Below are 56,631 nucleotides of genomic sequence, written 5' to 3'. Positions count from 1 at the left end.
TGGTTCACACCGATGAACGCGACGTCGTTGATCTCGTGGACTACGTCCTGCTGGCCCGAGATTGCGGTCTTGAACTTGCGGGGCAGGTTGGAGTAGCGGGGATCGCCGATGTAGCGGCGGACGATCTCGTCGATCGCGGGAGTCGGATCGAGTACCTCGGTGAGGGATTCGCCGGCCAGGGGAGAACCGAGAACGACGCGGGGGCAGTCGCCGCACGCTTCGGTGGTCTTGAGACCCACAGCTTCGAGACGCTTCCAGATCTCCGGTACGTTCTCGACCTCGATCCAGTGGAACTGGACGTTCTCGCGGTCGGACAGGTCGGCGGTATTGCGGCCGAACTCCTGTGAGATGCCGGCTATGGTGCGCAGCTGCTCGACGTTGAGAGCGCCGGCGTCGCAACGCACTCGCATCATGAAGTACTTGGCCTCGAGGAGGTCGAGGTTCTCGTCACCGGTGAAGGTGGCGTCGTATCCCTCTTCGCGCTGCGTGTAGAGACCCCACCAACGGAAGCGTCCGCGCAGGTCGCTCTTGTCGATGCTGTCGAACCCCTGCTTGGAGTAGATGTTCTCGATGCGCGCCCGCACGTTCAGCGGGTTGTCGTCCTTCTTCGCCTGCTCGTTGGCGTTGAGGGGCTCGCGGTATCCGAGAGCCCACTGACCTTCAGCGCGAGTCTTCGTCGGGCGAGGAGAACGGGCAGGCCGTGCTGGTGCGGCAGCTGCGTCATCAGCAGCTGTAGCGGCGTCGGTCGTCGACGTCATCGATGATCTCCTGGATCTGGGCGGTGTTGACCGGTACGCACGGCGGTAAGTCCGTGTTGGTGTCCGATCGGGGTGCACCGGTCCGTATCGAGCGAGGGGGCTGTCCTCGTTCTCGAAGGCTCTGGGCCGGCAGATGTGCTCACGAAGAAAGTCAGCTATCAATGCTGACGACTGGTGAAGCAGATGAAGATGAGCGGGAAGGCTGATTGATCAGGTGAAGATCAACAGCAACAGGAGGGCAGACACGTAGAGCTGCACACACGCTTGAAGTCGACGTGGCGACGCGCCACAAGTCGTACTCCGAGTCCGGTCATGTCGACCATTGTGCCACGTCAAATCGATAATTCCGACCCGGGTACCTATTTCCACCAAAATTGGGGGAAATGCACTGCTCAGGCCGTCGGTGCAAGTGGAGTAGGACGTCGCCTCGAATGCTGGGAGACTGGTGGAGTGAATGTCACCGGTACAACTCCTGCTCAACAGACTGCGGCTCCGTTCGCGTTGCCCGCACGCTCGCTGGAGGGCGTCGGAAAGCGGCCGTTCGGGATCTACATCCACGTTCCGTTCTGTGCGACGCGGTGCGGCTACTGCGACTTCAACACCTACACGGCCGGCGAGCTGGGTACCTCCGCTTCGCCGCAGTCCTGGATGGAAGGGCTCAAGCGTGAACTCGACCTCGCGGCCGAGATGACGGGAGCTCCGGCAGCGGAGACGGTATTTGTCGGTGGCGGTACGCCGTCGTTGCTCGGCGGCGACGGACTCACCGAAGTGTTGGCGGCAGTGCGCAGCAGTTTCGGACTTGCTCCCGGGGCTGAGGTGACGACGGAATCGAATCCGGAGTCGACGTCGCCCGAGTTCTTCGACGCTCTCCGCGCCGGCGGATTTACCCGCATCTCGCTCGGTATGCAGTCGGCCGCGCAGCATGTACTCAAGATTCTCGACCGCACCCATACTCCGGGCCGCGCGGTGGCGGCCGCGAAAGAGGCTCGCGCAGCGGGCTTTTCGCATGTAAATCTCGACTTGATCTACGGAACGCCGGGGGAGCGGGACATTGATCTCGATGCGTCCCTGGATGCAGTTCTCTCCGCCGACGTCGACCATGTGTCCGCCTACGCGCTCATTGTCGAGGACGGAACCGCCATGGCGCGCAAGGTCCGCCGGGGTGAGTTGCCGGCACCCGACGACGACGTGTTGGCGACGCGTTACGAACGGATCGACTCACGGCTGTCCGAGGCCGGTCTGTCTTGGTACGAAGTGTCCAACTGGGCGAAAGCCGAAACCGCCGAATCCGGCGACACTCGGTGCCGTCACAACCTCGGCTACTGGGACGGCGGCGACTGGTGGGGCGCCGGCCCCGGAGCGCACAGCCATGTGGGCGGGGTCCGCTGGTGGAACGTCAAACATCCCGCGCGCTATGCGGAGCAACTCGCGCAGGGCGAACTGCCGGTCGGTGGCAGTGAAGAACTGACTGCCGACGACATTCACATGGAGCGGGTGATGCTGACGGCTAGGTTGCGCACCGGGCTACCGTTGTCGGAATTGGATGCGTCCGAACGGCTTTCGGCTGATCAGGTCGTGGTCGACGGACTGGCTGTAATCGAGAACGTTCATCTGGTTCTGACCGATCGTGGGCGTCTGCTCGCGGATGCCGTGATTCGCACGGTGCTGGCCTGATCAATGCCGAGGGAATGTTGAGCCCTTGCCTTTGAGTCCCGCTCGGGAGAATACTTCGATGAGAATGTTGGCGTGACACCTGGCAGTTCCAGAAGTGCAACCCGGAGGGATTCTGCCTATGAGTGGAGCCGACAAACTCACTCGTCGCGCATTACTCGCTGGTGGTCTCGGTCTTGCCGCGACCGGGATTCTGGCAGGTGGGGCTGACGCGCAGTCCTCGTCGTCGCAGGATTGGAATCCGCCGCCCGGGGCCTCGGCGGGCGTGGGTGCTTGGCAAGGCAGGGGAGTGAGCGAGGGTCTCGCGGATTCCGGTGCGCGCTGGTACTACACCTGGACTCCCGATCATCCTGGGATCGCGACCCCGGGCGGATGCGAGTTCGTGCCGATGATCTGGGGCGAACGAGACCTGACCGATGATGCCTTGCGCCGCGCAAAGGCAAGCGGACAGGTTCTGCTCGGCTTCAACGAACCTGACACAGCCGCGCAGGCCAATATGTCTGTCGAGGCGGCACTGCGGGCGTGGCCACGGTTGCAACAGACCGGACTTGCGTTGGGTGCCCCTGCCGTCGCCACACACGGAGATGTCCCCGGGCAATGGTTGGACCGATTCATGGCGGGCGTCCGATCGAGTGGCTATCGAGTCGACTTCATTCCGATTCACTGGTATCTCTCACCCGCGCTCCGGGACGCTCCGTATTCGGCGGCGATCGCTGTCGAGGATCTACGCCAGTACCTGGAGGCCGTCCACGCCCGCTACGGACTTCCGTTGTGGCTGACGGAGTTCTCGCTCATCACGTACCAGAACGGTACCCACGTGATGCCGCCTTCCGTCCAGGCCGAATTCCTTGCCGCCGCAGCGTCGATGATGGCGACACTGCCGTATCTGCAGCGCTGGGCATGGTTCGCCCTGCCGCCGTGGCCCGAGGGACCTGGCACCGCGCTGTACGACGCAAACGGGCGAATTACGGTGATCGGTGAACGGTTCCGGGCGATTTCCTGACGCAGGCGGGATAGTGCACGGCGTAGCCTCACTTCCGTGGCCCTCATTTACAGTGCGCAATTGAAGCCGTCGAAGATCGACTTGCTGCGGGAGTGGGTGCCTGGGCAGTCGTGGGTCGGATCAACTGACACCTCTGGCCTCGAGCACATCGGTGCCTATCGTTTCGACGATCCGGCCGGCGAGGTCGGAATCGAGACCCACCTTCTTCGCGCCGTGGACGGCACGATTCTCCAGGTTCCGCTCACCTATCGAGCTGCTCCACTCGTCGACGCGGATGCTTTTCTGATCCGCACCATGGACCATTCCGTTCTGGGGGAGCGGTGGGTCTACGACGCGTGCGGCGACCCGGTGTACGTCCGCGCACTTGCGACGACGATCATCGCCGGCGGTTCCGAGGCAACGTTGGAGTTCGCGAATCCTGACGATGCCCGCGAGGTCACTACTCACGTAGTCGGTAGCGGTGCAGCGGGTTCCGATGTTCCGGAAATTGGCGCCGCAACATGTTCGTCCGCCGCCGAGGGCGCCAAGATTTCGGCCGGTACGACGGAGTTGACAGTGGTACGAGTGGTCGATCCCGAGCGGACGTCGGGTGGCTTCACCTTGACGGGTACCTGGCCCGGCCAGGCGGATCCCGCTGTGTTGGCTTCGCTGCGAATCGCTTAGTGCGTCCCCTCGATAACCCCGGGCATGGCGTCGTAATCGAAAACGCGGGCGTGCAGTACAACACGATTTCGGAGTGCCGAACGCACGGCACGATGCAGGCCGTCCTCGAGATAGAGCGTTCCCTTCCACTGAACTGCGTGCGGAAACAGATCGCCGTAGAAGGTTGAGTCCTCGGACAGTAGCCGGTCCAATTCGAGGACTTTGGTTGTTGTCACAATTTCGTCGAGTCGGACCTGGCGCGGCGGAAACTTGGCCCAGTCGCGCAGAGACAGTCCGTGGTCGGGATACGGCTTGCCGTCCATGACGCCCTTGAAGATCATGACTCCAGAGTAAGGGCAACACCCGAGACTGGCGCTCGGGCGATTAGACTGCCAGTTGGGACAGTGCACACAGAACGCAGGGAACGGAGGTCGCAACGATGTCGAGTACCGACGACAGGCGATTCGAGGTCCTGCGGGCAATCGTCGCTGATTATGTTTCCACGCAGGATCCGGTCGGATCGAGAGCTTTGGTCGAGCGTCACAACCTCGGTGTGTCGAGTGCCACGGTGCGCAATGACATGGCATTTCTCGAAGCTGAGGGATACATCGCACAACCTCACACCAGTTCCGGGCGTGTTCCGACGGACAAGGGTTATCGCGAGTTCGTCGATCGCATTGCCGACGTCAAGCCGCTGTCCGGACCCGAGCGTCGTGCCATTCTCGAATTTCTGGAAACCGGCGTCGACCTCGACGACGTGCTCCGACGCGGTGTGCGTCTGCTTGCTCAACTGACCCGGCAGGTTGCCGTGGTTCAGTACCCGACGCTGTCGGCGTCGTCGGTCCGCCACCTCGAAGTTGTGGCGTTGACCCCGGCACGTCTACTCCTCGTACTGATTACCGACTCCGGACGCGTCGACCAGCGCATCGTCGAGTTGGGTGACGTGCTTGACGACGAGGATCTTGTCCGTCTCCGCGCACTGCTCGGTGGTGCGCTCGAAGGTAAGCGTCTGGCTGCGGCATCCATCGCAGTGTCCGAATTGGCCGAAGAGTCTCCCGACGATCTGCGCGACGCCGTCATTCGGTCCGCAACGATCCTGGTCGAGACACTGGTCGAGCACCCGGAAGAGCGTCTGGTGCTCGGTGGCACGTCCAACCTGACACGCAACGCATCCGACTTCTCGGGGCTGGCAGGATTCCCGGGATCACTGCGGGCAGTTCTCGAAGCGCTCGAAGAGCAGGTTGTAGTGCTCAAACTGCTGGCGTCGACGCAGAATGCCGGCATGGTCACCGTCCGGATCGGCGAAGAAACCCAGGTCGAACAAATGCGCGGGACCTCCGTGATTTCGACGGGCTACGGCGCAGCCGGTACCGTTTTCGGTGGTGTCGGTGTGCTCGGCCCCACTCGGATGGACTATCCGGGAACAATTGCATCGGTTGCCGCCGTTGCCAGATACATCGGCGAAGTTCTCTCCGAGCGATGACGGGCGTCGACACCAGTCGGCACTCCTCTTCGTGAGGTTCGAGGAAAACTAGAAGTAAGAGAAGGACGAGAGAAAAAACGTGGCACGGGATTACTACGGATTGCTCGGCGTCAACCAGAACGCGACCGACCAAGAACTCAAGCGCGCATACCGCAAACTTGCCCGCGAACTGCACCCCGACGTCAACCCTGACGAAGAAGCGCAGGCCCGGTTCAAGGAGATCTCGACCGCGTACGAGGTTCTGACCGATCCGGAGAAGCGCCGCATCGTGGACCTCGGCGGCGATCCCCTCGAATCAGGCGGAGGCGGCGGTGGCGGCTTCGGCGGTGGATTCGGTGGAGGCGGCGGCCTCGGTGACGTCTTCGAGGCATTCTTCGGCGGCGGTGGCGGCGCAGGCCGTGGACCGCGTGGCCGCGTGCAGCCCGGAGCCGACTCGTTGCTTCGGACCAAGCTGACCCTCGCTGAATGTGCGACGGGCGTCAGCAAGCACGTCACCGTCGAGACGGCAATCCTGTGTGACGGTTGCACCGGCGCCGGAACCAACGGCGATTCCAAGCCCGTTCGTTGTGAGACCTGCAATGGTGCCGGCGAAGTGCAGTCCATTCAGCGTTCTTTCTTGGGCCAGGTTATGACCTCGCGTCCCTGCCCGACGTGCCGCGGCGCCGGCGAAACCATCCCCGATCCCTGCCACAAGTGTGGTGGCGACGGCCGCGTCCGCGCCAAGCGCGACATCACCGTGAAGGTTCCGGCCGGTGTTGCCGGCGGTATGCGTATCCGGTTGACCGCACAGGGTGAAGTTGGACCCGGCGGCGGACACCCCGGCGACCTGTACGTCGAAATCGTCGAACAGCAGCATGAGATCTTCGTCCGCGACGGCGAAGACCTGCACTGCACCATCCGCGTTCCCATGATTGATGCAGCATTGGGCACCACGGTCACCGTCGACACCATCATGGACGGTCCCAAGGACATCACCATCGAGCCCGGAACTCAGCCCGGCCATGTCGCTGTCCTGCGTGGACACGGAATGCCGAAGCTGCGATCCGGTGCGCGCGGCGACATCCACGCTCACCTCGAGGTAGTTGTCCCGAGCCGCCTCGATCACAAGCAGGCCAAGCTGCTCAAGGAATTCAAGTTGCTCCGCGATCGTGACGAGGCCGAGGTCGTGTCGTCCGGATCGCAGAACAGCGGCGGATTGTTCTCGCGTCTGCGCGAAGCATTCAGCGGCCGCTGACAGTGGCTGCGACGGTCTTTTTCCTCGACCCCGTTCCGGGCGTGGGGGAGACAGCAGTTCTCGACGGTCAGGAAGGTCGCCACGCGGCGACCGTCCGCCGGATCGGCGTCGGCGAGCGCCTTGTGCTCGCCGACGGCCGTGGCCGCGTAGCCGACGCCGTGGTGACAAGCGTCGGCAAGGATCGACTCGAACTTCTGGTCTCGGACGTTCAGGTGCTCGAGCAGCCGAAACCTCTGGTGACTCTCGTTCAGGCTTTGCCCAAGGCCGAGCGGTCCGAGTTGGCTGTGGAGTTGGCGACCGAGGCCGGCGTCGACGCGGTCATTCCCTGGCAGTCACTGCGATGCGTCGCAAAGTGGGAGGGCCCCAAACTCACCAAAGGTGTTGCGCGGTGGCGTAGTGCCGCGGTGTCGGCGGCTAAGCAGTCGCGCCGGGCATTCGTTCCGGATATCGCTGAACTACACAAGACCCCGGCTGTCGTTGCATTGGTTCGCGAAGCGGTTTCGCGCGGCGCTGTCGTTGCGGTACTTCACGAATCTGCGACGACGCCGTTGGCTGCCCTTCCGTTGGCGAGTGCGGACGAAGTATTCCTTGTTGTGGGTCCTGAAGGCGGACTAGACGATTCGGAGATCGCGGCACTCTCCGAAGCCGGTGCTACGCCGGTGTTGTTGGGGCCGACGGTCTTACGAACATCGACTGCCGGTGCCGTGGCGCTAGGCGCTATCGGAGTTCTGACCGATCGTTGGGGTCCGCGCCCGCTGCACTGATCGGGGAGCCAGTCTACGACTAGACGTTCCCCCATCCCTTGACAATTACTCCCCGGAGGTCGGACTGAGAAATTCAGTTCCAACGTCCGGGGAGCAGTTCTAGACATGCACGAAGTTCACGGTCCGAGGATCGATGAACCACGTTCACGGCTGTTTGATTATGCGGTGAAGTGTTCGCGTAGATTCCTCTTCTTGAACTTGCCGGTCGCGGTTCGCGGAATGGTGGAGACGAACTCGAACCGCTCGGGCAGTTGCCACCGGGCGAACTCGCTCGAGAGGTGCTCGCGAAGCTGTTCCGGATCGGCGGTCATTCCGGATCGCAGGACGAGCACCGCCAACGGCCGTTCACCCCACTTCGTATCGGGCACGGCGATCACCGCGGCCTCCGCCACCGACGGGTGCGCCATCAGGTGATTTTCGAGATCGACCGAGGAGATCCACTCGCCGCCGGACTTGACGAGGTCCTTGGAGCGGTCGCAGATCCGGATGCAGCCGCGGTGGTCGATGCGGACGATGTCCCCGGTGCGGAACCAGCCGTCATCCGTGAAATTGTCTGCGCCAGTGCCGTTGTGGTAGCCGGACGCCACCCAGGGTCCACGAACTTCGAGCTCACCCATGGCGACGTCGTCCCATTCGATGAACCCGTCGTCCTCGTTCCGGGCGCGGATGTCGAAGAACGGCATCGCGACACCCTGTCGGGCCCGGAAGTCGTATTTTGTGTTGTCGTCGCAGTTTTCGAGGTCTGCCGGGAGGCGGCTGACGGTGCCCATCGGGGAGGTCTCGGTCATGCCCCAGGCCTGCACGACCGTCAGGCCGTGGCGGTCGAATCCTTCGAGGAGGCTGCGTGGTGCTGCTGCTCCGCCGACGATCAATCGGTCGAGGTGGCGTAGGTCCCAGCGTTGTGGTTGGGCGTCGAGGGCGTCGAGCATCGTCATCCACACGGTCGGAACTCCGGCGGTCATGGTGACCTTCTCGGTTTCGATCAGGTCGAGCACGCTGACGGCGTCGAGTTTCGGTCCGGGTAGCACCAGCCGGGCACCGAGGAGTGCGGCGGCGTAGGGAAGTCCCCAGGCGTTGACATGGAACATCGGCACCACGGGTAGCAGAGTGTCCTGTGCCGATACGCCCAACGCGTCGGGCAGTGCGACGGCCATGGAGTGAAGCACGATCGCACGGTGGGAGTAGACGACGCCTTTGGGCCGGCCGGTGGTGCCGGAGGTGTAACACATTGCGCCGGCTTGTCGTTCGTCGATGAGAGGCCAAATCAGTGGTTCGGCGGCAGCGATGAGGGTTTCGTAGTCGAGTGTTCCGGCCGGTGCCGATGCACTGTGGGTGACGACGATGACATGGTCGAAGTGGTGTGTGTGTCGGAAGCTGTCGAGTACGTCGAGTAGGGATTCGTCGACGACGATCACCCGGTCCTGGGCGTCGCCGACGATGAAGGTCAGCTCGTCCGCGTGTAGTCGTGGGTTGAGGGTGTGCACGATCGCGCCCATTGCCGGGACGGCGAAGTACATTTCGAGGTGCTCGGATTGGTTCCACAGCAGGGTTGCGACTTTGTCGCCGTCCCCGATGCCGAGGTCGGCCAGGGCGGTCGCCAGCCTTCGTGCCCGGCGTGCGCATGCTCCGAGGGTGGTCCGGGCGATGCTTCCGTCGGGTCGGCGTGTTACGACGTCTTTGGTGCTGTGGAATTGTTCGGCGCGCTCGACCACAGCGGTCAGTGATAGGGGGTAGTCGTCCATGGTCAAGCCATTGGTCACGTGGAACTCCTGGGTGGGGTGGGGAGAAATTCTGCGGCAGCGGATTTGTTGCTGATCTCGGAATGTGGCTGGGGCGGTACGAACCGCCCGGAAGGTGGGGCACGAAACCTGGTTTCGTGCCCCACTGTGTAAACGAGCCGGACTGCTAGGCGTGGTGGGTGAAGCCGACCTGGCCGGGGCGGCGGTTCGGCGCGTAGCCGACCTTGGCGAGGGTCTCATCCACGTCGGCGTAAGTGGTGCCGATCTTGTAGATGTCGTGGGCATCCTTGCCGGTGGCGACCTCGCGGCCGAGTTCACCAGCGATGCGGACCAGCTGTTGAATCTGCTGAACCGAGGTCATCTTCTCGCCCTTGCGGCCCCAGATGGTGTCCTCGTTGCCACATCGGGCGTGCAGGCCCATCGCGATGGCCATGGTGTTGACCGGCAATACGCTGCGCATGAGGGACTCGAGCGTCAGTGCCGCGCCGTCGGGGACTCGTTGGATGAAGTTCATGATGTTGTACGGGTTCGGTCCTTCCATGCCGCCGCCGATGCCGGTCCACGTCACATTCAGCGGTCCGGTGTAGTGGCCGCGGCGGATGAGCCGCTCGACGCTTTCGAGGCCGGTGATACCGGTGAGCGCGAACAGTGGCTGGATGCCGGCCGACTGGAGGCGTCGGAGGTGCTCCTCGACCCATCCGGGGCCGGCCGGAATGGTCATCTCCCGGTAGGTCTCGTACATCTCCGGACGCGCCAGGGAGGTGCCGCCGATATCGTCCGCGGTCAGGAGCTCCGTGATGTTCATCTGGCTGGTGTTGATCGCGATGGTGACCTGATCCGGCTTCGGATCGAGTTCGGCGAGCATGTGACGGGTGTCGTCGGACAGCCACTTTGCCTCTGCGCCTTCACCTTCCGGCGCGAATGAGATCGATCCGCCGACCTGCAGGACCATATCCGGTACGGCCTCGCGCAGTCCGCCGAGCAGCTCGTTGAACTTCGAGAGCCGCTTGGAGCCCTTCCCGTCGAGTTCACGAACGTGGATGTGCAGCACCGACGCGCCGGCTTCGTAGCAGTCGACTGCCTGTTGGATATGCTCATCCATCGTCAGCGGCAGGTCCTCGGGGAAGTCCTCGACCGCCCACTCGGGGCCGTAAGGGGCGACGGTGATGACCAGTTTGTCCTGGTTTTCGGGGAAGAGTGCATCGTCGTGGAAATGCATGGTGTAGCTCCTGTCTGGGGCGAAAACTCTGGTGAGAGAGGTCTTTCGATGTGGATTGCTGTTGGTGGTGGTTAGATGACCACGCCGCCGTTGGGGCTGATTATCTGACCGACCAGGTAGTGGTTCTCGCCCGCCAGGTAGACGGCGAGGGAGGCATATTCTTCCGGTCTTCCTAGGCGGCCGACGGGAATCATCTGGTACAGGTTGCGCTTCTCGTCCTCGGTGGCGTTGTCGAGATACGCCTGGAAAGGAGGGGTGAGAACTCCTCCACACGCGATGGCATTGACGTAGATTCCGGCGCCGGCGACATCGAGAGCAACTGTCTTGGTCAGGCTCACAACAGCAGCCTTGGCTGCCGAGTAGCCGGGACTGTGCGTGCTCCCAGTCGAGATGCCGGCGATCGAGGCGATGTTGATGATGCGGCCGTAGCCCTGAGGCTCCATGTACTTCAATGCTTCACGGGTGCAGTAGAAGACGCCGTGGACATTGACGTTCCACCACTTGAGCCAGTCTTCGTCGGTAAGGCTGCTGGTGATACCCATGGACTGGCGTTCCATCGGCGTGGTGACGTAGGCGTAGTGCTTGCTGCGCCGGTCCTCATCCGCCGGCGAGTTCGGCACCAGGGCAGCATTGTTGACCAGGATGTGAACGGTGCCGAAATGCTCGGCGGCTCGGGCGAACGTCTCGACGACCTGATCTTTGGACGAAACGTCGCAACGCAGCGCCAGGCTCTTGCGGCCCAGCGCCTCGATCTCGGCGGAGACCTCCGCCAGTTTGTCCTCTTGCAGGTCGCAGAGGACGAGGTTGGCGCCTTCGCGTGCCATGGCGAGGGCGATGGATCGGCCCAATCCTTGTGCTGCTCCGGTCACGAGGGCGACTTTGTCGAGTAGCTGCATTTCTTTAATCTCCTCTTGGTGAATCGGTGAAAACGACAGCCCTACAGCAGGTGTCGGGGTACTTCTCAGGTGGTTCGGGATCTATGCGGAAATGCCTGCAGTGTCCGGTGCTACCGGCTTTGTCTCCGAATCACTCAGTGGCACTGAGGCGAGCTTGCGAAGACCAGAGGGGTAGAGCTTCATGCCGAATGCAAGGACAGCAATCGACACGACATATGCGAGGGGGACCCATTGCAGTGCGCCGAGCAGTCCCAGTCGGTCGGACAGAACGCCGACGACGACGGGGCCGAGCGCCAGGCCGAAGACGTTGTTGGCAAGGGTGCCCACGCCGAAGGACGATGCATGGATCGACGGGTGCGAGAGGCTGGCAACGACCGCCGTTGTGGCACCAGAGAACCCGGAGCAGAAGAACGCTCCGGTGCCCAGCAGAACCAACTGGACCGGGCCGTTTTCCAGCTGGAATCCGATCATCAGACACAACATTGCGATGACGGCATACGCGATGGCGGCACTCCATCGCCGCTCTGGCTGTCGACGCCCGAACCGGTCTGCAGCGATGCCACAGAGCACCGTTCCGGCTCCGATCAGAAGTACGAAGAACGACGCGGCCAAACCTGCACTCGCTGCATCCATATCGTGATAGCGGTTGAAATAGCTGGGAAGCCAAGCGAGCAGCACTCCCGCGACGAAGAACTGCATTCCACCACCGATGTATGCGCACGTCAGGGAGGCATTGGTGAACAAGCTCGAGATCGGAGCCCGTCCAGCAGTTGCGACCGGGGTTCCAGCTACCGACTGATCAAAGGCATGGCGCGCCAAGCGATTCTCGCTGACGACGATCCGGAAGAGGACGACAAGACTCAGCCCAAAAGCGGCCATGATCAAGAACGCCGCGCGCCAGCCGAGTCGATCGGCAATGACGCCGCCGAGGGCGACGCCGATGACCGAGCCGAAGAATGCCGAACCGAGGAATGCGCCGCCGAGCGAGGCATGGAGTCGTGGGGCGAAGACTCCGAGCATGACCGCCAAGCCCACGCTTGCGTATGCGGCTTCACCGAATCCGATCAGAAAACGGGCTCCGAGCAGTTGCGTGTAGTTACTCGCCGCGGCGCACAGGACGGTCGCGATACTCCACAAGACTGCCATGAGGACGACGCTACGGACGCGGCCCCAACGGTCGGCCAACAGTGACATCGGGAGCGCCAAGACGCCTACCATCAGAGCGACGACGCTGGTCAGGGCCGCAAGCTGCGAGTCCGACAGGTTCCAATCGGCCTTGAGGACGGGGAAGACCGAACTGAGGACCTGACGGGACATGTAGTCCGACATCATCAGTCCGAAGATCAGTACGAACACTGCCCACGGAAAGATCCTGGACCGATGGCCGCCGCCGGAATCGGCTTCGGTTGCGAGAGACTGGGTCTCCAGTTCCATGTGTGCTCCTTGTTCTGAAGTCGTGTTCGTTGGAGCACGTCTTCGATATGACGCTGGTCCTGAAACAGCATGCGTTCGAGAACCGTTGCGGCGTAGTATGTTCGGGCCGACGTGGGTCGAGTCGGCCGCCTTGTGTTGACGATGTGTTCGATCAGGGCGGTGTCGGCAGATGCTGGGTGGTGTCCAGAAAAGCGATCCGAGCCGTAGTGCTCCTGACTTACCGACGGGAGTGACAAGCTCGGTGACTCATGTCACGATAGACCGATTGGGTCAATTAGTCTTGTCCCGTTGGGACATTTTCCTTGGCATCTTGGGGCGATTAGAGGGAGTCGATGGCGAAAGTGCTGAAGGTGCGAAGTTCAGTTCTGAACGGGTACGTGGAGGTAGCGCAGTCTCTAGGTTCGGATCCGGATCCGACGATGCGGGCGGTGGGTATCGACCCGGCTACTCTCGCCACACCGGACGCGTGGCTCGCTGCTCAAGTCGTAGACGAGTTACTCGAGCGCACGGCCGTGGTTACGGAGTGTCAAAGCTTCGGGGTCAGGATGGCAGAGGGACGACGAGTCTCGAATCTCGGACTGATCGGGTTGGTGGCCAGGGAAGAGCCCGACGTCCGGAGTGCCCTGGCAACAGTGTTGCGTCACATGCAGTTTCACAACGAGGCCATTCGACCACGGCTCGTCGAGTTCAATGGACTTGTGTCTCTGCAGATCGAGTCGGAAACTGATGTGGCACTCGGGCGTCAGTCGATCGAACTGACCGTCGCTGCCATTTCCCGGATACTCGGCACATTTCTGCCAGATGATTGGAGTCCGCTGTCTACGTGCTTCGTTCACGATGCGCCGACGACACTCGACATCCACCACCGCGTGCTGGGACCTAACGTCGCGTTCGAGCGAGATTTCAACGGTCTGGTGCTCTATTCGAGTGACCTGGACACGCCGAATCCCTTGTCGGATCCACTGTTTCGACCTTATGCACGACAGTATCTGGATCTGCTCGCGCCGCGGGAGGACTCGTCTGTCGACGACCGTGTGCGCGATATGATCGAGGCGCTCCTGCCTGGTGGGGGGTGCACGGCGAGTCGGATCGCGCGCAGTCTAGGCATGGACCGTCGCACCTTGTATCGACACTTATCCAAGTCGGGTAAGACTTACTCGTCTGTCGTCGATTCCGTGCGTGAGGATCTTGCGCGGCGACATCTCGCACGGGGTGACCGGACCTTTACCGATACTGCCGCAGCCCTCGGGTTCTCGGACCTCAGCGCGTTCTCGCGTTGGTTCCGTCGATACTTCGGTCTGAGTCCGACGGCGTGGGCTGCACAAGAGCGTGAACTCGATCGGCGGTAACCCATGGCAACAAGCACGACCTCGGGCCGATCTACAGGTATGCGGAGCAATGTGCTCGGCGTTGCTCATTTCGGGCTGAATGCCGGATCGAGAAACGCCTCCAGGTAGGTCGACAGAGCTTCCCGATCGTCCACGTCGACTGCTGACCCCGGCGTCCCCACCAGGGAGACGAGAATCCGGATCAGCCATTCCGCCGCCCCGGGCAGGTCGAGGTCCTCGCGGGCCAGTCCCCGTTGTTGGGCGTCGCGTAGTCGGTCCACCCAGAAACCGGACAACTGGGCTACCACGTCGTGAGAGTAGGTGCCCATGATCTCGGCGTACTCGCGCGGTTCCCGGGCGGCCAGTTCAACGGCCAGCGGCCCCAAAGGGGCCTGCCTCGACAGCACAACTGCCTCGGTCAGCATGCCGGACACGCTGTCCTGCCGCGTAATTCGATCAGCTGCGTCGTCCCAGAAGTCCGCGCCGCGGCGGATCAGGGCCGCCGAGAGCAGTGTCGCCTTGTCGCTGAAGAACCGGTACAGATAGGCGCGGCTGACTTCGGCTTCCTGAGCCACAGCGCGCACGGTGGTACGGCGGATCCCGTCGCGCGCGAGACAGCGTTCAGCGGCGTCGAGGATGCGGTCGCGAATGGCGCTGGAGTGGGGGTTCATGGCGGCTCGATCATAGGACGTCTGGGACTTCTGTGAAATCTTCTTGTAGACACTTGTGCAGAAGTGTCTACAAGGAATACGTTCTCCACCAGGACCGGCCGCGACGAGGCCCGGTCGCCAACCGCGTCGACGTCGTGTCGGCGGCGGTGCGCGCTACGGAGGACCTATGGGATTCCTGCTACCGGTGGAACCGGACATCGATGCGGACGAGTTGCGCGACGGTCGGCGGCCCACCCAGATGCGGATTCTCTCGGAGAATTACCTCTCACAGGGCTTCGGGACACCCGACGTGGTGTACGTCGGCTATCTCCTGAAGATTGCTCTGTTCATCCTCGGCGCGGCGCTCTTCGCGTTGACCACACCCGGCGTGGACGGACTGTTCAACGTCAGCGAGTGGTGGGCCATGCCGGTCGTGTGGCAGAAGGTCGTGCTCTGGTGCATCCTCTTCGAGGTCACCGGTCTGGGCTGCGGATTCGGGCCCCTGAACCTGCGCTTCGTGCCGCCGTTGGGTTCATTCCTCTACTGGTTCCGCCGCGGAACTATCCGGATGCCACCGTGGCCGAGGCGAGTTCCGCTCACCGCCGGAGACCGGCGAGGCGTCGTCGACATCATCTTGTACGCCGCGCTGCTCGTCTCGCTGCTGGTGGCATTGGTTTCCGCGACCGCTGCCGGGACGGTTCAGCTGCCCTGGCAGAAGGTAGCCGTCGTCTTGGGGCTACTTGCTCTCATCGGTCTGCGTGACCGGACGATCTTCCTGGCCGCCCGCGCCGAGGTCTACGGCGCGATTGCCGTGACCTTCCTCGTGCCGTTCCCCGACTCCCTGGTGGCAGCCAAGTTCGTGCTGCTGTGCATCTGGTGGGGTGCAGCGGTCTCGAAACTCAACGTCCACTTCCCGTCGGTTGTGCAGGCGATGGAGGCGAACAGTCCGCTGTGGCGAACGAAGCGCATCAAGCACCTCTTCACCCAGTCGTACCCCGATGACCTGCGCCCGTCCAAGCTCTCGAAGTTGCTCGCCCACGGCGGAACCGCGATCGAGTTCTGCGTTCCGCTTGTGCTGATTCTCTCCGGCGGTGGCACCGTCACGACGGTCGCCGCGATCGTGATGATCCTGTTCCACCTGCACATCATCCTGACGATCCCGATGGGGACGCCGCTCGAGTGGAACGTGTTCATGATCTTCGCGGTGCTGACACTGTTCGTGAACAAGGCATCCCTGGGGCTCGACGACCTCGTGCATCCCGCGGTCCTGCTGATCCCGGCCGTCAGCTTCCTCCTCGTGATCCTCGGCAACCTGTTCCCGGAACGGATCTGCTTCCTGCTCGGGATGCGGTACTACGCCGGGAACTGGGACACCACGGTCTGGTGCCTGTCGCCGAGCGGCGAGCAGAAGCTGACCGACGGCACGATCCGCTTCGCGATGCTGCCGCACCGCCAGTTGGAGAAGATCTACGGCGGCGAGGACGAAGCCCGGGTCACGCGCCTGACCGGCTTCGCGTTCCGCGCGATCCACACGCACGGTCGCGCGCATGCCGCCCTACTGCCCCGACTCCTCGCCGACCAACCCACAACGGAGTACGTCGAACTCGACGGCGAGACTGTGGCCGGCGTTGTGCTCGGGTGGAACTTCGGAGACGGGCACCTGCATTCCGAGCAACTCATCGAGACGCTCCACGGCTTGTGCGGCTTCGAACCCGGTGAATTGAGGGTGCTGGTCTTGGACGCCCAGCCGATCCACAAACAAACCCAGGCCTACCGGTTGTTGGACGCCGCCACCGGTGAGTTCGAACGGGGCACAGTTCGGGTTGCGGACATGGTCAACCGGCAACCGTGGGCCGACGACATGCCGGTGACGGTGAGAGTTCCGTGAGTCGCAATCACTGTTGGTCGATTGCTCGGCGGAGCAATGCGTAAACCGCCTCGGTGACGTCGTCTTCCTCCAGGTCGCCGAGTCCGGCGATCTCCTGAACGAACCGCCCGAACACGCCCCAGCCGAGAGCCATTCCCGTGATCGCGGCAACAAGGATTCGAGGGTCATCGCCTGAGGCGGGCGGATGGTCGATGTCTTCCGCGATGCGTTGGCTCAGCGCCGCCAACGCCGGAGACTGACCGAGGAGCGTCTCGGGGGCGCCGCCGGCGAGGATCGATTGCGCGACCATGCGGGCATACTCGGACGACTTCGGTCTCATGATGGTGGAGACGGCGTCGTCAACGGTCGGCGCGTCAACGAAATAGTCTGTCCATTCGGCTGATGATCGTTGTAGCACGATCTTGAGGAGATCGTCTTTTGTGCCGATGTAATGGTGGATCAGTCCGTAATTGACCCCCGCAGCCGTTGCAACTTCTCGGAGCGAGACGTCGCTCGCACCCTTCTCCGCGAACAGTGGGCGGGCAGCCGCAACGAGACGGGCGATTACTCGCTCACGAGCCGCCGAAGTGGTCGTCTCTGTCACAGCGGGCCCCGTATCGATCGTTCGGTTGGAAGAGCAATCTCCACTGTAGTGGGGTGTGGGATCTGCGCCGCTCCGTGTTCCTCCCTCCTGATGGAACAAGCCCTTGCCAAATTTAGCCACATGGCTAATCTGATGGGTGTTGGCTGGGCATCGAGGGCGCAGTTCTATTGCGGCACTTGCGATCAAGCTCAGCGAGGTCGTTCAGGATCGTGACTCGCGAAGAGGTGGACATGAACAATTTTGATCTCGTTATCCGCAACGGCACTGTCATCGACGGCTCGGGTCGACCCCCGCGGCAGGCTGATGTAGCTGTCTCTGGCGGTGTCATTGTCGAGGTGGGAGATGTGACCGGCGTCGGCCGCGAGGAGATCGATGCTCACGGTCAGGTGGTTGCCCCGGGATTCATCGATGTCCATACGCATTACGACGGTCAGGCCACGTGGGAGAACCGGCTGGTGCCGTCGACCAACCATGGGGTGACGACTGTTGTCATGGGCAACTGCGGTGTGGGATTTGCGCCGTGTAAGCCCGAGCAGCGTGACATGTTGATCAAGCTCATGGAAGGTGTCGAGGATATTCCCAACGTCGTACTCCGGGAGGGGCTGGACTGGCAGTGGACCACCTATCCCGAGTACCTCGACTACCTGGGTCGGCGTCAGTTCGATGCCGACATCTGCAGTTACGTTCCGCATGCCGCCCTACGCACTTATGTCATGGGGGAGAGGGCATTTCACCGCGAACCGGCTACGTCAGAGGAGATCGAGAAGATGGCTGTTCTTCTCGAGGAGTCGATCCGTGCCGGCGCTTTCGGGTTCGGCACCTCGCAGACGATGTTCCACCGTTCCAGCGACGGCCAGCTCACGCCGACCCTGGCCGCGACCGAGGAAGAGTACGCCGGACTGGCCGCTGCCCTCGGCCGAGCCGGTGCGGGCCTGATCCAGTTCGTCATCGAGTACAACGACGACTGGGAGCAAGTCTTGGACATGGGCCTGCGTCAGGCGAAGGAGTTCGGCCGGCCCTTCAGCATGTCAGTGGTCCAAAGTCACGGTAATCCAAACGTCTGGCGCACCGTCGTGGACAAGTTCGACACGTTCAACGCAGAGGGCGGCGAGGCCACGATGCAGGTCCTGCCCCGGCCGCTGGGTGTCCTGCTGGGTCTCGAGCTGACCCTGAGCCCCTTCTACTCGACCGAGACCTACCTGGCGATGGCTGACTGGCCGCTTGCCGACCGCGTCCGCGAACTGCGCCGACCGGAGGTCAAGGCGCGCATCCTCGCCGAGAGCAACGACCCCGATCCTGACATGAAGATCGGAATGCGGGTGCGCGACTTCGGCCAGCTCTACGAGATGGGTGAGGGTTTCGACTACGAACCCGCCTGCGGCAGCACCATCGGTGCGCAGGCCGAACGTTTGGGTGTCGCTCCCGAGAGCCTCGTCTACGACAAACTGTTGGACAAGGACGGCCGCAATATCCTCTATTTGGCATTCTCGAACTACGCCGACTACACCCTGGAGCCGACCCGCGAGATGCTCCTCAATGCCCACGCAGTTCCCGGTTTGGGCGACGGCGGGGCCCATCTCGGGGTTATCTGCGACGGAAGCATTTACACGCACCTGCTCACACACTGGGGTAGGGACCGCGTCCAGGGGGAACGGTTGTCCCTGCCCTATCTGATCCATGTGATGACCAAGCGATGCGCCGAGATGATGGGCCTGCAGGATCGGGGCCTCATCGCGCCGGGCTACCGAGCCGATCTGAACGTCATCGATCTGGAGAATCTCGAATTGGAGTTGCCGCGCGTAGTCCGCGATCTACCGGCCGGCGGCCGACGCCTGATGCAGGACGCGCGGGGCTACACCGCCACCATCGTCAACGGCATCGTCGTCACCCGCGGCGGGCAGCACACCGGTGCTTTGCCGGGGAACCTGGTTCGAGGCCCGCAACCTGCACCGTCCCGTCTCTCAGCCTGAAAATTCCACGCCCTATCCAGGAGGAACTATGAACGACGCCCTCTCGCCGGTCGGCGGTCGCCGCGCCTGGCTCGGCAGTGCCATCGACTACCGTCAGGACGGCCTGTGGCAATTGTCCGCAGCAGAGCTCACCGAGATCGACGCAGCGCTGGCCACGTTGAAGACCCGCGGAGACCTGGACCTAGCCGACATCACCGTTGACACTTTCCCGCTATACACCGTTGGGCGATTCCTGTCTCGACTGCGCGACGAGCTGTCGTCGGGCTTGGGCTTCGTGCTCATCCGCGGGCTGTCACGCGAACGGTACGGCGACGACGACCTGGCGCGGATCTACTGTGGCCTGGGCGCTCACCTGGGCGTCATCATCCCGCAGTCGGGAAACGGCGAGATCCTGGGCCATGTGCTGAACGTGGCCGACCTGGTCGACGAACAGGTCCGCGGTTACCGGTCGGCGCAGTCGATGAACATGCATTGCGACGGCCATGACGTGGTCTCGCTCCTCTGCTTGCGCGAGGCGAAGGACGGCGGAGCCAGCAGGATCGCCAGTGCGGCGGCGGTCCACGACCGAATGATCGAGACGAACCCCGACCTTGCCCGTGTGCTCTACGAGGGTATGCCGGTGATGCGCAGCCAGATGGATGCCGAACGCGGCGACGGCAAAATCGTGACCTCGGATAGTGTCGCGCTCTTTTCCCAGAACGACGGAGTTTTCAGCTCGTGTGTCCACATAGCCCAGACCCGCGACGCCGCCCGGGCCGGTTACTTCGACATCACGACCGAGCAAGAAGCCGCCTTGGACCTGTTCTGCGAACTGTCCTCCTCTCCGGAGTTCTACCTGGACATGAGTATTGCGCCCGGAGACATCCAGTTCCTCAACAACCGACTGATCGTCCATGGACGCACACCGTACGAGGACCACGAGAATGTCGACCAGCGGCGGCACTTGATGCGGCTCTGGGTGAACGTTCCGTCGTGGCCGCGTCGTCCTGATAACCAGCAGGACATCTACTCGATGGCCGACCTGCCGCGGTGGGCGCAGTTCCGCACGCCCTATATGGAGATGCCGGAGCGCTACCTGGCCCAGTTCAGGGTTCCGTGAGTCACAATCTCGAGCGGTTCGGATCCTGCACTCAGCGGTGTGTCAGATATGGGCACTATCGTTGAGTGGCCGACGGCATCTCGTCGGAGATAGTCGTTCGGAGATTTGCAGGAGGCACGATGCGCTCACAGACGCACAAGCGAGTTGCCGGTGCGGTGGCGGTCGTCGCGGCAATGATGCTGGCTGCGGGGTGCACCGTCTCCACTGACGACACGGCAAGTCCGCCGGCTGCCGGAGTTACGACCACTGTAACCAGCGACGCCGTCGTCACAGTGTCGCCCGCAGATGGCGGCGCTCCGATCAATCCGCTGGATCCCGTCACCGTCGAGGTTGCCAAGGGCACATTGACGAGTGTCACCCTCACCAACCCCGAGGGTAAGGACGTCGCGGGAATCATCACGCCGGACAAGACGGCCTGGAAGCCGAGTGGGCCGCTCGGATACGGCAAGACTTACGACTTGACGGTTGCTGCCGTCGATGCGAATGGTGTTGCAACAACCAAGAATGCGACGCTCACGACGGTCGCGCCCGGCAATCAGACACGCGCGTACATCAACACGACCGGTGGCTTGTCCATCTCCGACGGTGGCACGTACGGCGTCGGGACCGTTGTTGTTGTTCACTTCGACGAGTCGATCGGCGACAAGGCCGCTGCCGAGAAGTCCCTCGTCGTGACTACAAATCCGCCGGTGGCGGGGTCTTGGTACTGGATGGACAGCCAGAATGTTCATTGGCGTCCCCAGAATTACTACGCACCGGGCACTACCGTTTCGGTGAGCGCGAATATTTACGGGAAGCAGCTGGGTAAGGGCCTGTACGGCGAGCAAGACGACACGGTTGCCTTCAACATCGGTGATTCCCACGTCTCGATTGCGGACGACAACACCAAGATGGTGACCGTGTACGAGAACGGTCAGGTAGTCAAGGTAATGCCGACGTCCATGGGCATGGGCGGCACCGAAACCATTGGCGGCACCACACTTTCGTTCTGGACGCAGCCCGGCACCTACACCGTGCTGAGCAAGGCCAACCCGGTCATCATGGACTCCTCCACCTATGGCCTTCCCATCAATTCGCGACTCGGGTACAAGGAGTCCATCAACTGGGCGACTCGCATCAGCAACGACGGCATCTACCTGCACGAGTTGGAAAGCACGGTTTGGGCGCAGGGCAACACCGACACCTCACACGGTTGCCTCAATCTCAGTGCGGCCAATGCCAAGTGGTTCTTCGACTTCTCGCAGCCCGGTGACGTCGTCGAGGTCAAGAACACCGGCGGCGCTCCGCTCGAGGTCTGGCAGAACGGAGACTGGTCATTACCGTGGGATCAGTGGGTTGCCGGCAGCGCGCTCGGCTGAGTTAGATTTTCTCTGTGCCTCGCCTCAAGATTTCCTACGGTTCTCATGACCAGCAGTTCGGGCATCTCTATGTTCCCGACAGTGCAGACGGTCCGGTCCCGGTGGTCATGGCTATCCACGGCGGATTCTGGAGTGGGCAATACAGCCTGAGTCTCGGCACCGCATTTGCCGTCGAACTCGCTCGTAGCGGAGTGGCTGTCTGGAATATCGAGTACCGACGTCTCGGGGCGGGTGGTGGCTGGCCGGAGATGTCGGCCGATGTGAAGGCCGCGTACGAAGCCATTCCCGGGATCGTTGCCGAGGCTTCCGCGGTGGATTTCGACCTGGCGCAGGTTCGTCTGGTCGGGCACTCGGCCGGCGGTCATCTTGCGGTCTGGTTGGCGGGGGAGAAGGACGTATTTGCGCGCCCGGAGAGGGTTGTTGCCCAAGCCGCCGCACTGGATCTGGCGTCGGCGGCCGAGCGGGGTCGACGCATCAGCTACATCGAGGACCTTTTCGGGATTCCGTTCGAATCGGATCCTGATCTGTATCGCAGTGCGTCACCGCAGCATCGGTTGCCGATCGGTGTGCCGGTTCTCTGTGTAACGGGTGCGGATGACCTGCAGGTGCCGGCGAAGGTCAGTGCGCGGTATGTGAAAGCCGCCGAGGCTGTTGGTGATCCGGTGTCGCTGCATGTAATCGAGGGTGAAGGGCACGATGCGTTTCTGTCACCGACAACGCAGAGTTGGCGAGTTTCTCGCGATGCGGTCCTTGCTCGCTCCGAGGATTCAGCTGCCGTCACGAGTTGAGCGGGCCGTTCGCGCTCCTATCTGAGTCGCTCGCGGCGATCCATTGTGTTGTGCAAACCCTCGGCGGCCGCGCGGACGACGGCGACCTGACTTTCGGGTCGAAACCGACTCGTGGGGCCGGTGACACTGATCGCGGCAACAAGTTTGCCGTTGGCTCCGAAGACAGGAGCGGCGACGCACGCGATGCCCTGCTTCGATTCCTCGCGCTCGAAGGCGACTCCGGTCTCGACGATTTTGTCCAGTTGGCTGTTGAGGATGCCGGGGGCGACGATCGTGTGAGGGGTACGTCGGACCATCGGTGTCGACAGCACTTCATGGCGAAAGTCCGCGTCGGCGTACGCAAGCAGCGCTTTTCCGATTGCCGTGCAATATAACGGGATTCGTCCACCGGTGCGGGACGGCGAGTTGACTTGGCGGTGTCCGCCGATCTTCGCGATGTACATGACGTCGTGACCGTCACGTACCCCGAGGTGCACGGTTTCGTGGGTTCGCTCGTACAGATCCTGCAGGAACGGCATCGCCATTTCCAAGAGGCTGCGCTCGAGCGATGCGAGCATGCCGAGTTCGAACAAACCACCGCTCAGGCGGTAGCCGCCGTCGATGCGATCGAGTAGCCGGTTCGCGACCAGTTCATTGGCGAGGCGATGCACAGTCGCTTTGTGCAACCCGGTCCGCTGGACCAGGGTGGCGAGAGCCAAAACGTGGTCGTCGGGCCGGAAGGCGCGCAGGATTGTCACGGCTTTGCCGAGCACTGTGTCGAGGTTCGCGCCATCGGTCATTCGTCGATCGTATCGCTGAGCGAGACGATAGCCTGGCGCCGACGGGTAGGGAGCCTGAAATATAGGTGTCATGAGCCAGCCCTCCAACACCAGTACAGCGAGCGAAGCCGACATCGCCGCTGCCGCGGATCGCCTCGCGACTGCCATCTCGACTGGTGTGCCCTGTGCACCCATCCGGGACCTGATCGGCAGCGAAGACCTCGTCGCCGCATACGCCGTGCAACGCGGTGTCGACGAAATTCGTCGGAACGCGGGCGCCGTCGTAGTCGGTCGCAAAATCGGCCTGACCTCGGTGGCCGTCCAGCAGCAACTCGGTGTCGACCAGCCTGACCTCGGAGTCCTGTACGCCGACATGGAGTTCCCCGCCGGCGGCGTGATTCCCATGGATCGCCTGATTCAGCCCAAGGTCGAGGCCGAAGTAGCCTTCGTGCTCGGTGCCGACCTCGTGGACGGACCGCTCGACCACGCCCAGGTCCGCGACGCGATCGAATACTCCGTCGCAGCAATCGAAATTTGCGACAGCCGGATCGAGAACTGGGACATCAAGTTCGGTGACACGGTCGCGGACAATGCGTCCTCCGGCGTGTACGTCCTCGGAACGCAGCGTCGCACGCTCGCCGAGGTCGAACCTTCCGAGGTTGTCATGTCCATGACCGTCGACGGTGTCGAGGTGTCCACCGGCGTCGGAACCGCGTGCTTGGGCGATCCGATCGAGGCAGTGGTGTGGCTCGCCCGCACCGCCCGGGATCTCGGTCAGCCCCTGACCGCCGGCCAGGTCATTCTCTCCGGTGCACTCGGCCCGATGGCACCGGTCGGGGCCGGAAATTCCGTCACCGTCAACGTAACCGGATTCGAACCGGTCACCACCAGCTTTTCCAGCGAAGGAGACAACGCATGAGCAAGGTCAAGGTCGCGATCATCGGATCGGGCAACATCGGCACCGATCTGATGATCAAGGTGCTGCGTAATTCCGACTACCTCGAGATGGGTGCCATGGTCGGCATCGATCCGGCGTCGGACGGACTCGCCCGCGCGGCGCGCCTGAACGTGCCGATCACGGCGGAGGGTGTCGAGGGACTCGTCGCGATGCCCAACTTCGACGAGATCGAAATCGTTTTCGACGCGACGTCCGCGAAGGCACACGTCGCCAACAATGCGCGTCTGGCGCCGTTCGGCAAGCGCATGATCGACCTGACTCCCGCCGCGATCGGCCCGTACGTCGTGCCGGCCGTCAACGCGGACGAGCACCTGGACGCGCCCAACGTGAACATGGTTACGTGTGGCGGCCAGGCCACGATCCCGATGGTCGCGGCCGTCGCACGGGTGGTCCCGGTGGCATACGCGGAGATCGTTGCATCCATCGCCTCCAAGTCTGCCGGCCCCGGCACACGAGCCAACATCGACGAGTTCACCGAGACCACGTCCGAGGCGATTGTGGCCGTCGGCGGAGCGCGCCGCGGCAAGGCTGTCATCATTCTCAACCCGGCTGAGCCGCCGTTGATCATGCGCGACACCGTCTTCTGTCTCGTCGACGCCCCGGATCCGGCTGTTCACGAGGAGATCCGTCAGTCGATCGAGAAGATGGTCGGCGACGTTTCGGCTTATGTGCCGGGCTACCGTCTCAAGCAGCAAGTCCAGATCACCGAGATCCCGGCTGACCAGCCGGTCGAGACTCTGCTCGCCGACGGTAACCGTCCGACCCACCAGGTGTCGGTGTTCCTCGAAGTCGAAGGTGCCGCGCACTACCTGCCTGCCTACGCGGGCAACCTCGACATCATGACGTCCGCTGGAATGCAGATCGCCGAGCGCATCGCACAGCAGAAAGCAGCAAACTGATGAGCAACCGTAAGATCTTCGTCCAGGACGTCACTCTCCGCGACGGCATGCATGCTGTGCGGCACCGCATTTCACCGACCGACGTCAAGCGGATCGTCACGGCGCTCGACGCTGCCGGCGTCGACGCGATCGAGGTCGCTCACGGTGACGGTCTGGCCGGTGGATCAGTCAACTACGGTCCCGGATCGCACACCGACTGGGAGTGGATCGAGGCAGCCGCCGACGCGCTCGAGCATGCCCGCCTCACCACGCTGCTGCTGCCGGGCGTCGGCACTGTCCGTGACCTCAAGCAGGCTTACGACCTGGGTGTTCGCTCGGTCCGCGTCGCGACTCACTGCACCGAAGCCGACGTTTCCGCACAGCACATCGAGACCGCCCGCGAAATGGGCATGGATGTTTCCGGCTTCCTCATGATGAGCCACATGGCTCCGGCAGAGGAGCTGGCAAAGCAGGCCAAGCTGATGGAGTCGTACGGCGCGCACTGCGTCTACGTCACCGACTCGGGTGGACGTCTGGTGATGAACGACGTCGCGGACCGCGTTCGCGCGTACCGCGATATTCTCGACGAGGGCACCGAAATCGGTATCCACGCACACGAGAACCTCTCGCTGTCGGTTGCCAATTCTGTTGTGGCAGTGCAGAACGGCGTCACCCGCGTTGATGCGTCGCTCGCCGGCCACGGTGCCGGAGCCGGCAACTGCCCGCTCGAGGCTTTCATTGCCGTCGCCAACATCGAGGAGTGGGAGCACGGCTGCGACCTGTTCGCTCTGCAGGATGCTGCCGACGACATCGTCCGCCCGCTGCAGGACCGGCCGGTTCGCGTCGACCGCGAGACCCTCACGTTGGGTTATGCCGGTGTGTACTCGAGCTTCCTCCGTCACGCGGAGACTGCGTCGGAGCGCTACGGTATCGACGTTCGCACCCTCCTGCTCGAGGCCGGTAAGCGTCGCTTGGTCGGCGGACAGGAAGACATGATCGTCGACATCGCGCTCACACTCGCAGCCGAGCGTGACCGCGAATCTGCTTGACATTGTTAAATCTTCGGGCGCTGTGACCGTGACGGTCACAGCGCCCGAGCTGTTTCCTGGCTAAGGCCCCGGACCGTGGAGCAAAGGTTGTTGCCGAGACCGCAAATTGGGTCCGAGAATCGCACCTGTCCGTTCAGCTCGCGGATTAACAAGTGGGCCGTGTCGGACTCCGGCGCTAGACTTCGAAGTATCGATGCTCACGAGTCGAGTGGGCACTTTCGGACCAGGAAGCAGGCCAGATTCTCCACGTGAGTGAACACAGTGAATTCGGCAGGAACCGTGCAACCATCGTTACCGAGCGCGCTTTGCCTGCAGAGCGCACTGTCCGATCGAGCATTGACTTGGCGCCGGAGACGGTGCGTCAGATCCTGGGGTCGACTGACGAAAATCTGACCGCACTCGAGCATGTGCTCGGTGCTGATATCCACGTTCGCGGCGGAACTGTCACGTTGTCGGGTACCCCCGCCGATGTCGCGCTCGCCGAGCGAGTGTTCGGGGAATTGGCTTCACTCGCCGGACGTGGCCAACCTCTTGCGCCCGACGCCGTTCGTCGAACCGTCGGAATGCTCACCCACCCTGTCGGTGAATCTCCGGCCGAGGTGCTTTCCCTCGATATCCTCTCGCGTCGCGGCAAGACGATTCGGCCCAAGACCCTCAATCAGAAGCGATACGTCGATGCCATCGACGAGAACACCATCGTTTTCGGAATCGGACCCGCCGGTACCGGCAAGACATACCTGGCGATGGCCAAGGCCGTGCAGGCACTCCAATCCAAGCAGGTTTCGCGCATCATCTTGACCCGGCCGGCAGTCGAGGCGGGCGAGCGGTTGGGCTTCCTGCCCGGCACCCTGCACGAGAAAATCGACCCGTATCTGCGTCCCCTGCACGATGCGTTGCACGACATGATGGATCTCGAAGCGATCCCCAAGTTGATGGCCTCCGGAGTCATCGAGGTTGCGCCGCTCGCGTACATGCGCGGTCGCACACTCAACGACGCATTCATCATCCTGGACGAGGCGCAGAACACTACGGCCGAGCAGATGAAGATGTTCCTCACACGCCTCGGATTCGGTTCCAAGATCGTGGTTACCGGCGACGTCACCCAGGTCGACCTGCCGGGTGGAGCGCGCTCCGGTCTGCGGGCCGCTGCCGAAATCCTCACGGGCATCGACGATATTCATTTCGCGAAGCTCGACAGCAGTGACGTAGTGCGTCACCGATTGGTCGCGGACATCGTCGACGCCTACGAGCGCCACGAGTCCGATCACGACAGGGAAGCGACGTTCGGTAATCGGGCGCAGCGCCGCGCTGCGCATGCTCATTCACCTCGACGGTAGGCTGAGCGACGCACCAACCCCTACTTTTCCCAGGAAAGAGCGTCGCACATGAGCATCGAGGTCTCGAACGAATCGGGCATGGACATCTCCGAACCGGAGTTGATCAGCGTTGCCCGTTTCGTGATCGCTCGGATGGATGTCCATCCAGCGGCCGAGCTGTCGATGGTTCTCGTCGACTCCGCGACCATGGCGGATCTGCACGTCCGGTGGATGGATCTGCCCGGCCCGACAGATGTCATGTCCTTCCCGATGGACGAACTCGAGCCCGGTGGACGTCCGGACTCTCCGGAGCCCGGACCGTCCATGCTCGGCGATATCGTCCTGTGCCCGTCGTTCGCGGCCGATCAGGCAGACAAGGCCGGGCATCCACTTGCCCACGAACTTGCGCTGCTGACCGTTCACGGCGTGCTGCACCTGCTCGGCTACGACCATGCCGAGCCGGAAGAAGAGAAGGAGATGTTCGGACTACAGAACAGCCTCCTCGAAGAATGGTACGAAGACCTGCGTCGTATCGACCGCGAAGCTGCGATGGCCGAACGTGATCAGAAGTTGCTCGGCAAGACCGGGTTCGTCGACGGCGCGGACCGATAATCATATTCTCGCGGGGGTTGCGTAGTGAGTAGCGCCATCGCGCTCTTTGTCCTGGCGGTTGCGCTGGTCCCTGTCGGCGGAATATTTGCCGCCGTGGATTCCGCGCTCAACACCATCTCGTCGGCGCGTATCGACGAGATGGCCAAGGAAGAGCGAGCCGGCGCCGCTCGCGTGCAACGCATCCTCAACGATCGCCCGCGGTACGTGAACCTGATGGTGCTGCTTCGCATTCTGTGCGAGATCACCGCGACGGTCGTGTTGGCCGGCGGGCTCATCGGAGTGATGTCGATGGGGTGGGCTCTGACAACCACGGCCGTCATCATGGTGTTGGTCTCGTACGTCGTGATCGGTGTCGGGCCGAGGACTCTCGGTCGTCAGCACGCGTACTCCATCGCTTTGACTGCGTCATTGCCGCTCTTGTGGATCGGTGTTCTGCTCGGCCCGATCAGCCGAATCCTGATTCTTCTGGGTAACGCGCTGACACCGGGTAAGGGATTTCGCAACGGCCCGTTCGCGTCCGAAATTGAACTGCGCGAACTCGTGGACATGGCCCAGGCACGCGGCGTCGTGGACGACGAAGAGCGTCGGATGATCCAGTCGGTCTTCGATCTCGGAGACACGTCGGCACGCGAAGTAATGGTGCCGCGCACCGACATGGTCTGGATCGAAAGTGACAAGAGTGCCGGGCAGGCAACGTCATTGGCAGTGCGCAGCGGACATTCGCGGTTGCCTGTCATCGGTGAAAATGTCGACGACGTTCTCGGTGTCGTCTACCTCAAGGATTTGGTGAAGCAGACGTACCACCTGCCTGACGGTGGGCGAAGCGTCAACGTCTGCGACGTCATGCGCCCGGCGGTTTTCGTGCCGGACTCGAAACCACTCGACAGCATGCTCTCCGAGATGCAGCGGGATCGAAACCACATGGCGATTCTTGTCGACGAGTACGGCGGAATCGCGGGACTCGCCACCATCGAGGACGTCATCGAAGAAATCGTCGGTGAAATCGCCGACGAGTACGACGAGGACGAGACACCACCCGTCGAAGATCTTGGCGACGGAATGTTCCGGGTTTCGGCGAGACTGCCTATCGAGGATCTCGGCGAACTGTTCGATCTCGAACTCGAGAACGACGAGGTCGAAACCGTCGGCGGTCTGATCGGTTACGTGCTGGGCCGGGTGCCGCTGCCCGGGTCCGAGGTGGAGTACGACGGCTTGATATTGCGCGGCGAAGGAACCAACACCGGTCGTGGACGGGTACGCATCAGCACGGTTTTCGTGCAGCGTGCGCCTCGCTCGGAAAACGAAGAAAAAGAACACAACGATGACTGAGCGAGAAGTTCAACGAGGAGTGGTACGAGTATGAGTAAAAAGGAATTCCGGTCCGGGTTCGTATGTTTTGTGGGCCGTCCCAACACCGGTAAGTCCACGCTGACCAATGCGTTGGTCGGCGCCAAGGTGGCCATCACCTCGTCACGGCCGCAGACGACGCGCCACACTATCCGTGGAATCGTGCACCGCGACCATGCGCAGCTGATCCTGGTGGACACACCGGGCCTGCACAAGCCGCGAACCCTGCTCGGTCAGCGACTCAACGACCTGGTGCGCGATACGTACTCCGAGGTCGACGTCATCTGCCTGTGCATCCCGGCCGACGAGACCATCGGTCCCGGCGACCGCTGGATCCTGCAGCAGATCCGTCAGATGGCACCCAAGACCAAGCTGGTCGGCATCGTCACCAAGATCGACAAGGTCAGCCGCGACGACGTCGGCAAGCAGTTGCTGGCACTGTCCACACTGCTCGGTCCCGAATCCGAGGTTGTGCCGGTCTCGGCACAGTCCGGCGAGCAGGTCGAGATACTCGTTGACGTGCTGGCAAGCCTGATGGACGAGGGCCCGGCCTTCTACCCGGACGGCGAACTGACCGACGAGCCCGAAGAAGTCCTCATGGCGGAACTCATCCGTGAGGCTGCACTCGAGGGACTCGGCGAAGAACTGCCGCACTCGCTCGCTGTTGTGATCGAAGAAGTGATTGCGCGTGAAGGCCGCACCGAGAAGCAGGGTGAACTGCTCGACGTCCACGCTCTGCTGTACGTCGAGCGGCCCAGCCAGAAGGGCATCGTCATCGGTAAGGGCGGCGCCCGACTGCGTGAGGTCGGAACCAGCGCCCGCCTGCAGATCGAGAAGTTGCTCGGTGTGCGGATCTTCCTCGAGCTGCACGTGAAGGTTGCCAAGGACTGGCAGCGCGATCCCAAGCAGCTGGGCAAGCTGGGCTTCTAGAGCAGAGCGCCCCGCAGGATCAACAGGATCGACGACGTGATGTCCTGGTCGTCGATACCTGTTGCCAACTGTCTCAGTTGGATGCCGGCAATCAACGCGACCATGGCGGCAGCGACGGGCTGCGGATTGGGTACCCCGAGTGCGGTCAGGATCGTGACCGCCAGATTGTCATACGCGGCAAAGCATTCCACCGCCACCTGGCGCAGTTCGTGATCACGCCCGGCGGCGATATACATCTCGAACGGTGCTATCCGCTCGGCGGAGAACGAAAGATCGCGCGCGACACTCTCGGTCATGGCAGCAGCGTCTTCGACGCTCAATCCGGCGAACCGGTATTTCTCGGCCAGGGCGAGCAAGCGTGTGGTTTCGTCGGTCACGAACCGGAACAACGTGGCGCGCAGCATGTCCGACTGGGCCGGGAAATGGTAAGTGATCGATCCCAGTGACACCCCGGCCTGGGTGGCGATACGCCTGTTGCTGACGCCGGCAATTCCGTCGGTGATGACGATGTGGAGAACGGCATCGAGAATTCGGGTGCGAACATCGAGTGTGCTCATGTGGTTCGCCACCACGGTTCGGGACGAACCTGATCCCAGCGCAGCACCGACTCCAATTGCGCTGCGAGGGAGACCAACAGCGGTTCGGTGTTCTCGTTGCCCATCAACTGAGCGCCGATCGGCAGGCCGGCATTGCTGAACCCGGCGGGAACACTGATCGACGGCCACCCGAGAACATTCCACGGCCAGGCGTAGGGGCAGGCTCCGGTCATCACCTTGTCGGTTTCCCAACCGCCGATGCCGTCGATAGCGGTTGCCTTGATCGGCGGTGTTGCGGTGGTGGGTGCCAGGATGACGTCGTACTTCTCGAATATGGCTCCGATGCGTCGACGCATCCGAGGTTCGGCAGCGCGTGCCGCGCGAAGCGGTGCACCGCGAAGTAGCTTGCCGTTCTGCGCATTTCCGAGAGTTCTGGGATCTGCCAGCGACGGATCCGGGAGGCGCTGCAACCACTCGTGCACGCCGGCGAGTGAGCGTGGGAGAAAGTTCAATCCGAATACCAGTCCGTACGCGGGATCGTCCACGACGACGCGATGTCCGAGGCCGCGCAGAGTGTCAGCCAGAGAGTACACCGCTCGGCGGACCTCAGGGTCGAGGGCGACCGGGGTTGCGGTGAACGGATTACGCAGGGACAGTGCGATGTTCAGCTTTCCCGGGTCGCGTCCGACGGCATCGCTGACGGTCACGGGCGCCGGTCTGTGCAGATCGCCCGCATGGTTTCCGGCCGCAACGTCGAGGAGCAGTGCCGCGTCGGCGACGGTTCGGGCGAGTGGTCCGTTGACGGTCAGGCCGTAGAACGCTTCGGCGTCGGGCCAGGTGGAAATGCGGCCTCGTTGTGGTTTGATGCCCACCAGATGGGTCCAGGCAGCCGGGATGCGGATCGAACCGGCACCGTCGGAACCGATTCCGGCACTGACCAATCCGGCGGCAACAGCGGCTGCGGTGCCACCGGACGAGCCGCCGGGAGTGTGGTGCTGCGACCACGGATTGAGGGTGTATCCGAAGGCGCTGCCACTGGTGACCGGCCACTGGCCCAGTTCGGGACTGTTGGTTTTGCCGACGATCACGGCGCCGGCGGCGCGGAGGCGTCGAACCATCTCGGAATCTTCTGTCTTGGCGGGGAATTCGCCGGGGCAGCCGAATGCGGTGGGCTCGCCGACGATGTCGACGTCATCCTTGACTGCGATGGGTACACCGAGCAGGGGGAGGCGTTCGCCCAGTGCCAGCCGACGATCGGCGTCGGCAGCTTCTTCGAGGGCCTTTTCCCGGCGGACGATCTTGAAGGCGTTCAAGGTGGACTGCGACGCGTCGATACGGTCGAGTGTCGCGGTAGTAGCGGCGACGGACGTGGTCGCGCCGGACGCCAGACTTGCCACCTGATCGATCAGAGATGGGGCATAGCTCGGTTCGGTGTGCGGTCCTGACGCCATCGCATTCCCTTTCGGTTGACTGTTCGTTCGAACGAACAGTAACGAATTTCAGTATTGAGGATGAGCGTTTTCGCGTCAAGATCTCATCAAGACGCCTGGTCGCCGCGTAAACGGATCGTCAGAGAGCGTCAATGCCAGGTTTTCGAGGTCAAAGCTGGAGGAGCGCCCGCGGTCTTCTGGGTCTTCCAGGACCGTGCGTCATGGCTGCGATGTACTGCAGCACGGATTTCGATGTCGAAGAGGGAAGCTCATGGCCGATCTGGCCTACGTTGCTCTGATTCTCGGTGGTTTTCTCGTGTGTGCGCTGGTTCTGCGCGCCCTGCAGTCGAGTGCTCCCAAATGACCGTCGCCGGCGTTGTCAGCGCCCTGCTGATTGCCGTCGCCGCGGCACTGGTCATCTATCTTCTTGTTGCACTCATAGATCCTGAGAGGTTCTGATGTCGCCCGCTCTTGCAGCCGGCCTGCAGATTGCTTTTGTGCTTGTAGTCCTGGCGGCCGCCTACGTCCCCGTGGGCGACTACATGGCACGCGTCTACACCTCCACTCGTGACCTGCGGGTGGAGAGCGTGATCTACCGCCTCGGCAGGATCGACTCGCGCGCCGAGCAGACGTGGTACGGATACGCCGCCAGTGTGTTGGGATTCTCGCTGGCAAGTGCGTTGTTCCTCTACTTCCTGCAGCGGATTCAGGGTGTGCTGCCCCTGAGTGACGGATTGTCCGGGGTCAGCCCCGCCGTAGCCTTCAATACCGCGATTTCCTTTGTGGCCAATACCAACTGGCAGTCGTACACACCCGAAACGACGATGAGCAACTTTGTTCAGCCCGTCGGTTTGGCCGTGCAGAACTTTGTCTCGGCAGCCGTCGGTATGGCCGTGGCGATTGCCTTGGTGCGTGGCTTCATTCGGGTATCCCGGGGAGGTGAGATCGGAAATTTCTGGGTTGACCTCACCCGTGGGTGCTTGCGCATCCTGTTGCCGTTCGCCTTCGTGATTGCGTTGATCCTGTTGAGCCAGGGCGTCATCCAGTCCTTCCACAGTGGATTTGCATCCACCGGGCTCGACGGCAACTCCGTCACCAACGCGCTGGCGCCGGTTGCGTCGCAGGAAGCGATCAAGGAACTCGGCACCAACGGTGGCGGAATCCTCGCCGCCAACTCGGCGCACCCCTTCGAGAACCCGACGCCACTGAGCAATATCGTCGAGATCCTGGCCATCCTGCTGATTCCCGTCTGCCTGACAAGGACTTTCGGAACGATGGTCGCGGACCGTCGTCAAGGTCTGACCTTGCTCGCCGTGATGGGAATTCTGTGGAGCGGACTGCTCGCAGTCACGCTGGCCGCAGAGTCAGGCGCTCGTGGCGTTGCCGCCACTGCCGCCGGTTCGATGATGGAAGGCAAGGAAGTTCGCTTCGGCATTCCGGGGTCTGCGCTGTTTGCCGTCGCAACCACCGGAACATCTACCGGCGCAGTCAATTCAGCACACGACAGCATGTCGCCTCTCGGTGGCGGTGCGGTTCTGCTGAACATGCTGCTCGGTGAGATCGCTCCCGGCGGCGTCGGCACCGGCCTCTACGGCATCTTGGTGATGGCACTGATCGCAGTGTTTGTCGGTGGACTCCTTGTCGGCCGCACCCCCGAGTACCTCGGTAAGAAACTCGGGCGACGCGAAATTACGTTGGCCGCACTGTCGATACTGGTCATGCCGGCACTGGTCCTCATCGGCACCGGCATCACGGTGATCCTCGGATCGACGCTGGGATACCAAGGCAACGGGGGAGACCCGGGGACTCCGGGATCGATCCACGGATTCAGTGAAGTGCTCTATGCCTTTGCGTCGGCATCGAACAACAACGGCAGTGCCTTCGGTGGCCTCACCGTCACGAGTGACTGGTTCCAGTCTGCACTCGGAATCTGCATGCTGCTGGGCCGCTTCCTGCCCATCATCTTCGTGCTTGCTCTGGCCGGAGCCTTGGCGTCGCAGAAGAAGGTGGCCGCGACGGCAGGCACTCTGCCCACCTCGGGACCGATGTTCACCGGACTTCTCACCGGCACCGTCGTTCTTGTTGCCGCACTGACATTCTTCCCTGCCCTCGCACTGGGCCCAATCGCGGAGGCTCTCCAATGAGTGTGCACACCGAAGTGAAACCTGTAGTGGCAGACAAAGGCGAGAATGAAGGCTCGAGCCATCATGTCAAGGCCGGCGCCTTCAACCCTCGGCAGATGATTACGGCCTTGCCTGGGGCAGTACGCAAGCTCGACCCGCGGCATTTGGCGCGTAACCCCGTGATGTTCGTGGTGTTCGTCGGCTCCGTCATCACGACGCTCATGGCCGTCGCCGATCCGTCGGTGTTCTCCTGGGTGATCACACTGTGGCTCTGGTTCACGGTGATCTTTGCCAACCTCGCCGAATCCGTGGCCGAGGGACGTGGCAAAGCGCAGGCCGCCAGCCTGCGAAAGGTGAAGCAGGACACCACTGCCCACCGAATCACGCAGAGCGGCGCAATCGAATCGGTATCCGGTACCGATCTGGTGGTCGGTGACCGCGTGATCGTGGTGGCCGGTGAGGTCATCCCCGGCGACGGCGACGTCGTCGAAGGAATTGCGTCGGTGGACGAGTCCGCCATCACCGGTGAATCCGCGCCTGTCGTGCGGGAATCCGGTGGTGACCGTTGCGCCGTCACCGGCGGTACGACGGTTCTCTCCGACCGCATTGTCGTGGAAATTACTGCGGCACCGGGTCAGTCGTTTGTCGACCGGATGATCGCGCTGGTTGAAGGTGCTTCTCGTCAGAAGACACCCAACGAGATTGCGCTCAACATTCTGCTCGCGTCGTTGACCCTGATCTTCCTGCTGGCCGTCGTGGCCATCGGTCCGATGGGTCTGTACGCCGGACACGAGCAGGATCCGGTCAAGCTGATCGCACTTCTGGTCTGCCTCATTCCGACCACGATCGGTGCACTCCTCTCCGCGATCGGTATCGCGGGCATGGACCGACTGGTGCAGCGCAACGTGCTGGCGATGTCCGGCCGCGCGGTGGAGGCTGCCGGCGACATCGACACACTGTTGATGGACAAGACCGGCACCATCACGTTCGGAAATCGCCGGGCGACGGCACTTCACCCCGCTCCGGGTGTCTCAGCCGCCGATCTTGCTGCCGCAGCACGGTTGTCGAGCCTGGCCGACGGAACCCCCGAAGGTCGCAGCATCGTCGAATTGTGCGGTGAGCAGTTCGGTCTGGCCAGCGAGCCCACCTCCGGCGAGGAGAATGCACAATTTGTTCCCTTCACCGCGCAGACCCGTATGAGTGGACTTGACCTTCCGGGCCGTGAAATTCGTAAGGGTGCATCCGACGCAGTATTGAATTGGGTGACTCTCGGCGGTGGCAAGGCTGAAGTTGCAGTCACCGATACGGTGAGCGAGATTGCGCAGGCCGGCGGAACGCCGCTTGTCGTGGCGGTCAACGAAGGTGGCAGAGCTTCGGTTCTGGGCGTCATCGCACTGTCGGACGTCGTCAAGCCCGGGATGGCCGAGCGGTTTGCAGAACTGCGCGCCATGGGAATTCGCACCATCATGATCACCGGCGACAATCCCATGACTGCCAAGGCTATTGCCGACCAAGCGGGTGTCGACGACTTCATGGCGGAGGCAACTCCCGAGGACAAGCTTGCGCTGATCCGCAAGGAGCAGGAAGGCGGCCGGCTGGTCGCAATGACCGGCGACGGCACCAATGACGCTCCGGCACTGGCACAATCGGATGTCGGCGTCGCGATGAACACGGGTACGTCGGCGGCAAAAGAAGCCGGCAACATGGTCGATCTCGATTCCGACCCGACCAAGCTGATCGAGATCGTCGAAATTGGCAAGCAGTTGCTGATCACTCGTGGCGCTCTGACCACGTTCTCGCTGGCAAACGACCTCGCGAAGTATTTTGCGATCCTGCCGGCACTGTTCAGTGGCATTTACCCGCAGTTGGATGCGTTGAACATCATGCGTCTGGCGACGCCCGAGTCGGCGATCGTCTCCGCCGTGATCTTCAACGCGCTGGTGATCATCGCGCTGATCCCGCTGTCTCTCAAGGGCGTTCGGTACCGTCCGACGACGGCGTCGAAGCTGCTCGGACGCAACCTGCTCGTCTACGGGCTCGGTGGTGTGATCACGCCGTTCATCGGCATCTGGCTGATCGATCTTGTTGTTCGTTTGATTCCCGGAATTGGGTGAGATAGACATGCGTTTCACTATCGGTTTTGCCAAGCAGGCGTGGGCGGGACTACTCGTCTTGCTCGCTCTCACTGTGATTCTCGGCGTGATTTATCCCGCCGCGGTGTGGGGAGTGGGCCGAATCAGTTCCGGATCGGCTGAAGGTTCTCCAGTCACCGATGCGTCGGGTTGTGTTGTGGGAAGCGCCTGGGTGGGTGTTGATCCGCAGGTTGCCGAAGGTCAGCAGGATCCGTTCTTCCACAACCGGGTTGTGGGCTCGGTATCCGACGAGGATCCTTTTGCCACCGGCGATCCCGCCGCCGCGCTGCCGTCCAATCAGGGGCCCAGCAGCGAGATCCTGGCCGGCTTCATCATCGAGCGTCGAGCCGCTATTGCAGCCCGCGAAGGCGTCGACCCGGCGTCGGTTCCCGTTGACGCGGTCACAGGTTCAGGGTCGGGCATAGATCCGCACATCAGCCCGGAATATGCGCTGCTGCAGGTTCCCCGGGTTGCTGCAAACAACGGGATGTCCGAGGGCCAGGTGAAAGCATTGGTTGCGGAGCACACCGACGGACGCCAACTGGGGTTCCTGGGTATGGAACGCGTCAACGTTCTCGAACTGAATTTGGCGCTCGGATTAACGGCACCTGCGTGTGCCACGCCGTCTACTGGTGGATGATTGTCACGTGAGTTCTTCTGAGAAGGTCGGTAAGCGCAAGCGAGGTGAGCTGCGCATCTACCTCGGCGCTGCACCCGGCGTCGGAAAGACCTTCGCGATGCTCGGCGAGGCTCATCGTCGTCGGGATCGTGGTTGTGACGTGGTTGCGGCCGTTGTGGAAACACACGGCCGCGCCCGCACAGCGGCGCAAATCGGTGATCTGGAGATCATCGCGCCCAAGTTGGTGGAATATCGCGGGACTCGGATGCCGGAACTCGACGTCGAAGCTGTCCTGGCGCGACGTCCGTCGTTGGTATTGGTCGATGAGTTGGCGCACACCAACACCCGGGGAGCAAGAACCACAAGCGGTGGCAGGACGTGCAGGAACTGCTCGACGCCGGAATCGACGTCCTGTCGACGGTCAATGTGCAACACCTCGAAAGTCTCAACGACGTCGTCGCACATATCACCGGTGTGGTGCAGCAAGAGACCGTTCCCGATGACGTCGTGCGCAGTGCCGCTCAGGTAGAGCTCGTCGACATCACTCCGGAAGCGCTGCGGCGCAGACTCTCTCACGGCAACGTGTATTCACCCGAACGTGTCGACGCGGCTCTCGGAAATTACTTCCGTCGCGGAAACCTCACGGCACTACGTGAACTCGCACTCCTGTGGGTCGCGGATCAGGTGGACGCGGCACTCGCGAAATATCGCGCCGAGAACAAGATCACCGATACCTGGGAAGCGCGGGAACGCGTCGTCGTCGCAGTGACCGGGGGACCGGAGTCGGAAACCCTCGTACGACGCGCATCCCGAATTGCCTCGAAATCCAGTGCGGAACTGATGGTGGTCCACGTTGTTCGCGGCGACGGCCTCACCGGTGTCTCGGCGCCGGAGATGGGGAAGGTGCGAGCGCTGGCAAACGGCGTGGGCGCCACACTTCACACGGTGGTGGGCGACGACGTGCCGTCGACGCTTCTCGAGTTCGCTCGCGAGGAGAACGCCACCCAACTGGTCCTGGGTACATCGCGGCGCTCGCGCTTGGCCCGCATTCTCGACGAGGGCATCGGCGCTGCCGTCGTTCAGCAGTCCGGCGGCATCGACGTTCACATGGTCACCCACGAGGAGGCGACTGCCCGGCGCCGGATCTCGGTTCTGGGACGCTCGGAGCGTCGCGTGTTGTCGTGGATTGCAGCAGTGGTGGTTCCGACGGTCGCAGCGGCCCTTATGGGCTTGGTAGACCGGTTCTCCGGGGTGAACGGCGAGAATGCGTTGTTCTTTGTCGTGGTCGTTCTGGTCGCACTACTCGGCGGCGTCGGGCCGGCCATCCTTTCTGCACTGATCTCCGGCCTATTGCTCAACTACTTCTTCACCGACCCGAAATACAGTTTCACGATCGCCGAGCCCGACAACTTCATCACCACGGTGGTGCTGCTGATAGTTGCTGTGGCAGTGGCAGTTCTGGTCGATGCTGCAGCCAAACGGGCCCGGGAGGCGAAGCGGGCGTCCGAGGAAGCCGAACTTCTTGCACTGTTCGCGGGTTCGGTGCTGCGCGGTGCTGATTTGTCGACGCTGCTGGAGAAGGCACGCGAAATCTATCGGCAGCGAGGGGTTTCCGTTGTTCATCTCGACGATGGCGTCGTCGAGGCCGTGGGAACTGAGCCGCCGACGACGGAGTCGGAAGCCGACACGGTGTGTGAGGTCAACGACGGCGAGTACTTGCTGCTACTTTCCGGTCCCGAGTTGAGTGCCCGTGACCGCCGCGTCCTAGCCGTCGTGGCGCATCAGGCGGCGGGCATGATTCGTCAGGAACAGTTGACCGTCGAAGCGAGCAAGGCAGCTGCCCTGACGGAGGCTGATCAACTGCGCCGAGCACTGCTTTCGGCTGTGAGCCATGACCTTCGGACACCGCTCGCCGGCGTCAAGGCCGCGGTATCCAGCCTGCGCAGCGACGACATCGAATTCTCACCGGAAGACACTGCGGAACTGTTGGCAACCATCGAAGAGTCCGCCGACCAGCTCACCGCATTGGTGGGTAACCTCCTCGATTCGTCGAGATTGGCTGCCGGAGTGGTGAAGCCGACCTTGCGGCCGGTGTATCTGGAAGAAGTTGTGCACCGGGCGCTCCTCGGACTCGGTATCGGCGGACGATCCGATTCCCGGGCTCGGAGCGTCATCGTGGATGTCGGAACCGTTGCCGTGCAAGCCGATCAAGGCCTGCTCGAGCGAGTGATTGCAAACATCGTGGACAACGCTCTGCGTTACGGGGGAGGCACACCGGTACGGGTGGGCGCTGCACGGATCGGTAATCAGGCCGTGATCAGCATTGCCGACACCGGTCCGGGGGTGCCGCGAGGCGAAGCCGAAGCAATGTTCCAGCCGTTCCAACGGATGGGGGACCGCGACAACACCGGTGGCGTCGGGCTCGGACTGTCAGTAGTCCGGGGGTTCGTCGACGCGATGGGCGGAACGGTCAGTGCCACCGATACTCCGGGTGGCGGGTTGACGATGATCGTGGAATTGGCCGCGGCAGGTACGAATGGAAGCGAGTCATGAGCCGAATACTGGTAGTTGACGACGAACCGCAGATCTTGCGGGCACTACGCATCAATTTGTCGGTGCGGGGATACGACGTAGTGACGGCGTCGACGGGTGCCGGCGCATTGCGAGCTGCCGCGGAACGTCCACCGGACGTCGTGGTACTCGATCTCGGGCTTCCCGATATGGACGGCACCGAAGTGCTTGCCGGACTGCGCGGCTGGTGCACGGCGCCGGTCATCGTATTGTCGGCGCGAACCGACTCGGCCGACAAGGTCGAGGCACTCGACGCGGGTGCCGACGACTACGTGACCAAGCCTTTCGGGATGGACGAGTTTCTGGCTCGCGTACGGGCGGCGGCCCGGCGGGGGACATCCGCGACCGATACATCGGAGCCGTCGGTAGAGACTGCGTCCTTTACTGTGGATTTGGCAGCCAAGACGGTCAGTCGCGGAGGCGAACAAGTCCACCTGACACCCACGGAGTGGGGAATGCTCGAAATGCTGGTCCGCAATCGCGGAAAACTGGTGGGGCAGAAGGAACTACTGCGCGAGGTGTGGGGTCCGGCCTACGACACCGAAACCCACTACCTACGTGTGTACCTGGCTCAACTGAGGCGCAAACTCGAAGACGACCCGGCACATCCCAAACACCTGATCACCGAGGCCGGGATGGGCTATCGCTTCGTGATCTGAGAGACGATCAACAGCGGGCACTCCGCTCGATGTAGAAGGTTCCGGCTTGTGGAGCCGAGGAGCATCGAGGTGAAACCGCCGCGCCCTCGTCGGCCGACGACCACCAGTTGTGCAGCCTTCGATTCGGCGATGAGTTGGTGTGCTGGACTGTCGCGCACGACAACTCGCTGAACCGTGACGTCCGGATACTTTTGCTTCCATCCGGCAAGCCTTTCGGCGAGTACCACCAGTTCGGCAGTCTCGATGGCCGGCAATTCGAGGGCGGATCCGTCTGGAGCGGAGCGGAAAGCTGTTGAATGATGTGAATCGTCCCAAGCATGAACCGCAACAACATCAACTCCGTGCAGAAAGGCCGTCTCGAAGGCCTCGGCGATGGCGGGCTCGCTGTTCTCCGTGCCGTCGACGCCGACCACTACGGGGCCGTCGAGTGGTGGGTCACCGGGCGCCGAGATTCCGCGGATGACGGCTACCGGGCAACGTGCGTGCATCGCGGTCGCGGTGCTGACGGAGCCGAGCACGCCGTCGGCCCAGCGGCCCTGGCCACGCGATCCTACGACCAGCATCGCGGCGTCCGTCGACTGCTCCAGGAGTGCTTCGACCGGGTGCCCGCGGGCCAAGTGGTCGGTAACGGTCAGACGGTCGTCGTTAACCTCTGCAGCAACCGAGTGCGCACCGGAAAGTCGTTCCCTTCCTTCGTTTCTCTGATCCGGAAACTTTGGTGTGCCAAGGGTAAAGGCGTTTCCGAAGGTATTCGATTCGGTGTGCACCACAGCAACCAGGTGCAGTGGCAGGTTGCGGAGCAGTGCCTCACGTGCCGCCCACCGAACCGCGTCCAACGCGCGCTCGGATCCATCAACTCCGACGACAATTGGTGCGTTCATTTCGTCCTCCCGAATTGAAGTTGTCGCGCTCAGGGAATCAAGACTGCAGCGCCGGTGACTCGGTCCTCGGCCAGATCGACCAAGGCCGAATTGGCTTCGGCAAGCGGATATTCGGTGGTGGTGACGTCGAGGTGGTGCTCGCCGGCAAACTCGAGGAACTCCCGAGCGTCGCCCCGCGTATTCGCTGTGACCGAACGTATTTCGCGTTCGTAGAACAGGTGTTTCTGATAGTTCAGGCTCGGAGTATCCGAGAGATGGATTCCGGCGATCGACAGGATTCCACCTCGATTCAAAGCTTCCATTGCCGGTGGAACGAGGTCGCCGACGGGAGCGAACAGAATGGCCGAGTCGAGCTTTGCCGGTGGAGGGTCATACGCATCCTGCACCGACGTGGCGCCCAACTCGGTGGCCAATGCGCGAGCCGATTCACTGCGCGTCATGACATGGACTTCTGCGTCGCGTGCCATCGCTACCTGCGCCGCGAGGTGGGCGCTCCCGCCGAAGCCGTAGATTCCTAATCGGCCACCCGCAGGGACATCAGCTCGCTGAAGTGCACGAAACCCGATGATGCCGGCGCAGAGGAGCGGCGCCAATTCTGCGTCGGAATATCCGGTGGGTAACTTGAGTGCGAATTCTGCTGTCGCCAAAGCATATTCGGCATACCCGCCATCGACATCCCAGCCCGTGTACGTGGAGTTGGGGCACAAGTTCTCACGGTCGCGAAGGCAGAACTCGCATCGCCCGCACGTGTAGTGCAGCCACGGAATTCCGACGCGATCACCCGGGACGAAATCTTCGACTGCGTCTCCGACCTTCTCGACCAGTCCGACAATTTCGTGTCCGGGGACCACATTGACGCGGTGTACTGGGAGGTCACCTTCGGCCACATGCAGATCAGTGCGGCACACTCCGCAGGCGAGGACTCGAACCAGCAGTTGTCCGGCATGGGGGACGGGTATTGACTGGTCGGCCTTGATCAGAGGATGTGTTCTGACGGGACCAGGCTCGTTGACCTGCCACGCAGTCATCGACGCAGGAGTTCGGGGACGGGTAGGCATGTCGGTCACAGTTGCCTCCGATCGTCGATCGTTGCGGGTCCAGCCGTAGGGCCGCTCCTTCAATCGTGCCTCGCTGCGGCGGGATGGGGAAGGGGTGACAATTCACCTGACTTGCCAGCGTGCCCCGTGTGCTGCCCCACGCGAAATTACTCGCGAAACAAGGTGTCAATGTGATCCCACGAATGGCCTGATAGGTGGGATTCACGATGTTTGAACCCAGAGCGGAGATCATGGTTATTTGGCACCGACCGCCCTTATCTGTCTGACCCCTATGCGACGATCCTCGCTATGGATGCGATCTCAACTGCCGAAACTGCTCAGGATGAAAGCGCCATCTACTTAGCAGCGCTGCCCCTCGCTCGTGCCGAAGTTCTAGTGCGACCCTGCCCCGTGCCGGCTTCCCCTGGTGTCTACGGCTGGTGGTTCCGAGAGTTGCCCGCTGACATCGACACGTCGGGTTGCGCTAAGAAGGACGGGTTGACCTTGCTGTACACGGGGATCAGCCCATCGGCACCGCCTACCAACGGCAAACCTCCTAGTACTCAGAACATCCGCAAACGCATCCGCACTCACTATTCAGGGAACGCGGAAGGATCGACGCTCCGCAAGACGCTCGGGTGTCTGCTGTCTAACCAACTGGGGATCGAGCTGCGTCGGGTTGGTTCTGGCAATCGTCGGACGTTCGTGACGGGGGAGAAGGTGCTGTCCGAGTGGATGGATGAGAACGCGTTGGTGTCGTGGGTCGAGCATCCTGAACCGTGGGTGTTGGAGCACAAGCTCATCACCACATTGGATGTGCCTCTGAACTTGGATGCCAACGCGCACAACAACTTTTACTTGTCACTCAAGGCAGTTCGTCGGGCTGCGGTAGTTCGAGCGAATGAGTTGCCTGTGATCCCGAATCCGGGTGTGGGTGGTCGGTGAGATCGACTTTCCGCTGCCGCCGAGGCTTGCCAGTGCTCTGGGCCGCAGCCGACTTTTCGGCTGCAGACGCGTTGCGGTAGAAGGAGAATGCGTACTTGTTTGAGAACGGTTGCCTCGTAGTCGGTTGTCTGCCGCCGAATGCTTTTGAAGGAAAGCGACTTTGATCTTGCGCTACTCGATTCGGGCTCGTCGTACTGCATTGTCGTACGACTGAGTCAAGCGTGGAGTCGGGGACATTGTGATTCGAACCCGTTGTGGTTCAGGGATTTCGCATCATTGTTTGGCTCTTTCGAAGCAAGATGTCGACCGAAACGAAAACTGCCCGGTGATCGTCGGAGTCGACGGACACCGGGCAGTTAAGTAAATGCGTGAGGGCTGGGATCAGCTCAGGTGCTGACCGCATACAGGCCAGGCCCCGACGCCCTGTCCAGCAAGAGTGGCGTTGGCGACAGCCTCTTGCTGTTCCCGGGTAGCCAGGTCGGCCCGCGGCGCGTATTGCAGACCGCCGTACGCCTCCCAAGTGCTCTGGGAGAACTGGAGTCCGCCGTAATAGCCGTTGCCGGTGTTCGCGGCCCAGTTGCCCGACGATTCACAATGTGCAACGCCCGACCAGTCATAGGAGGCGGCGGATGCTGTGCCAGTACTCAATCCGAGGGCGCCGGCCGCGAGGACCCCGGCGGTGGTGACGGAGGCGAGGGCGCGGGTAACGGTGCTCTTGGTCATTCGCAGAAATCCTCTCTGGTCCCGCCATTGGAGGACGGTGACCGTCTCAGCTCCCACCGCAAGGGAAGGTTTGTTGTCCGAAATCGCGGGGGTGGGATCGGCGCCGGCGATTCCGTGATGCCCGATTGCTGCTTGGGCTGACACCAAGAATAGCGAATTGTCACGAACGGGTCACGGGCTGGGCCGTCGGGATACTTGGACCCATCGGATGTGTATTTTCGTCGCATTTACGCAGGTAATTGTGCATTTATTGCCCGCTGGCCGTTATCCACCCGAGTCCGAATGTGATGGATTTCATGTCGTTCGAGCTATCGCGGACGGCTCGGCACGTGTCGTGAATGTCGGTCTTCCCGTTCGTCACAGCCTGAACGACCCGGTCGGCGGATCGAGCCAGTCCAGTTGTGCGGCGCTGCCCCGATCTCGGTTAGGAGATATGTTCTGGCCGAATTAGTTTCGGGTAATTTCCACGCAGAAGTCAACGTTTCAGGCCCGGGGTAGGGCGATCGTGGGCCATCTCTCGTTTGGGTCCGACACGAAAGAAATGATCCTGCGCTCCGCTACAGATCACCTAGGGTCTAGCGCATGGAGTCTTCGGTATGTTCAGTTCTGACGGCGCTGTATTCGGTTGTCGTTCTTGCGGTCGTCGTCAACCGTCGATCTGTTCACATCCACATCCGGCGGGAAAAGTTCTTCCAGCATATTGGCTTTGCCACTGCACTGACGGCAATTCTCGGGATCGTGATCTCCGTTCTGGGCGTGCAGAACGCCGGCCTGTCAGGTTTCTTTGCCGGGTTGAACTGGGCCGCATTCGCAGTGGCGCTGATCGGATTGGCGATCACGCTATTTGCCATTATCGCGAGCGCTGAACTCGAGGAAGACACCAGTGAGGGAGCCGAATTCGAACTTTAGTCGCAGTCGATGATGCTCCTAGCTCTCGCTGCCCGAAAGTTGTGCCATCCCACATCTACATCCGTGGCAATCGAAGGGGAGGGGATCGACGATGCGAACAGTCGGAATCATCGGAGGCGGTATCGGGGGCCTGGCAACGGCGCTAGCTCTTGCAGGCGCAGGATGGTCGGTCACAGTGTTCGAGCAAGCTCCGGCCCTTACCGAGGTGGGTGCCGGAATCACTTTGTGGCCGAACGCACTCGCTGCACTCGATCACCTTGGAGTAGGCGATGACATCCGAAGGAGAGCCGCCCCCGGCTGGGTAGGCGGGATACGTAATCGCCAGGGGCAGTGGTTGATGCGGACTAGTGAGGAGAGATTCCGTGCGATGCACGGCAACTTCGTCGCGATGCATCGCGCCGATCTGGTCGATGTTCTCCGCACAGCACTTCCAGAGTCGGTAACTGTACGGCTCGGCTCCCCGGTCACGGGGATTGAGGTGGGTGGTGCGATTCGATGTGGCGATCGCACTGAGAATTTCGATCTGCTCGTCGGCGCCGACGGAATCGACAGCCTCACGCGACAAACGATTTTCCCTGAGTATCCAGTACCGCGGTCGCTGAGCATTCGCGCGTGGAGGTGGATCGTTGATGACTTCGGCGTTGTCGATGTTGGTGGCATCCTCGGTGCCGGAACCGAATTCGGAATCGTTCCCCTGGGGAATGGGCGGTTGTACGTGTTCGCCGCCACCCGACTGTCGAAGGAAACGCCGGACCCGTCGTTGGACGATTTTCTGGACTGGCCGGGTCCGATTCCTCAACTTATCTCTGCTGTCGCGCCGGAGCAGATTCTTCGGCATGACATCAGGGATCTTCCGGCACTACCGTCCTTTGTTCGGAAAAGTGTTGTGCTCGTGGGTGATGCCGCACATGCGATGGGACCGCATCTCGGTCAAGGTGCATGTCAGGCGCTCGAGGATGCCGTCGCGCTCGGTGCTCATGCTCATGATGTGGCGACCTATGACTACCTGCGCACCGGGAGAACGCATCGCCTTCAAGTGCGCTCACGCCGATCCGCCCGAATTATCCTCACTCGTGGCGCTGGCGCTACTGCAGTTCGAGACCTCGTTCTGCGAGCGCTTCCCGCCGAGTTGTTTCTTCGGGGTATGGGATCGAACTTCAGTACTCGAAACATGATGTAAAACTCGAATTGAGGGTCGTCTACAACTGTGAACTGCGGGTAGTGCGGCTCGTCGTAGGTCCCGACAGTTTGTCGATCATTGCCGGTGTTCGACAGACGGGTATTCGAAATAACGGAGACCGCAACGGAGACAACCTAGCTCGGGAAGACATACGCGGCGATGTTGGATTCCGATGAGCCCTGACATCACCTCCCAGTGCGAAAGCTAAAGTTCCGCGATGACGACAATCGGGTTCCTGCATACATCAGCAGTTCATGTCCCAACGTTTGACGGGTTGACGCACCAGACTTGGCCGCTGCTCGCAACGATCCATGTGGTGGATGAAACATTGTTGACTCAGGCGCGGGCAGAGGGACCCGAGGCGACTCGGACCGCCGTGTTGGCTCGCCTCAACGAACTCAACTACCACGGTGCCGATATTGTCTGCTGCACCTGCTCGACGATTGGTGACATCGCGGAGCAAGCAGAGATTGACCTGCCCGTATTCCGCGTCGACCGCCCCATGGCTCGTCGAGCCGTCGCGTTGGGACCGCGGATCGGGGTCGTCGCCGCACTGGAGTCCACCTTGAAGCCCACACGGGACTTGATTGCCCAAGAAGCTGAGGCTGCGAGCATTGCGATCAGTGTCGAACTCGTGGTCGCTGGCCACTCGTGGTCGCTGTTCGAGGCCGGAGATATGGAGGGGTACATCCGTGTCATCACCGAGAGCGCACTCGCCCTTGAAGGCAGAGTCGACGTAATCGTGCTGGCCCAAGCGAGCATGGCGCCCGCTGAAAGGCACCTCATCGGCCTCTCAGTACCTATCTTGTCGAGTCCACGTCTCGCTGTTGAACATGCCGCCACGAGCAGTGAGTTGACCGTGCCGCAGCGCGGGTGACAGCTTCGGTCGCTGTATGTGGCGTTCGAACCCGGATATCCGTCAGTCGGCTCCGAAAACCGCAGCGAGGTCCTGCCTTTCGCCTCGGAGATCTCCTGCCGCGATCGCCTGCTCGACCGTCAGCATGCCTGACGCAAGGCCGAGCACCACCAACGGTTCTGCGCGAAGCACGGTCCCGGGTTGCGCATCGATATCGAGCACGACGTGGGTACCAAATTCGTCGACGCGCACCGTGACAGTCGTGCCGTCGACCTCCAAGCCGACGGTCGCGGGTACCTCGGTTCGCTTGCCGTCCAACAGCGATTCGATTGCCACCACCAACCAATGCGGTCGGAAACCATCGCGACGCGGGCCGGAAACCATGAGCGGCGTGCTCCAGTTCACGAGTGCCGCGACAGTGCCGCGAAGTTCGCTTCCCCAGGGGGTGAGTGCGTAGGCAACGCCGTTGCTGACGGCGTCAAGCTGGCGCCGGACCACGCCGGCTTCTTCCAGCTCGCGCAGGCGCTCGGCCAGCAGATTGGTGGAGATCCCGGGAAGGCCGGCCTGGAGTTGCCCGTAACGGGCCGGCCCCACGAGTAGTTCGCGCACGATGAGCAGGCTCCACCGGTTGCCCACGACGTCGAGCGCACGCGCCACGCCGCAGTAGTGGCCGTAGGACCGTTTGATTGCCATTTTGTCCTCCTTATCTCCCATCGGTCAGTGCTCGATCTCGATCTCGATCTCGTCGAAGTCGAGGGCCAGGAGCGTCGGCCGGGGGAGAACTCGGCGGCCGGGTCCCCGTGGCAACACGCGGCGCCGGGTGGGGAAGATGAGTCCGTCGAACTCGCGGTGTTGGTCGCAGTAAAGTGAGGCCGCGGCCCAGCCGCCTACTGGTTCGGCGACGAAGTCGTGGCGGCGGATCAGGCCGTCCCTATCGACGTAGAAGGTCTGTCGCCGGCAGTGGGTTTCGATGTGCGCGGGGAACGTTGCGTGGAGTCGTCGCCATGTCTGTCCTGATTCGCGCCATGGTTCGCCTTCGGTGACAGCGATGTCGTCGCGGGCGAGCAGTAGTGGTGAGGTCAGGTAGTTCCAGAAGGCGTATCCGGCGAAGTATGCGGTGTCGAGTGGGTCCCAGTGGACGTTGCGGCGGATTCCGCTGCGCCCGAAGAAGGCCGAACGTGGGTCCGTTCGGGTGTCGAGTAGTTCTCCGTCGGGGGTTTCGATCCGCACGTCGCCCCGGTCTAACACGGCGCGCTTGCCGGCTTGAGGGAAGTCATGGAGGACGGTGTGCGGCGCAGCGACTTGGATCTCAACGGTGAAGTTTGTCAGCTTGTTGCCGGAGAAGCGTGTGGGCAGCAGCCCGCCCAGACGTCCCCGAGCTGTGATCGCTGAAACGGACTGCCACCGTTCAGCGCCGCCGTGTGCGGCTAGGACATCGTCGAGCAATTTGCTCATTCGGACGCTCCCATCTGTTACTTCATGTTTGATTGTGGACTATAGAAGAACAAGTTAACTGAACATAGCCAGCGTCGAGGAGGATCGGAAGATGGCGACCACGAAACCGGTAGGCGAACGTCCGGCGTGGGTGGACGACGAGTTGTTCCCGTTCGAAAGCCACTTCGTGGAGCTGGACGGAAACGTTGTGCACTATGTCGACGAGGGCTCCGGTCCTACCCTGCTGATGCTGACCGGAAATCCGGTCTGGTCCTTCGCCTACCGCGAGGTGATCACCACCCTGCGAGCCAGGTTCCGGTGCATCGCCGTGGACTTTCCGGGATTCGGTCTGTCCACCGGCGCCCCGGGCTATCAGTACCTGGCGCGCGACCACGCGGAGCTGCTCGTGTCCTTCCTCGACTGCTTGGACTTGACGCAACTGACGCTGGTCGGTCACAACTGGGGAGGCCCGTTCGGTCTGTACGCCGCCCAGCAACGACCGGACAAGTTCGAACGCCTCATCCTTACCAATACTTGGGCGTGGCCGTTGAACGGTGATCTGTCCAGCGAGCTGTTCTCGCGCGGCGTAGGGAATCCGATTGGACGCGCTCTTATTCGGCGGTTCAATCTGATGGTTGAGTACTACATTCCCTCAGCTCACAAGCGGCGGAAGCTGTCCGACGCCGAAATGGCGCACTACCGCCAGGCAATGCCCACGCCAGCGCGTCGCCAACCCTGCGCAACTCTTCCTGGCGAGCTCATCGGGGCTCGTGGGTTCTTCACCGATCTCGAGGACCAACTCAGCTCACTCGAGAAAATGCCCACGCTGATCGTGTGGGCCGATGCGGACCCGATCTTCACAAAGATGTACCGAGATCGCTTCGAAGCGATTTTCCCTAACCACACTACGACGGTGCTCCACGGAGTGGGCCACTTCCTGCAATCCGACGCACCAGCCGAGTTCAGTGAAGCCATCGAGACCTGGTGGGCAGAACTGGCCGGTGATGGCGGCGAGACCCATAGAGGACCCGAACCCGTCGCCGACAACAGACCCACCTAGGCGACAGTCAGCCTCAGAGGCGCGGCGATCAGGGACTACGAAGATCATCGCTGTCGGACCCTCGTGCGAACCTATGTCCGTGGCACCGTTGTTGTCAGGACCCCGAGGCGATCACCGGTCCGGTGACGCCACGATCCTGCATGCCGATCTCGATTCGTTTTATGCCTCGGTCGAGCAGCGGGACGATCCAGGATTAGCTGGCCGGCCTGTGATCGTGGGTGGCGGAGTGGTCCTGGCTGCGAGCTACGAGGCAAAGGCCTTCGGTGTCAGAACTGCGATGAGTGGTGGTCAGGCGCGGGCACTGTGCCCGCAGGCAATTGTCGTTCCGCCGCGGATGGAGGCTTATTCGCAAGCGAGCAAGGATGTTTTCGAGGTCTTTCACGACACCTCGCCGCTGGTCGAAGGAATTTCGATCGACGAGGCATTCCTCGAAGTCGGGGGACTGGCTCGGATCGTCGGAACACCGCTGCAGATCGGTGCGAACCTCCGACGAGACGTCGCCGAGCAGGTCGGTTTGCCGATCACCGTGGGTATTGCCCGCACCAAGTTCTTGGCGAAGGTCGCAAGTGCATTCGCCAAACCCGATGGGCTGCTGTTGGTGCCACCCGACGGCGAGACCGAGTTTCTCCATCCGTTGCCCGTCGGGAAATTGTGGGGCGTCGGCAAGATTACGGCGCAGAAGCTTCGCGATTTCGACATCGTGACGGTCGGGGATATCGCTCGGCATGACGAGTCGTCAATCATTTCGATTCTGGGCCGCGGCGCCGGACGTCACCTGTATGCGCTGTCGCACAATCAAGATCCGCGGCCGGTTCGTGCTTATACAGGCCGCAGTTCGATGGGAGCGCAGCACGCGTTGGGTCGAGGTGCCCACTCGCGATCCGATCTCGAGGCATCACTGATGTCGCTGACAGATCGGGTGAGCCGGCGTATGCGCTCATCGAAGCGGACCGGACGCACCATCACACTCCGACTTCGCTTTGCTGATTTCACGCGGGCTACGCGTTCTCAGACACTGCGACGCTCTACCGCTGATACAGCTGAACTCCTGAAGGCCGCGATGATCCTGCTCGCGGACGCGGCGCCGATGATCGCAGACAAGGGCATCACGTTGATCGGCGTAGCCGTATCGAATTTGGATAACGACGGCGCTGAGCAGCTCGAATTATCCTTCGACGGTGGTCCCGATACGGCAGCCCTTGACTCGGCGATGGACAGCGTTCGGAAGAAGTTCGGCTCGGCCGCTCTCACGCGCGGCGTGCTGCTGGGCCGCGACCCGGACATCGCGGTGCCGCTGCTCCCGGACTAGAGAGATTCTCCCTATCCGATCTGATCGCTCCACACGGCTTTCGCGCCGCTTTCACCGATTCGATAAACCTGAACCATCGAACCTGCAGCGACAAGAACAGATATGACGGCAACTGCAATCACGATCACCTTCCACACCGGCGCTGACGGTCGATCAGCTCGCCATTCAGTGAATCGTTTGGAATGAATGATCCACCAGATGGCGGCAAGAACGAATACCCCGATGGACCAGAACAGCATCTGTTCACCCAGCTCGGCATGGGCGTCGATCAGGGGATCGGGTGGTAACTGATCCTTCAGCCATTGACCGGCGTCGGTCGTGATCGGCACTAACACGAGCGTGAGCAACGCGACGACCGCTGGGGCCAAACCCAACCGAACCCTGGCAGCGGGCCAGCACACCGCAACGATCAGCAGTATCGCGGAGATCAGTACCAGGACAACGACAAAATGAATGAGAATCGGGTGTGCGGGTAACCCGTTCACCGTGGTTAGTCCCATGAGCGTTCTCCAATCATCGGTGCCCCGGCTTCGATAGATTTCATGACGCCTCACTTCATTCGAAGTTCTTTGCCTTGCAGTCGAGATAATCGATGATCCGCTGTCGAGCAAGGCGTTCGCTCAGTTCCGGCAGAGCAAGATTTGACGCCCACGACAAGTCGGCCACGCAACCGTCGACGACGATGCCGATGGATTCCGCGGAGATGAGGCCGCAGAACTCTGCGGTGAGGCGCTGGACGGTCAGTTCATGTTGTTCGGAGATGGTCATCGAATCCGTGTGATGGGACGGTTCGAAGTGAATGGTCATGTTTTCAGCCGATCAATATGATGTGCAATGGGTTTGGGATTTTCGTTCACGGTGTGCGGGGTGAGTGCACGATCAGTAGCGGGCACACCGCCGTGTGCATGAGGCGTCGGCTGGTTGAGCCGAGGAGCATCGAAGTGAACCCGCCACGGCCGCGCCTGCCGACAACAACCAGTTGTGCTGATTTCGATTCGGTGATCAATTGCCGGGCGGGTCTGTCGTGCACCACAACCTGCCGGATCGCGACATCCGGATTCTTTTCCCGCCAACCGGCAAGTCTTTCGGAGAGCACGGCATGTTCGGCCGTGGAGATCGCGTTCCAGTCCAAGGCAACACCGTCGGGGTCGGAGCGGAATGCTGTTGAGAGACGGGAATCGCTCCACGCATGGACGGCAACAAGATCTACTCCGTGGAGGGACGCCGTTTCGAACGCTTCCGTGATTGCCGGTTCACTGTTTTCAGTGCCGTCGACACCGACCACGACGGGACCGTCGAGTGGTGGTCGTTCTGATTCGGGAAGGTAACGAATGACCGCTACCGGGCACTGTGCATGCAATACCACTGCGGCGCTGACGGATCCGAGTATCCCCTCGGCGAGTTGATCAAGTCCGTGCGAGCCTACGACAAGCATTGCAGCGTCTCGTGATTCAGCGAGAAGGATCTCGACTGCGTTCCCGAACTGCAGATGCTCGACCACGCTGATTCGGGTGGTGCCAGCTGGCGTGTCTGCGACAGCGTCCAGCGCCACTGTATGCGCTTTCGACAGCCGTTCCCGACCCTCGTACCGCTGTTCCGGAAAGTCGGGTGCTCCCAACTGCACTGCGTGTCGAAATGTGTTCGCGGAGCCAGGCATTGCGGCAACCAAATGCAATGGTCGACGGCGCAGTGCGGCTTCGCGCGCTGCCCACCAAACGGCATTCAACGCGCTGCCGGAGCGGTCAACTCCGACGACGATGGGAGCACGAGTAGTCATGGTTTTCCTTCGGGTTCCAAATGCCGTGTGTACCTCGGCGTACCGAGAATTGTTTCTGCCCAATCGCGCACCGCGTTCCAATCGCGATAGTCACCTTCCGGAGCGTGCACGACCCTTACCGCGACACGCTCACCGAAACCGAGTTCACTAGGATCAAGTTTGCCCGCGAACAAGCGATGTTCCACTGCACCTGTAGTTTTCAACAAGTCGGGGATGTCGGCCGGATCTCCGACAGGTGGGTCATTGTCGCCGACAGGGCCGGAGGAGAACAGCCAGACCTGTCGCAGGCGCAGTGCGTCGGCGAATCGTTCCGCGAAGCTCTTTGCGTCTTTCAGCCAATGGCCGAGGTAGATCGCACTGCCCAAGATAATCGTGTCGTAGTCGGTGATTTCGTGGACTGCGGCCGGTGCGATGAGGTCGACTTCGGCACCGTTGTCACGGAGGGCGCCGGCGAGTGCTTCGGCGATTTCATCCGTCGAACCGTGTCGACTTGCGGCTGTGACCAGGGCTCTCATCTATTCCTCCACGCAGATTATTGGTGTCGATGCTTGCACCGAAATTCAAAGATGTGTGTCGGGGCTCGAGTGCGGGCCTCACCCCGAATTGTTCCGTGACGAGGGGTCTGGCGTGAGAGTCGCGAGGTGCATTAAAAAGGGTCTTTGGACCATCTCGCCGGTGTTCGACGGCACGGGTCAGATGCGGAGTGTCCGTCTAACGTGGAGAGTGACACTCACCGCGGGATCGGTGACGGTAGATCGGTGACCCTAACTCAGGGAGGCACGATGGAACCTCGGGAGTCTGCACATCTTGTTAGCGCGGTTGGGGAGACTGTGGCAATCGCCGGAGATGGCGACGTGCGGTCTTTTCCCGTCGGAGTGTGGATGTTGACGGACGGTCGACGTGTTGCGGTAGTCGGTGAGGGGGGCCCGATTTCGACGGGTGACGTCGACGGCGCGCTGTTGATCAATGCTGTACAGGCGCGGTGGCCCGGGGCCATTGTGCTCGAGAGGCAACCGGTGGTCGGCAGTGTTGCCGATCCTCGGGGTTACTCGGCCAGATACGTCGAGGTCCACGCTGATGGTTCACGTGCGGACCCGGAGTTTGCAGATCTTGCGAATGCCGGCTTTGCGGTGGGACCCGCTCCCTGAGCCACTCCGAGGGGACGGACGTGGATGGAGCAATGGTGAAGCACTTGTTGCCGCTGGACGCCGACATCGATTGCTGTGGAGGTCGCCATGGTCAGACCTCCGATCATTGTGGCAATAGACGGATCCCAGCACTCGCTGGACGCGTTGCGGTGGGCCGCACGCGAGGCAACTCTGCGTGCGGTGCCATTACTTCTGTTGTGTTGCACCACGTATCGCCGAACAGATGATGGTCCGCACCTCGTCCGAGAGTTACACGCTCGGGCAGATCGAGTGCTTGCTGCGGCACTCGAGGTGGCTAGAGCGGCGACAGCTGGCGAACCGATCGAGATCCAGACCGAGGTGTCGCTCCAGTACGCGCCGGGAGTTCTGATCGATCGCTCCGCGGGGGCCGTGATGATCGTGCTCGGACGCCGCGGGCTAGGCGAGTTCTCCGGTGGGCTTATCGGCTCGGTGAGCTCGGCGGTGGCCCGTCAAGCACATTGCCCGGTGGTCGTGATCGACGGTTGGTCCAGGGTCAAGGACAGCGCGGGACCCGTTGTGGTCGGCGTTGACGGGTCGATGAACAGCGAACCGGCCATCGGCCTCGCCTTCGAGGAATCCGCCCTTCACGGAGCGCCACTGATTGTGCTGCATGCTTTTTTCGACCAAGATCTGTCATCGACGCAGGTCGATGCAGGGGCCGGGGTCCGCGCCGCGGTGGAAGCGGCAGGACGGTTGGTGCTGGCGGAAAGTGTGTCCCGGTGGTGGAAGCGGTTCCCTGACGTCGGGGTGCGGCAAAACCTTGTTCGGGATCGGCCCGTGCATCATCTCCTCGCGTTGGCGGGTGACGCCCAGCTGGTTGTGGTCGGAAACCGGGGACGGGGCGGTTTTGCCGGGATGGCTCTCGGCTCAACAGGTTCAGCCCTATTGCATAGAACTCCGTGCCCACTGGTGATTGTCAGACGGCCCGGCGGGGAAAGTGTCGATGAACACGCATCACCGGAGTTGAGTTCATGACTGGAACTGCGATCGACCCACGGCGTAACGACCGCCGACTGTCGGAAATACCGGAAGCTCTGACGTCGCGAGATCAGTTGACCGTCCTTTTGCGTTCCTATCGACTCGCAGTCTTTCTGGACTTCGACGGCACCCTCTCGAACATCGTGAACGACCCGACAGCTGCCACCCTCGTCGACGGCGTAGCTGAAGAGCTCGCCAGGCTGGCCCGTAGTTGCCCGGTAGGTGTGATCAGTGGCCGCGATCTGGCAGATGTACAAACCCGAGTGGGCATCACGGGGATCTGGTACGCGGGTAGTCACGGTTTCGAAGTGGTCGGACCGGACGGCCAACACGACCGAAATGATGCAGCCTTGGCCTCGGTGCCGGATCTCGAGCGTGCCGCAGAGGTCCTTCGGAGCCGTTTGTCCGGCGTGCCGGGGGTTGTGGTGGAGCACAAACATTTTGCTGTTGCCGTCCATCATCGGAACGTCGACGTCGACAGGGTCGGCGAGGTTGTCGCCGCGGTCCACGAGGTCGCGGACCGAGCCGGGCTCCGTGTCACCAGCGGGCGCAAGGTCACCGAGCTTCGCCCCGACGTCGGCTGGGACAAAGGCCGGACACTGGACTGGATTCTCGATCACCTCGCGCACAGCGATAACGTGCTGCCGATCTACATCGGCGACGACCTCACCGATGAGGACGCCTTCGTCGCGCTGGCGGACCGCGGCGTCGGAATCGTGGTGCGCCACTTCGAGGACGGCGATCGGCAGTCGGCTGCTCGGTTCGCGGTCGACAGCCCCGACCAGGTCCGCCAACTGCTGCAATGGCTGGCAGATCTGCTGGGCAGCGGCCCGGAGACGGTGCCGCCTCCCGACGATCCCTGGACGGTGTTCTTCGACGGGTACGACCCCAATGCCGAAAAGTTGAGGGAAGCGCTCTGCACGGTCGGTAACGGGGCTTTCGCCACTCGCGGTTGCGCACCGGAGTCTCGCGCGGGGGTCGTGCACTACCCGGGTACGTACGCTGCCGGCATCTTCAACCGTCTGAAGGACGAAGTATCCGGGATTACGGTCGACAACGAGAGCATCGTGAACCTGCCGAACTGGTTGCCGGTGACGTTCCGGATCGAGGGCGGCCCGTGGTTCGATATCGACGCTGCGGAGGTTCTCGAGTACAGCCAGTACGTCGATCTTCGCCGGGGCGTTCTGACTCGCCGGTTCCGAATACGCGACAATGAGGGCCGCACCACCTCGGTTGTCCAGCGGAGATATGTTGCGATGCATCTCGCACATGCCTGCGCCCTCGAGATGAGGATTGTGGCCGAAGACTGGTCGGGCCGACTCGAGATCCGCTCGCAACTGGACGGCACTGTCCGCAACGCGCTGGTCGAGCGCTATCACGAACTCGGCGGTCACCACCTCGAACTGCTGCAGACCACTGCACTGTCCGGCAACACAGTGCTGCTCGCGGTGCAGACCAACAGTTCCGGGGTGCCGGTGGCGATGGCGGCACGAAATACGGTGTGGCGCAATGGAGAGCCCTTTCCCAGTGAGTATCGACTGGTGGAGGGCGACGGCCGGATCGGGCACGACATCACTCTGCATCTCGAAGTGGGCTGCTTGGTGACTCTGGAGAAGATGGTGACTCTGTTCACCGGACGCGATCACGCGCTGTCCGAGCCGGCCGACGAAGCCGAGCGCTGGCTCTCTCGTCTGGGCCGTTTCGACGTGGTGCTGGGCGATCACGTGCTAGCGATGGTGGGGCTGTGGGACCGCATGGGCATCGACCTCGACGGTCATGGCCACGCACTGCGCGTCATCCGGTTCCACCTTCTTCATCTGTTGCAGACGGTCTCACCGAATACCGCCGACCGTGACGCGGGCGTGCCCGCTCGTGGATTGCACGGCGAGGCCTATCGCGGTCATATCTTCTGGGACGAGTTGTTCGTTTTTTCGGTGCTGAACCTGCG

The 56,631-nt window shown here is 62.1% G+C and carries 54 protein-coding genes and 2 pseudogenes (2 of these 56 only partly in view); 35 read left to right on the top strand and 21 right to left on the bottom strand.

The features are described 5' to 3' along the window. Positions 1-758, bottom strand: the 5' portion of a protein-coding gene (locus BDB13_RS23365; protein WP_094273909.1) for a nitrite/sulfite reductase. Its footprint begins 973 nt before the window's first position; 758 of the gene's 1,731 nt are visible here — the first part of the coding sequence; the start codon lies at positions 756-758; the stop codon falls past the left edge of the window. A gap of 221 nt (positions 759-979) precedes the next feature. Continuing rightward, complete coding sequence (locus BDB13_RS33645) at positions 980-1,072, bottom strand: Ms4527A family Cys-rich leader peptide (protein ID WP_369597461.1); 93 nt, start codon at positions 1,070-1,072, stop codon at positions 980-982. A 136-nt stretch (positions 1,073-1,208) separates the two neighbouring features. Between BDB13_RS33645 and hemW the strand changes: the two genes are divergently transcribed. The 3 genes from hemW to BDB13_RS23350 all read left to right on the top strand — a co-directional run bounded on the left by hemW (position 1,209) and on the right by BDB13_RS23350 (position 4,095). Continuing rightward, positions 1,209-2,432 (top strand): radical SAM family heme chaperone HemW, encoded by a 1,224-nt coding sequence (gene hemW, locus BDB13_RS23360; protein ID WP_094273908.1) that lies wholly within the window; start codon positions 1,209-1,211, stop codon positions 2,430-2,432. Between the two features lie 118 nt (positions 2,433-2,550). Continuing rightward, the gene (locus tag BDB13_RS23355; protein ID WP_094273907.1) at positions 2,551-3,432 is read left to right on the top strand and encodes a glycosyl hydrolase; all 882 of its coding nucleotides are present in this window, start codon (positions 2,551-2,553) and stop codon (positions 3,430-3,432) included. A gap of 36 nt (positions 3,433-3,468) precedes the next feature. Then, positions 3,469-4,095: a CG0192-related protein gene (locus BDB13_RS23350; RefSeq protein ID WP_094273906.1), complete on the top strand. Its 627-nt coding sequence runs from the start codon at positions 3,469-3,471 to the stop codon at positions 4,093-4,095. Here the strand turns inward: BDB13_RS23350 and BDB13_RS23345 are convergent. Then, positions 4,092-4,415, bottom strand: a complete 324-nt coding sequence (locus BDB13_RS23345; protein WP_094273905.1) for a type II toxin-antitoxin system VapB family antitoxin — start codon at positions 4,413-4,415, stop codon at positions 4,092-4,094. The genes BDB13_RS23350 and BDB13_RS23345 overlap by 4 nt on opposite strands. A 98-nt stretch (positions 4,416-4,513) precedes the next feature. On the opposite strand from BDB13_RS23345, the gene hrcA reads away from it, so the two are divergent. The 3 genes from hrcA (at position 4,514) to BDB13_RS23330 (ending at position 7,555) form a co-directional block, all read left to right on the top strand. Then, positions 4,514-5,557 (top strand): heat-inducible transcriptional repressor HrcA, encoded by a 1,044-nt coding sequence (gene hrcA, locus BDB13_RS23340; RefSeq protein WP_094273904.1) that lies wholly within the window; start codon positions 4,514-4,516, stop codon positions 5,555-5,557. Positions 5,558-5,636: 79 nt separating this feature from the next. Beyond that, positions 5,637-6,791: a molecular chaperone DnaJ gene (gene dnaJ / locus BDB13_RS23335; RefSeq protein ID WP_094273903.1), complete on the top strand. Its 1,155-nt coding sequence runs from the start codon at positions 5,637-5,639 to the stop codon at positions 6,789-6,791. Between the two features lie 2 nt (positions 6,792-6,793). Then, a complete protein-coding gene (locus BDB13_RS23330; RefSeq protein ID WP_094273902.1) occupies positions 6,794-7,555 on the top strand; it encodes a 16S rRNA (uracil(1498)-N(3))-methyltransferase in 762 nt (253 codons plus the stop codon). A 158-nt stretch (positions 7,556-7,713) separates the two neighbouring features. On the opposite strand, the gene BDB13_RS23325 is transcribed toward BDB13_RS23330, so the two are convergent. The 4 genes from BDB13_RS23325 to BDB13_RS23310 all read right to left on the bottom strand — a co-directional run bounded on the left by BDB13_RS23325 (position 7,714) and on the right by BDB13_RS23310 (position 12,843). Next, positions 7,714-9,315, bottom strand: a complete 1,602-nt coding sequence (locus tag BDB13_RS23325) for a long-chain fatty acid--CoA ligase (protein ID WP_254922934.1) — start codon at positions 9,313-9,315, stop codon at positions 7,714-7,716. A 145-nt stretch (positions 9,316-9,460) separates the two neighbouring features. Then, a complete protein-coding gene (locus BDB13_RS23320; protein WP_094273900.1) occupies positions 9,461-10,513 on the bottom strand; it encodes a 3-keto-5-aminohexanoate cleavage protein in 1,053 nt (350 codons plus the stop codon). Between the two features lie 71 nt (positions 10,514-10,584). After that, the gene (locus BDB13_RS23315) at positions 10,585-11,409 is read right to left on the bottom strand and encodes an SDR family NAD(P)-dependent oxidoreductase (protein ID WP_094273899.1); all 825 of its coding nucleotides are present in this window, start codon (positions 11,407-11,409) and stop codon (positions 10,585-10,587) included. Positions 11,410-11,490: 81 nt separating this feature from the next. Beyond that, on the bottom strand, positions 11,491-12,843 hold the full coding sequence (locus BDB13_RS23310) for an MFS transporter (protein ID WP_094273898.1): 1,353 nt from the start codon (positions 12,841-12,843) through the stop codon (positions 11,491-11,493). A 350-nt stretch (positions 12,844-13,193) separates the two neighbouring features. Between BDB13_RS23310 and BDB13_RS23305 the strand changes: the two genes are divergently transcribed. After that, entirely contained in the window at positions 13,194-14,192 is a 999-nt protein-coding gene (locus BDB13_RS23305; RefSeq protein ID WP_217902148.1) for an AraC family transcriptional regulator, read from the top strand. Positions 14,193-14,257: 65 nt separating this feature from the next. Here BDB13_RS23305 and BDB13_RS23300 read toward each other — a convergent pair whose 3' ends face one another. Next, a complete protein-coding gene (locus BDB13_RS23300) occupies positions 14,258-14,842 on the bottom strand; it encodes a TetR/AcrR family transcriptional regulator (protein WP_094273897.1) in 585 nt (194 codons plus the stop codon). 166 nt (positions 14,843-15,008) lie between these two features. Here BDB13_RS23300 and BDB13_RS23295 point away from each other — a divergent pair, with 166 nt between their 5' ends. Further along, complete coding sequence (locus BDB13_RS23295; protein ID WP_094273896.1) at positions 15,009-16,709, top strand: DUF3556 domain-containing protein; 1,701 nt, start codon at positions 15,009-15,011, stop codon at positions 16,707-16,709. 7 nt (positions 16,710-16,716) lie between these two features. Here the strand turns inward: BDB13_RS23295 and BDB13_RS23290 are convergent, their stop codons facing one another. Further along, the gene (locus tag BDB13_RS23290) at positions 16,717-17,292 is read right to left on the bottom strand and encodes a TetR/AcrR family transcriptional regulator (RefSeq protein WP_169636605.1); all 576 of its coding nucleotides are present in this window, start codon (positions 17,290-17,292) and stop codon (positions 16,717-16,719) included. 230 nt (positions 17,293-17,522) lie between these two features. Between BDB13_RS23290 and BDB13_RS23285 the strand changes: the two genes are divergently transcribed. The 4 genes from BDB13_RS23285 (at position 17,523) to BDB13_RS23270 (ending at position 22,507) form a co-directional block, all read left to right on the top strand. Then, positions 17,523-19,262 carry an N-acyl-D-amino-acid deacylase family protein gene (locus tag BDB13_RS23285; protein WP_094275140.1) on the top strand — a complete coding sequence of 580 codons (1,740 nt, stop codon included), beginning with the start codon at positions 17,523-17,525 and terminating at the stop codon, positions 19,260-19,262. Between the two features lie 28 nt (positions 19,263-19,290). Continuing rightward, entirely contained in the window at positions 19,291-20,361 is a 1,071-nt protein-coding gene (locus BDB13_RS23280) for a TauD/TfdA family dioxygenase (RefSeq protein WP_094273894.1), read from the top strand. Positions 20,362-20,480: 119 nt separating this feature from the next. Further along, a complete protein-coding gene (locus BDB13_RS23275) occupies positions 20,481-21,719 on the top strand; it encodes a L,D-transpeptidase (RefSeq protein ID WP_094275139.1) in 1,239 nt (412 codons plus the stop codon). Between the two features lie 14 nt (positions 21,720-21,733). Further along, positions 21,734-22,507, top strand: a complete 774-nt coding sequence (locus BDB13_RS23270; RefSeq protein ID WP_094273893.1) for an alpha/beta hydrolase — start codon at positions 21,734-21,736, stop codon at positions 22,505-22,507. 17 nt (positions 22,508-22,524) lie between these two features. Here BDB13_RS23270 and BDB13_RS23265 read toward each other — a convergent pair whose 3' ends face one another. Further along, the gene (locus BDB13_RS23265) at positions 22,525-23,286 is read right to left on the bottom strand and encodes an IclR family transcriptional regulator (protein ID WP_094273892.1); all 762 of its coding nucleotides are present in this window, start codon (positions 23,284-23,286) and stop codon (positions 22,525-22,527) included. A 70-nt stretch (positions 23,287-23,356) separates the two neighbouring features. Between BDB13_RS23265 and BDB13_RS23260 the strand changes: the two genes are divergently transcribed. The 7 genes from BDB13_RS23260 (at position 23,357) to era (ending at position 30,355) form a co-directional block, all read left to right on the top strand. Further along, positions 23,357-24,184: a 2-keto-4-pentenoate hydratase gene (locus BDB13_RS23260; protein ID WP_094273891.1), complete on the top strand. Its 828-nt coding sequence runs from the start codon at positions 23,357-23,359 to the stop codon at positions 24,182-24,184. Then, complete coding sequence (locus BDB13_RS23255) at positions 24,181-25,122, top strand: acetaldehyde dehydrogenase (acetylating) (protein WP_094273890.1); 942 nt, start codon at positions 24,181-24,183, stop codon at positions 25,120-25,122. The genes BDB13_RS23260 and BDB13_RS23255 overlap by 4 nt, the downstream gene beginning before the upstream one ends. Beyond that, positions 25,122-26,150, top strand: coding sequence for a 4-hydroxy-2-oxovalerate aldolase (dmpG, locus tag BDB13_RS23250; protein WP_094273889.1), 1,029 nt, complete (start codon positions 25,122-25,124; stop codon positions 26,148-26,150). The genes BDB13_RS23255 and dmpG overlap by 1 nt, the downstream gene beginning before the upstream one ends. A 248-nt stretch (positions 26,151-26,398) precedes the next feature. Continuing rightward, positions 26,399-27,487, top strand: a complete 1,089-nt coding sequence (locus BDB13_RS23245) for a PhoH family protein (RefSeq protein ID WP_441347208.1) — start codon at positions 26,399-26,401, stop codon at positions 27,485-27,487. A 48-nt stretch (positions 27,488-27,535) separates the two neighbouring features. Continuing rightward, complete coding sequence (ybeY, locus tag BDB13_RS23240; RefSeq protein WP_094273888.1) at positions 27,536-28,078, top strand: rRNA maturation RNase YbeY; 543 nt, start codon at positions 27,536-27,538, stop codon at positions 28,076-28,078. Positions 28,079-28,102: 24 nt separating this feature from the next. Continuing rightward, a complete protein-coding gene (locus BDB13_RS23235; protein WP_094273887.1) occupies positions 28,103-29,407 on the top strand; it encodes a hemolysin family protein in 1,305 nt (434 codons plus the stop codon). 30 nt (positions 29,408-29,437) lie between these two features. Beyond that, positions 29,438-30,355, top strand: a complete 918-nt coding sequence (gene era, locus BDB13_RS23230) for a GTPase Era (protein WP_094273886.1) — start codon at positions 29,438-29,440, stop codon at positions 30,353-30,355. On the opposite strand, the gene BDB13_RS23225 is transcribed toward era, so the two are convergent. Together BDB13_RS23225 and BDB13_RS23220 are read right to left on the bottom strand one after the other, a co-directional pair. After that, positions 30,352-30,912, bottom strand: a complete 561-nt coding sequence (locus tag BDB13_RS23225; protein WP_094273885.1) for a TetR/AcrR family transcriptional regulator — start codon at positions 30,910-30,912, stop codon at positions 30,352-30,354. The two genes, era and BDB13_RS23225, sit on opposite strands and share 4 nt — an antisense overlap. Further along, on the bottom strand, positions 30,909-32,342 hold the full coding sequence (locus tag BDB13_RS23220) for an amidase (RefSeq protein ID WP_094273884.1): 1,434 nt from the start codon (positions 32,340-32,342) through the stop codon (positions 30,909-30,911). Before BDB13_RS23220 ends, BDB13_RS23225 begins: the two co-directional genes overlap by 4 nt. Before the next feature lie 339 nt (positions 32,343-32,681). On the opposite strand from BDB13_RS23220, the gene kdpF reads away from it, so the two are divergent. The 7 genes and pseudogenes from kdpF (at position 32,682) to BDB13_RS23190 (ending at position 40,425) form a co-directional block, all read left to right on the top strand. Continuing rightward, positions 32,682-32,780 (top strand): K(+)-transporting ATPase subunit F, encoded by a 99-nt coding sequence (gene kdpF / locus BDB13_RS23215; RefSeq protein ID WP_094273883.1) that lies wholly within the window; start codon positions 32,682-32,684, stop codon positions 32,778-32,780. Continuing rightward, a complete protein-coding gene (gene kdpA, locus BDB13_RS23210; RefSeq protein ID WP_094273882.1) occupies positions 32,780-34,465 on the top strand; it encodes a potassium-transporting ATPase subunit KdpA in 1,686 nt (561 codons plus the stop codon). The genes kdpF and kdpA overlap by 1 nt, the downstream gene beginning before the upstream one ends. Before the next feature lie 95 nt (positions 34,466-34,560). Beyond that, entirely contained in the window at positions 34,561-36,558 is a 1,998-nt protein-coding gene (gene kdpB, locus BDB13_RS23205) for a potassium-transporting ATPase subunit KdpB (protein WP_441347245.1), read from the top strand. A gap of 7 nt (positions 36,559-36,565) precedes the next feature. Beyond that, the gene (locus BDB13_RS23200) at positions 36,566-37,216 is read left to right on the top strand and encodes a potassium-transporting ATPase subunit C (RefSeq protein ID WP_094273880.1); all 651 of its coding nucleotides are present in this window, start codon (positions 36,566-36,568) and stop codon (positions 37,214-37,216) included. A 97-nt stretch (positions 37,217-37,313) separates the two neighbouring features. Beyond that, positions 37,314-38,224 (top strand): annotated as a pseudogene (locus tag BDB13_RS33640) (universal stress protein); the annotation flags it as partial. A gap of 78 nt (positions 38,225-38,302) precedes the next feature. Next, positions 38,303-39,748 carry a sensor histidine kinase gene (locus tag BDB13_RS33635; protein ID WP_369597476.1) on the top strand — a complete coding sequence of 482 codons (1,446 nt, stop codon included), beginning with the start codon at positions 38,303-38,305 and terminating at the stop codon, positions 39,746-39,748. After that, the gene (locus BDB13_RS23190; RefSeq protein ID WP_094273879.1) at positions 39,745-40,425 is read left to right on the top strand and encodes a response regulator; all 681 of its coding nucleotides are present in this window, start codon (positions 39,745-39,747) and stop codon (positions 40,423-40,425) included. Before BDB13_RS33635 ends, BDB13_RS23190 begins: the two co-directional genes overlap by 4 nt. On the opposite strand, the gene BDB13_RS23185 is transcribed toward BDB13_RS23190, so the two are convergent. Together BDB13_RS23185 and BDB13_RS23180 are read right to left on the bottom strand one after the other, a co-directional pair. Continuing rightward, positions 40,407-41,306, bottom strand: coding sequence for a universal stress protein (locus tag BDB13_RS23185; protein ID WP_094273878.1), 900 nt, complete (start codon positions 41,304-41,306; stop codon positions 40,407-40,409). The two genes, BDB13_RS23190 and BDB13_RS23185, sit on opposite strands and share 19 nt — an antisense overlap. A gap of 29 nt (positions 41,307-41,335) precedes the next feature. Further along, positions 41,336-42,334 (bottom strand): zinc-binding alcohol dehydrogenase family protein, encoded by a 999-nt coding sequence (locus tag BDB13_RS23180; protein ID WP_094273877.1) that lies wholly within the window; start codon positions 42,332-42,334, stop codon positions 41,336-41,338. A 318-nt stretch (positions 42,335-42,652) separates the two neighbouring features. Between BDB13_RS23180 and BDB13_RS23175 the strand changes: the two genes are divergently transcribed. Next, complete coding sequence (locus BDB13_RS23175) at positions 42,653-43,288, top strand: GIY-YIG nuclease family protein (RefSeq protein ID WP_254922933.1); 636 nt, start codon at positions 42,653-42,655, stop codon at positions 43,286-43,288. 384 nt (positions 43,289-43,672) lie between these two features. Here the strand turns inward: BDB13_RS23175 and BDB13_RS23170 are convergent. Then, positions 43,673-44,011 (bottom strand): annotated as a pseudogene (locus BDB13_RS23170) (transglycosylase family protein); the annotation flags it as partial. 582 nt (positions 44,012-44,593) lie between these two features. On the opposite strand from BDB13_RS23170, the gene BDB13_RS23165 reads away from it, so the two are divergent. The 3 genes from BDB13_RS23165 to BDB13_RS23155 all read left to right on the top strand — a co-directional run bounded on the left by BDB13_RS23165 (position 44,594) and on the right by BDB13_RS23155 (position 46,977). Then, positions 44,594-44,920: a hypothetical protein gene (locus BDB13_RS23165; protein WP_094273876.1), complete on the top strand. Its 327-nt coding sequence runs from the start codon at positions 44,594-44,596 to the stop codon at positions 44,918-44,920. A 91-nt stretch (positions 44,921-45,011) separates the two neighbouring features. Continuing rightward, positions 45,012-46,100: an FAD-dependent monooxygenase gene (locus tag BDB13_RS23160; RefSeq protein ID WP_094273875.1), complete on the top strand. Its 1,089-nt coding sequence runs from the start codon at positions 45,012-45,014 to the stop codon at positions 46,098-46,100. Between the two features lie 217 nt (positions 46,101-46,317). Next, positions 46,318-46,977 (top strand): aspartate/glutamate racemase family protein, encoded by a 660-nt coding sequence (locus BDB13_RS23155; RefSeq protein WP_094273874.1) that lies wholly within the window; start codon positions 46,318-46,320, stop codon positions 46,975-46,977. Positions 46,978-47,019: 42 nt separating this feature from the next. Here BDB13_RS23155 and BDB13_RS23150 read toward each other — a convergent pair whose 3' ends face one another. Then, entirely contained in the window at positions 47,020-47,649 is a 630-nt protein-coding gene (locus BDB13_RS23150; protein WP_094275135.1) for a winged helix-turn-helix transcriptional regulator, read from the bottom strand. A 24-nt stretch (positions 47,650-47,673) separates the two neighbouring features. Continuing rightward, on the bottom strand, positions 47,674-48,411 hold the full coding sequence (locus tag BDB13_RS23145; RefSeq protein WP_094273873.1) for a hypothetical protein: 738 nt from the start codon (positions 48,409-48,411) through the stop codon (positions 47,674-47,676). A 91-nt stretch (positions 48,412-48,502) separates the two neighbouring features. Here BDB13_RS23145 and BDB13_RS23140 point away from each other — a divergent pair, with 91 nt between their 5' ends. Continuing rightward, positions 48,503-49,450 carry an alpha/beta fold hydrolase gene (locus BDB13_RS23140; RefSeq protein ID WP_094273872.1) on the top strand — a complete coding sequence of 316 codons (948 nt, stop codon included), beginning with the start codon at positions 48,503-48,505 and terminating at the stop codon, positions 49,448-49,450. A 73-nt stretch (positions 49,451-49,523) separates the two neighbouring features. Beyond that, positions 49,524-50,759, top strand: coding sequence for a DNA polymerase IV (dinB, locus tag BDB13_RS23135; protein ID WP_094273871.1), 1,236 nt, complete (start codon positions 49,524-49,526; stop codon positions 50,757-50,759). Between the two features lie 11 nt (positions 50,760-50,770). Here dinB and BDB13_RS23130 read toward each other — a convergent pair whose 3' ends face one another. Genes BDB13_RS23130 through BDB13_RS23115 form a run of 4 tightly spaced genes read right to left on the bottom strand, consistent with a single transcriptional unit; the run spans position 50,771 to position 53,051 of the window. Next, positions 50,771-51,259 (bottom strand): DUF2231 domain-containing protein, encoded by a 489-nt coding sequence (locus tag BDB13_RS23130; RefSeq protein ID WP_094273870.1) that lies wholly within the window; start codon positions 51,257-51,259, stop codon positions 50,771-50,773. 55 nt (positions 51,260-51,314) lie between these two features. Continuing rightward, positions 51,315-51,566 (bottom strand): hypothetical protein, encoded by a 252-nt coding sequence (locus BDB13_RS23125; RefSeq protein ID WP_094273869.1) that lies wholly within the window; start codon positions 51,564-51,566, stop codon positions 51,315-51,317. Between the two features lie 46 nt (positions 51,567-51,612). Then, the gene (locus tag BDB13_RS23120; RefSeq protein ID WP_094273868.1) at positions 51,613-52,536 is read right to left on the bottom strand and encodes a universal stress protein; all 924 of its coding nucleotides are present in this window, start codon (positions 52,534-52,536) and stop codon (positions 51,613-51,615) included. Then, positions 52,533-53,051, bottom strand: a complete 519-nt coding sequence (locus tag BDB13_RS23115; protein WP_176459656.1) for a flavodoxin domain-containing protein — start codon at positions 53,049-53,051, stop codon at positions 52,533-52,535. Before BDB13_RS23115 ends, BDB13_RS23120 begins: the two co-directional genes overlap by 4 nt. A gap of 339 nt (positions 53,052-53,390) precedes the next feature. Here BDB13_RS23115 and BDB13_RS23110 point away from each other — a divergent pair, with 339 nt between their 5' ends. The 3 genes from BDB13_RS23110 to otsB all read left to right on the top strand — a co-directional run. Next, on the top strand, positions 53,391-53,684 hold the full coding sequence (locus tag BDB13_RS23110) for a hypothetical protein (protein ID WP_141210682.1): 294 nt from the start codon (positions 53,391-53,393) through the stop codon (positions 53,682-53,684). 87 nt (positions 53,685-53,771) lie between these two features. Then, the gene (locus BDB13_RS23105) at positions 53,772-54,680 is read left to right on the top strand and encodes a universal stress protein (protein WP_094275133.1); all 909 of its coding nucleotides are present in this window, start codon (positions 53,772-53,774) and stop codon (positions 54,678-54,680) included. Continuing rightward, positions 54,677-56,631: the 5' portion of a trehalose-phosphatase gene (otsB, locus tag BDB13_RS23100; protein ID WP_094273866.1), read on the top strand. It continues 1,288 nt past the right edge of the window; only the first 1,955 of its 3,243 coding nucleotides appear in the window; the start codon lies at positions 54,677-54,679; its stop codon lies off the right edge, out of view. The genes BDB13_RS23105 and otsB overlap by 4 nt, the downstream gene beginning before the upstream one ends.

It is taken from the genome of Rhodococcus sp. OK302 (assembly GCF_002245895.1).
Taxonomy (GTDB): domain Bacteria; phylum Actinomycetota; class Actinomycetes; order Mycobacteriales; family Mycobacteriaceae; genus Rhodococcus_F.
The sequence above is the reverse complement of the archived record's forward strand: the minus strand, read 5'-3'. Positions and strand labels throughout refer to the sequence as shown.

What these genes read in the sequence shown, in the direction of transcription:
- BDB13_RS33645 (WP_369597461.1), bottom strand. Translation starts at nt 1,072, where the DNA reads ATGACCGGACTCGGAGTACGACTTGTGGCGCGTCGCCACGTCGACTTC.
- BDB13_RS23355 (WP_094273907.1), top strand. Translation starts at nt 2,551, where the DNA reads ATGAGTGGAGCCGACAAACTCACTCGTCGCGCATTACTCGCTGGTGGT.
- BDB13_RS23345 (WP_094273905.1), bottom strand. Translation starts at nt 4,415, where the DNA reads ATGATCTTCAAGGGCGTCATGGACGGCAAGCCGTATCCCGACCACGGA.
- hrcA (WP_094273904.1), top strand. Translation starts at nt 4,514, where the DNA reads ATGTCGAGTACCGACGACAGGCGATTCGAGGTCCTGCGGGCAATCGTC.
- BDB13_RS23320 (WP_094273900.1), bottom strand. Translation starts at nt 10,513, where the DNA reads ATGCATTTCCACGACGATGCACTCTTCCCCGAAAACCAGGACAAACTG.
- BDB13_RS23315 (WP_094273899.1), bottom strand. Translation starts at nt 11,409, where the DNA reads ATGCAGCTACTCGACAAAGTCGCCCTCGTGACCGGAGCAGCACAAGGA.
- BDB13_RS23310 (WP_094273898.1), bottom strand. Translation starts at nt 12,843, where the DNA reads ATGGAACTGGAGACCCAGTCTCTCGCAACCGAAGCCGATTCCGGCGGC.
- BDB13_RS23300 (WP_094273897.1), bottom strand. Translation starts at nt 14,842, where the DNA reads ATGAACCCCCACTCCAGCGCCATTCGCGACCGCATCCTCGACGCCGCT.
- BDB13_RS23295 (WP_094273896.1), top strand. Translation starts at nt 15,009, where the DNA reads ATGGGATTCCTGCTACCGGTGGAACCGGACATCGATGCGGACGAGTTG.
- BDB13_RS23285 (WP_094275140.1), top strand. Translation starts at nt 17,523, where the DNA reads ATGAACAATTTTGATCTCGTTATCCGCAACGGCACTGTCATCGACGGC.
- BDB13_RS23280 (WP_094273894.1), top strand. Translation starts at nt 19,291, where the DNA reads ATGAACGACGCCCTCTCGCCGGTCGGCGGTCGCCGCGCCTGGCTCGGC.
- BDB13_RS23275 (WP_094275139.1), top strand. Translation starts at nt 20,481, where the DNA reads ATGCGCTCACAGACGCACAAGCGAGTTGCCGGTGCGGTGGCGGTCGTC.
- BDB13_RS23265 (WP_094273892.1), bottom strand. Translation starts at nt 23,286, where the DNA reads ATGACCGATGGCGCGAACCTCGACACAGTGCTCGGCAAAGCCGTGACA.
- BDB13_RS23260 (WP_094273891.1), top strand. Translation starts at nt 23,357, where the DNA reads ATGAGCCAGCCCTCCAACACCAGTACAGCGAGCGAAGCCGACATCGCC.
- BDB13_RS23255 (WP_094273890.1), top strand. Translation starts at nt 24,181, where the DNA reads ATGAGCAAGGTCAAGGTCGCGATCATCGGATCGGGCAACATCGGCACC.
- dmpG (WP_094273889.1), top strand. Translation starts at nt 25,122, where the DNA reads ATGAGCAACCGTAAGATCTTCGTCCAGGACGTCACTCTCCGCGACGGC.
- ybeY (WP_094273888.1), top strand. Translation starts at nt 27,536, where the DNA reads ATGAGCATCGAGGTCTCGAACGAATCGGGCATGGACATCTCCGAACCG.
- era (WP_094273886.1), top strand. Translation starts at nt 29,438, where the DNA reads ATGAGTAAAAAGGAATTCCGGTCCGGGTTCGTATGTTTTGTGGGCCGT.
- BDB13_RS23225 (WP_094273885.1), bottom strand. Translation starts at nt 30,912, where the DNA reads ATGAGCACACTCGATGTTCGCACCCGAATTCTCGATGCCGTTCTCCAC.
- BDB13_RS23220 (WP_094273884.1), bottom strand. Translation starts at nt 32,342, where the DNA reads ATGGCGTCAGGACCGCACACCGAACCGAGCTATGCCCCATCTCTGATC.
- kdpF (WP_094273883.1), top strand. Translation starts at nt 32,682, where the DNA reads ATGACCGTCGCCGGCGTTGTCAGCGCCCTGCTGATTGCCGTCGCCGCG.
- kdpA (WP_094273882.1), top strand. Translation starts at nt 32,780, where the DNA reads ATGTCGCCCGCTCTTGCAGCCGGCCTGCAGATTGCTTTTGTGCTTGTA.
- kdpB (WP_441347245.1), top strand. Translation starts at nt 34,561, where the DNA reads ATGATTACGGCCTTGCCTGGGGCAGTACGCAAGCTCGACCCGCGGCAT.
- BDB13_RS23200 (WP_094273880.1), top strand. Translation starts at nt 36,566, where the DNA reads ATGCGTTTCACTATCGGTTTTGCCAAGCAGGCGTGGGCGGGACTACTC.
- BDB13_RS33635 (WP_369597476.1), top strand. Translation starts at nt 38,303, where the DNA reads ATGGTCACCCACGAGGAGGCGACTGCCCGGCGCCGGATCTCGGTTCTG.
- BDB13_RS23190 (WP_094273879.1), top strand. Translation starts at nt 39,745, where the DNA reads ATGAGCCGAATACTGGTAGTTGACGACGAACCGCAGATCTTGCGGGCA.
- BDB13_RS23185 (WP_094273878.1), bottom strand. Translation starts at nt 41,306, where the DNA reads ATGAACGCACCAATTGTCGTCGGAGTTGATGGATCCGAGCGCGCGTTG.
- BDB13_RS23180 (WP_094273877.1), bottom strand. Translation starts at nt 42,334, where the DNA reads ATGACTGCGTGGCAGGTCAACGAGCCTGGTCCCGTCAGAACACATCCT.
- BDB13_RS23175 (WP_254922933.1), top strand. Translation starts at nt 42,653, where the DNA reads ATGGATGCGATCTCAACTGCCGAAACTGCTCAGGATGAAAGCGCCATC.
- BDB13_RS23165 (WP_094273876.1), top strand. Translation starts at nt 44,594, where the DNA reads ATGGAGTCTTCGGTATGTTCAGTTCTGACGGCGCTGTATTCGGTTGTC.
- BDB13_RS23160 (WP_094273875.1), top strand. Translation starts at nt 45,012, where the DNA reads ATGCGAACAGTCGGAATCATCGGAGGCGGTATCGGGGGCCTGGCAACG.
- BDB13_RS23155 (WP_094273874.1), top strand. Translation starts at nt 46,318, where the DNA reads ATGACGACAATCGGGTTCCTGCATACATCAGCAGTTCATGTCCCAACG.
- BDB13_RS23150 (WP_094275135.1), bottom strand. Translation starts at nt 47,649, where the DNA reads ATGGCAATCAAACGGTCCTACGGCCACTACTGCGGCGTGGCGCGTGCG.
- BDB13_RS23145 (WP_094273873.1), bottom strand. Translation starts at nt 48,411, where the DNA reads ATGAGCAAATTGCTCGACGATGTCCTAGCCGCACACGGCGGCGCTGAA.
- BDB13_RS23140 (WP_094273872.1), top strand. Translation starts at nt 48,503, where the DNA reads ATGGCGACCACGAAACCGGTAGGCGAACGTCCGGCGTGGGTGGACGAC.
- dinB (WP_094273871.1), top strand. Translation starts at nt 49,524, where the DNA reads ATGTCCGTGGCACCGTTGTTGTCAGGACCCCGAGGCGATCACCGGTCC.
- BDB13_RS23130 (WP_094273870.1), bottom strand. Translation starts at nt 51,259, where the DNA reads ATGGGACTAACCACGGTGAACGGGTTACCCGCACACCCGATTCTCATT.
- BDB13_RS23125 (WP_094273869.1), bottom strand. Translation starts at nt 51,566, where the DNA reads ATGACCATTCACTTCGAACCGTCCCATCACACGGATTCGATGACCATC.
- BDB13_RS23120 (WP_094273868.1), bottom strand. Translation starts at nt 52,536, where the DNA reads ATGACTACTCGTGCTCCCATCGTCGTCGGAGTTGACCGCTCCGGCAGC.
- BDB13_RS23115 (WP_176459656.1), bottom strand. Translation starts at nt 53,051, where the DNA reads ATGAGAGCCCTGGTCACAGCCGCAAGTCGACACGGTTCGACGGATGAA.
- BDB13_RS23105 (WP_094275133.1), top strand. Translation starts at nt 53,772, where the DNA reads ATGGTCAGACCTCCGATCATTGTGGCAATAGACGGATCCCAGCACTCG.